General features: G+C 26.2%; 57 protein-coding genes and 1 pseudogene (1 of these 58 running past the window's edge). 29 read left to right on the forward strand and 29 right to left on the reverse strand.

The genetic code is table 11. The features are described from left to right. The first annotated feature begins 285 nt into the window (after positions 1–285). Positions 286–858, forward strand: a complete 573-nt coding sequence (locus tag T324_RS0103135) for a LysM peptidoglycan-binding domain-containing protein (RefSeq protein ID WP_038374990.1) — start codon at positions 286–288, stop codon at positions 856–858. 50 nt (positions 859–908) lie between these two features. Here T324_RS0103135 and glgP read toward each other — a convergent pair whose 3' ends face one another. Continuing rightward, on the reverse strand, positions 909–3,470 hold the full coding sequence (gene glgP, locus T324_RS0103140) for an alpha-glucan family phosphorylase (RefSeq protein ID WP_028328927.1): 2,562 nt from the start codon (positions 3,468–3,470) through the stop codon (positions 909–911). Between the two features lie 409 nt (positions 3,471–3,879). Between glgP and aroF the strand changes: the two genes are divergently transcribed. The 4 genes from aroF (at position 3,880) to T324_RS16615 (ending at position 7,577) form a co-directional block, all read left to right on the forward strand. After that, positions 3,880–4,923: a 3-deoxy-7-phosphoheptulonate synthase gene (gene aroF / locus T324_RS0103145; RefSeq protein WP_028328928.1), complete on the forward strand. Its 1,044-nt coding sequence runs from the start codon at positions 3,880–3,882 to the stop codon at positions 4,921–4,923. 75 nt (positions 4,924–4,998) lie between these two features. After that, entirely contained in the window at positions 4,999–6,066 is a 1,068-nt protein-coding gene (aroB, locus tag T324_RS0103150) for a 3-dehydroquinate synthase (RefSeq protein ID WP_028328929.1), read from the forward strand. Next, entirely contained in the window at positions 6,059–6,751 is a 693-nt protein-coding gene (locus T324_RS0103155) for a hypothetical protein (protein ID WP_028328930.1), read from the forward strand. The genes aroB and T324_RS0103155 overlap by 8 nt, the downstream gene beginning before the upstream one ends. 445 nt (positions 6,752–7,196) lie before the next feature. Further along, entirely contained in the window at positions 7,197–7,577 is a 381-nt protein-coding gene (locus T324_RS16615; protein ID WP_245580613.1) for a hypothetical protein, read from the forward strand. Between the two features lie 238 nt (positions 7,578–7,815). Here the strand turns inward: T324_RS16615 and T324_RS0103165 are convergent, their stop codons facing one another. The 5 genes from T324_RS0103165 to fusA all read right to left on the reverse strand — a co-directional run bounded on the left by T324_RS0103165 (position 7,816) and on the right by fusA (position 12,410). Then, a complete protein-coding gene (locus T324_RS0103165; RefSeq protein ID WP_028328931.1) occupies positions 7,816–8,247 on the reverse strand; it encodes a flavodoxin in 432 nt (143 codons plus the stop codon). 26 nt (positions 8,248–8,273) lie between these two features. Next, entirely contained in the window at positions 8,274–8,855 is a 582-nt protein-coding gene (locus tag T324_RS0103170; RefSeq protein ID WP_028328932.1) for a DUF3793 family protein, read from the reverse strand. A 126-nt stretch (positions 8,856–8,981) separates the two neighbouring features. Continuing rightward, positions 8,982–9,395, reverse strand: coding sequence for a hypothetical protein (locus T324_RS0103175; RefSeq protein WP_028328933.1), 414 nt, complete (start codon positions 9,393–9,395; stop codon positions 8,982–8,984). A 22-nt stretch (positions 9,396–9,417) separates the two neighbouring features. Continuing rightward, positions 9,418–10,236, reverse strand: coding sequence for a PTS sugar transporter subunit IIA (locus tag T324_RS0103180; RefSeq protein WP_028328934.1), 819 nt, complete (start codon positions 10,234–10,236; stop codon positions 9,418–9,420). Between the two features lie 86 nt (positions 10,237–10,322). Then, positions 10,323–12,410 carry an elongation factor G gene (gene fusA / locus T324_RS0103185; protein ID WP_028328935.1) on the reverse strand — a complete coding sequence of 696 codons (2,088 nt, stop codon included), beginning with the start codon at positions 12,408–12,410 and terminating at the stop codon, positions 10,323–10,325. Positions 12,411–13,052: 642 nt separating this feature from the next. Here fusA and T324_RS18005 point away from each other — a divergent pair. Beyond that, positions 13,053–13,220: a hypothetical protein gene (locus T324_RS18005; RefSeq protein WP_156920141.1), complete on the forward strand. Its 168-nt coding sequence runs from the start codon at positions 13,053–13,055 to the stop codon at positions 13,218–13,220. Positions 13,221–13,268: 48 nt separating this feature from the next. Here T324_RS18005 and T324_RS18385 read toward each other — a convergent pair whose 3' ends face one another. From T324_RS18385 to pnuC, 6 genes are all read right to left on the reverse strand, one after another. Next, positions 13,269–13,457 carry a hypothetical protein gene (locus T324_RS18385; RefSeq protein WP_245580614.1) on the reverse strand — a complete coding sequence of 63 codons (189 nt, stop codon included), beginning with the start codon at positions 13,455–13,457 and terminating at the stop codon, positions 13,269–13,271. A 49-nt stretch (positions 13,458–13,506) separates the two neighbouring features. Continuing rightward, positions 13,507–14,160 (reverse strand): hypothetical protein, encoded by a 654-nt coding sequence (locus tag T324_RS16620; RefSeq protein WP_245580615.1) that lies wholly within the window; start codon positions 14,158–14,160, stop codon positions 13,507–13,509. Positions 14,161–14,243: 83 nt separating this feature from the next. Next, complete coding sequence (gene metK, locus T324_RS0103205; RefSeq protein ID WP_028328936.1) at positions 14,244–15,428, reverse strand: methionine adenosyltransferase; 1,185 nt, start codon at positions 15,426–15,428, stop codon at positions 14,244–14,246. A gap of 116 nt (positions 15,429–15,544) precedes the next feature. After that, a complete protein-coding gene (locus tag T324_RS0103210; RefSeq protein WP_028328937.1) occupies positions 15,545–16,531 on the reverse strand; it encodes a vWA domain-containing protein in 987 nt (328 codons plus the stop codon). Between the two features lie 133 nt (positions 16,532–16,664). After that, positions 16,665–17,669, reverse strand: coding sequence for an AAA family ATPase (locus tag T324_RS0103215; protein ID WP_028328938.1), 1,005 nt, complete (start codon positions 17,667–17,669; stop codon positions 16,665–16,667). Between the two features lie 12 nt (positions 17,670–17,681). Continuing rightward, complete coding sequence (pnuC, locus tag T324_RS0103220; RefSeq protein WP_028328939.1) at positions 17,682–18,368, reverse strand: nicotinamide riboside transporter PnuC; 687 nt, start codon at positions 18,366–18,368, stop codon at positions 17,682–17,684. Between the two features lie 116 nt (positions 18,369–18,484). Between pnuC and T324_RS17660 the strand changes: the two genes are divergently transcribed. The 6 genes and pseudogenes from T324_RS17660 (at position 18,485) to T324_RS0103245 (ending at position 23,557) form a co-directional block, all read left to right on the forward strand. Further along, entirely contained in the window at positions 18,485–19,027 is a 543-nt protein-coding gene (locus T324_RS17660; protein WP_028328940.1) for a hypothetical protein, read from the forward strand. A gap of 40 nt (positions 19,028–19,067) precedes the next feature. Next, positions 19,068–20,198, forward strand: coding sequence for a hypothetical protein (locus T324_RS17665; RefSeq protein ID WP_028328941.1), 1,131 nt, complete (start codon positions 19,068–19,070; stop codon positions 20,196–20,198). A 339-nt stretch (positions 20,199–20,537) separates the two neighbouring features. Continuing rightward, positions 20,538–20,672 carry a hypothetical protein gene (locus tag T324_RS18725; RefSeq protein WP_281171794.1) on the forward strand — a complete coding sequence of 45 codons (135 nt, stop codon included), beginning with the start codon at positions 20,538–20,540 and terminating at the stop codon, positions 20,670–20,672. A 119-nt stretch (positions 20,673–20,791) separates the two neighbouring features. Beyond that, a complete protein-coding gene (locus T324_RS16630; RefSeq protein ID WP_245580616.1) occupies positions 20,792–21,277 on the forward strand; it encodes a hypothetical protein in 486 nt (161 codons plus the stop codon). 149 nt (positions 21,278–21,426) lie between these two features. Beyond that, a pseudogene (locus tag T324_RS16635) lies at positions 21,427–22,150 on the forward strand (porin family protein). A 369-nt stretch (positions 22,151–22,519) separates the two neighbouring features. Beyond that, the gene (locus T324_RS0103245) at positions 22,520–23,557 is read left to right on the forward strand and encodes a hypothetical protein (RefSeq protein ID WP_028328942.1); all 1,038 of its coding nucleotides are present in this window, start codon (positions 22,520–22,522) and stop codon (positions 23,555–23,557) included. 42 nt (positions 23,558–23,599) lie between these two features. Here T324_RS0103245 and purD read toward each other — a convergent pair whose 3' ends face one another. The 3 genes from purD to T324_RS0103260 all read right to left on the reverse strand — a co-directional run bounded on the left by purD (position 23,600) and on the right by T324_RS0103260 (position 27,851). Beyond that, positions 23,600–24,853, reverse strand: a complete 1,254-nt coding sequence (gene purD, locus T324_RS0103250) for a phosphoribosylamine--glycine ligase (RefSeq protein ID WP_028328943.1) — start codon at positions 24,851–24,853, stop codon at positions 23,600–23,602. A 137-nt stretch (positions 24,854–24,990) separates the two neighbouring features. After that, positions 24,991–26,847, reverse strand: a complete 1,857-nt coding sequence (locus T324_RS0103255) for a motility associated factor glycosyltransferase family protein (protein WP_028328944.1) — start codon at positions 26,845–26,847, stop codon at positions 24,991–24,993. Positions 26,848–26,960: 113 nt separating this feature from the next. Continuing rightward, on the reverse strand, positions 26,961–27,851 hold the full coding sequence (locus T324_RS0103260; RefSeq protein ID WP_028328945.1) for a polyprenyl synthetase family protein: 891 nt from the start codon (positions 27,849–27,851) through the stop codon (positions 26,961–26,963). Positions 27,852–28,201: 350 nt separating this feature from the next. Here T324_RS0103260 and T324_RS0103265 point away from each other — a divergent pair, with 350 nt between their 5' ends. From T324_RS0103265 to T324_RS0103280, 4 genes are all read left to right on the forward strand, one after another. Continuing rightward, a complete protein-coding gene (locus T324_RS0103265) occupies positions 28,202–29,593 on the forward strand; it encodes a hypothetical protein (RefSeq protein ID WP_028328946.1) in 1,392 nt (463 codons plus the stop codon). 149 nt (positions 29,594–29,742) lie between these two features. Further along, positions 29,743–31,566 carry a methyl-accepting chemotaxis protein gene (locus T324_RS0103270; RefSeq protein ID WP_028328947.1) on the forward strand — a complete coding sequence of 608 codons (1,824 nt, stop codon included), beginning with the start codon at positions 29,743–29,745 and terminating at the stop codon, positions 31,564–31,566. 99 nt (positions 31,567–31,665) lie between these two features. Beyond that, the gene (gene rpmE / locus T324_RS0103275) at positions 31,666–31,869 is read left to right on the forward strand and encodes a 50S ribosomal protein L31 (RefSeq protein WP_020004042.1); all 204 of its coding nucleotides are present in this window, start codon (positions 31,666–31,668) and stop codon (positions 31,867–31,869) included. 145 nt (positions 31,870–32,014) lie between these two features. After that, positions 32,015–32,716 carry a B3/B4 domain-containing protein gene (locus T324_RS0103280; RefSeq protein ID WP_028328948.1) on the forward strand — a complete coding sequence of 234 codons (702 nt, stop codon included), beginning with the start codon at positions 32,015–32,017 and terminating at the stop codon, positions 32,714–32,716. A gap of 62 nt (positions 32,717–32,778) precedes the next feature. On the opposite strand, the gene purC is transcribed toward T324_RS0103280, so the two are convergent. The 5 genes from purC to T324_RS0103305 form a co-directional block, all read right to left on the reverse strand. Continuing rightward, positions 32,779–33,495, reverse strand: coding sequence for a phosphoribosylaminoimidazolesuccinocarboxamide synthase (purC, locus tag T324_RS0103285; protein ID WP_028328949.1), 717 nt, complete (start codon positions 33,493–33,495; stop codon positions 32,779–32,781). Between the two features lie 110 nt (positions 33,496–33,605). Then, entirely contained in the window at positions 33,606–34,094 is a 489-nt protein-coding gene (gene purE / locus T324_RS0103290) for a 5-(carboxyamino)imidazole ribonucleotide mutase (protein WP_028328950.1), read from the reverse strand. A gap of 75 nt (positions 34,095–34,169) precedes the next feature. Beyond that, on the reverse strand, positions 34,170–34,334 hold the full coding sequence (locus T324_RS18010) for a zinc ribbon domain-containing protein (RefSeq protein WP_156920142.1): 165 nt from the start codon (positions 34,332–34,334) through the stop codon (positions 34,170–34,172). 91 nt (positions 34,335–34,425) lie between these two features. Next, on the reverse strand, positions 34,426–34,806 hold the full coding sequence (locus tag T324_RS0103300) for a hypothetical protein (RefSeq protein ID WP_028328951.1): 381 nt from the start codon (positions 34,804–34,806) through the stop codon (positions 34,426–34,428). A gap of 86 nt (positions 34,807–34,892) precedes the next feature. Then, a complete protein-coding gene (locus T324_RS0103305; protein WP_028328952.1) occupies positions 34,893–36,554 on the reverse strand; it encodes a methyl-accepting chemotaxis protein in 1,662 nt (553 codons plus the stop codon). A 207-nt stretch (positions 36,555–36,761) separates the two neighbouring features. Here T324_RS0103305 and T324_RS0103310 point away from each other — a divergent pair, with 207 nt between their 5' ends. Next, positions 36,762–37,949 carry an ATP-binding protein gene (locus T324_RS0103310; protein ID WP_028328953.1) on the forward strand — a complete coding sequence of 396 codons (1,188 nt, stop codon included), beginning with the start codon at positions 36,762–36,764 and terminating at the stop codon, positions 37,947–37,949. 63 nt (positions 37,950–38,012) lie between these two features. On the opposite strand, the gene T324_RS0103320 is transcribed toward T324_RS0103310, so the two are convergent. The 9 genes from T324_RS0103320 to T324_RS0103360 all read right to left on the reverse strand — a co-directional run bounded on the left by T324_RS0103320 (position 38,013) and on the right by T324_RS0103360 (position 52,003). Beyond that, the gene (locus tag T324_RS0103320; RefSeq protein ID WP_028328954.1) at positions 38,013–39,629 is read right to left on the reverse strand and encodes a hypothetical protein; all 1,617 of its coding nucleotides are present in this window, start codon (positions 39,627–39,629) and stop codon (positions 38,013–38,015) included. A 15-nt stretch (positions 39,630–39,644) separates the two neighbouring features. Continuing rightward, positions 39,645–41,219 (reverse strand): hypothetical protein, encoded by a 1,575-nt coding sequence (locus T324_RS0103325; protein WP_038374991.1) that lies wholly within the window; start codon positions 41,217–41,219, stop codon positions 39,645–39,647. Between the two features lie 12 nt (positions 41,220–41,231). Then, positions 41,232–42,857, reverse strand: a complete 1,626-nt coding sequence (locus tag T324_RS0103330) for a hypothetical protein (RefSeq protein WP_028328956.1) — start codon at positions 42,855–42,857, stop codon at positions 41,232–41,234. A gap of 13 nt (positions 42,858–42,870) precedes the next feature. Beyond that, positions 42,871–43,833 carry an ABC transporter ATP-binding protein gene (locus T324_RS0103335; protein ID WP_028328957.1) on the reverse strand — a complete coding sequence of 321 codons (963 nt, stop codon included), beginning with the start codon at positions 43,831–43,833 and terminating at the stop codon, positions 42,871–42,873. 29 nt (positions 43,834–43,862) lie between these two features. Beyond that, positions 43,863–44,846 (reverse strand): ABC transporter ATP-binding protein, encoded by a 984-nt coding sequence (locus T324_RS0103340; RefSeq protein WP_028328958.1) that lies wholly within the window; start codon positions 44,844–44,846, stop codon positions 43,863–43,865. Between the two features lie 33 nt (positions 44,847–44,879). Beyond that, the gene (locus T324_RS18015; RefSeq protein WP_028328959.1) at positions 44,880–45,869 is read right to left on the reverse strand and encodes an ABC transporter permease; all 990 of its coding nucleotides are present in this window, start codon (positions 45,867–45,869) and stop codon (positions 44,880–44,882) included. An 18-nt stretch (positions 45,870–45,887) separates the two neighbouring features. Next, positions 45,888–46,808: an ABC transporter permease gene (locus T324_RS18020; protein ID WP_028328960.1), complete on the reverse strand. Its 921-nt coding sequence runs from the start codon at positions 46,806–46,808 to the stop codon at positions 45,888–45,890. Positions 46,809–47,011: 203 nt separating this feature from the next. After that, positions 47,012–49,726, reverse strand: a complete 2,715-nt coding sequence (gene mgtA / locus T324_RS0103355) for a magnesium-translocating P-type ATPase (RefSeq protein WP_051436781.1) — start codon at positions 49,724–49,726, stop codon at positions 47,012–47,014. A 1,014-nt stretch (positions 49,727–50,740) separates the two neighbouring features. Further along, the gene (locus tag T324_RS0103360; RefSeq protein ID WP_028328962.1) at positions 50,741–52,003 is read right to left on the reverse strand and encodes a tetratricopeptide repeat protein; all 1,263 of its coding nucleotides are present in this window, start codon (positions 52,001–52,003) and stop codon (positions 50,741–50,743) included. 488 nt (positions 52,004–52,491) lie between these two features. Here T324_RS0103360 and T324_RS0103370 point away from each other — a divergent pair, with 488 nt between their 5' ends. From T324_RS0103370 to T324_RS0103425, 12 genes are all read left to right on the forward strand, one after another. Next, positions 52,492–53,403, forward strand: coding sequence for a hypothetical protein (locus tag T324_RS0103370; protein WP_028328963.1), 912 nt, complete (start codon positions 52,492–52,494; stop codon positions 53,401–53,403). Continuing rightward, positions 53,369–54,220, forward strand: coding sequence for an AAA family ATPase (locus T324_RS0103375; RefSeq protein WP_028328964.1), 852 nt, complete (start codon positions 53,369–53,371; stop codon positions 54,218–54,220). The genes T324_RS0103370 and T324_RS0103375 overlap by 35 nt, the downstream gene beginning before the upstream one ends. A 58-nt stretch (positions 54,221–54,278) precedes the next feature. Continuing rightward, a complete protein-coding gene (locus T324_RS0103380) occupies positions 54,279–54,542 on the forward strand; it encodes a hypothetical protein (protein WP_028328965.1) in 264 nt (87 codons plus the stop codon). An 11-nt stretch (positions 54,543–54,553) separates the two neighbouring features. Then, complete coding sequence (locus T324_RS0103385) at positions 54,554–54,832, forward strand: hypothetical protein (protein ID WP_028328966.1); 279 nt, start codon at positions 54,554–54,556, stop codon at positions 54,830–54,832. A gap of 69 nt (positions 54,833–54,901) precedes the next feature. Then, the gene (locus T324_RS0103390) at positions 54,902–55,171 is read left to right on the forward strand and encodes an HNH endonuclease (RefSeq protein WP_028328967.1); all 270 of its coding nucleotides are present in this window, start codon (positions 54,902–54,904) and stop codon (positions 55,169–55,171) included. Between the two features lie 9 nt (positions 55,172–55,180). Further along, a complete protein-coding gene (locus T324_RS0103395; protein ID WP_038374994.1) occupies positions 55,181–55,420 on the forward strand; it encodes a hypothetical protein in 240 nt (79 codons plus the stop codon). After that, the gene (locus T324_RS0103400; RefSeq protein WP_028328969.1) at positions 55,417–56,286 is read left to right on the forward strand and encodes a hypothetical protein; all 870 of its coding nucleotides are present in this window, start codon (positions 55,417–55,419) and stop codon (positions 56,284–56,286) included. Before T324_RS0103395 ends, T324_RS0103400 begins: the two co-directional genes overlap by 4 nt. Positions 56,287–56,428: 142 nt before the next feature. Then, positions 56,429–56,653, forward strand: a complete 225-nt coding sequence (locus T324_RS0103410; RefSeq protein ID WP_028328970.1) for a hypothetical protein — start codon at positions 56,429–56,431, stop codon at positions 56,651–56,653. A gap of 3 nt (positions 56,654–56,656) precedes the next feature. Beyond that, complete coding sequence (locus T324_RS0103415) at positions 56,657–56,950, forward strand: hypothetical protein (RefSeq protein ID WP_028328971.1); 294 nt, start codon at positions 56,657–56,659, stop codon at positions 56,948–56,950. Continuing rightward, positions 56,934–57,173, forward strand: coding sequence for a hypothetical protein (locus T324_RS0103420; RefSeq protein ID WP_028328972.1), 240 nt, complete (start codon positions 56,934–56,936; stop codon positions 57,171–57,173). Before T324_RS0103415 ends, T324_RS0103420 begins: the two co-directional genes overlap by 17 nt. After that, complete coding sequence (locus T324_RS18240; RefSeq protein ID WP_084548608.1) at positions 57,170–57,337, forward strand: group-specific protein; 168 nt, start codon at positions 57,170–57,172, stop codon at positions 57,335–57,337. The genes T324_RS0103420 and T324_RS18240 overlap by 4 nt, the downstream gene beginning before the upstream one ends. 70 nt (positions 57,338–57,407) lie before the next feature. Continuing rightward, positions 57,408–57,671, forward strand: the beginning of a protein-coding gene (locus T324_RS0103425) for a tyrosine-type recombinase/integrase (protein ID WP_028328973.1). It continues 684 nt past the right edge of the window; the window shows 264 of its 948 coding nt (coding positions 1–264); its start codon is at positions 57,408–57,410; the stop codon falls past the right edge of the window.

A 57,671-nucleotide genomic window follows, 5' to 3' on the forward strand; every position in this document is an offset into this window, starting at 1 on the left:
AATAAATAAATAAATAAATAAATAAATAAATAAATAAATAAATAAATAAATAAATAAATAAATAAATAAATAAATAAATAAATAAATAAATAAATCGCAGCTGTTTCATAAATAATCCCAACAATTTGTATTATAGTAAAATTATTTTTAAAAATCAATATAAAAATATAAAAGAAAAAAATTATACTAAATAAATTAAAAATAAAGAATATTTTAACGATAAAAATGTAAGTTAGTTTAATAAAAATTATGGAAATATTATAAAAAATTCCTATTATTTATATTATGAAAAAAATTATACTTTTTATTTTTATTTTTACTAATTTAGTATTTTCTACCCCTTTATTTATTCAAGAAACTCCTATAAAAACATATATAAAAAATAGAATTTTAAAAGAGGCTGAAAAAAAAGGAGATGAACAGACAATATATGAATTAACAAATGAAAATAAATTAATCATAACAAATAATAATATTATAACTAATAATACATTAATAATAACTAATGATATAGATTTTTCAAGATACAAAGAAAGAGGTTATGATATTACAATGGATGTACTTCCTAGATATTATACTGTAAGAAAAGGAGATACTCTTTTTAAAATATCATCTTATACATTTATATATGGCGAAAAGAATTTTTGGACTATTATATATAATGCTAATAAAAATCTTATCAAAAACACTTCTTCTTTACCAATAGGATTAAAACTTTTTATACCAAGCATAAGGGGTGAAACTAGATATTGGACATATGAACCTAAATTAGAATATGTACCGTTTAAGATGAAGATGGATTTAACATCAAATATGTATCAGGATTATCCTTTTATTATAAAAACTAAAGATGATTAAAAAAGGGCTCTTACATTAAGTAAAAACCCTTTATTAGTTATTCCTTTATATTAACCCCATATTATGAGTTTCATATCAAATTTATAACTTAAATCTTTATGATATGGATACATTCTTATAGCATAACCGCTTTGACCGCTGTTTGTACATTCTAAAACACCAGTGAAAGAATGTCTGCCGTTTCCTAAATCAGCAGAATGCTTCATCTCAACTACTATAGGATCTATAATCTCTTCTTTCATGCTTAATTTTCCATTATAAATTTCAACTTTCACAGAATCAGGAGCTATATCCCCTAAATTAACTATAGTTTTTACTTCAAACTTACTTCCAACTTTCAAGCTTCTTGAAGGCATTTCTGATATTGTGTTTTCAAATGAAACTTTAGACCATTTTGAGAAAATATCCTGTTTCCATGACTTTAATGCTTTAGCTTTTGCAAATTCATTTTCAGTCATATTAATATATCTCTTACTTGCATTGTTATAGAATTTATTAAAGTAATCAGCAACCATTCTATTAGTAGAGAATACAGGACAAACTGTTTGCATACTCCATTTCATAGCAGCAACCCATTGTCTAGGTATATTATCTCTTCCTCTTTCATAGAATAGAGGTATTATTTCATTTTCTAATACATTATAAAGAGCCTTACTTTCAACTTCATCTTGATATTCTAAATCGGTATACTCTTCTCTGTTACCAATAGGCCATCCATTTTGACCATCATAAGCTTCATCCCACCATCCGTCTAATACACTGAAATTCAAACCTCCGTTTGGTGGAACTTTCATGCCGCTTGTACCGCTTGCTTCTAAAGGTCTTCTAGGGTTATTAAGCCATACATCAACACCTTGAACCATATATCTAGCAACATTTATATCATAGTCTTCTAAGAATACTATATGATCTCTTAAATCTTCTCTACGGCATATTTCAGCAATATTTCTTATTAACTCTTTACCGCCATTATCATGAGGGTGTGCTTTACCAGCAAAAATAATTTGTACAGGTCTTTCAGAATTAGTTATAATATTTTTTAATCTCTCTAAATCTCTAAAAAGTAAAGTACCTCTTTTGTAAGTTGCAAATCTTCTTGCAAAACCTATTGTTAAAGCTTCAGGAGAAAGTATCTGATCTGCATGTTCTATTTCGCTCTTTGTGAATCCTCTGTTTATAATTTGTGCTTTTAATCTCTCACGGCAGAAATCAATAAGTCTTTCTTTTCTTCTTTCATGAGTTCTCCAAAGTTCAGCATCAGGAATTTTCTGTACTCTTTCCCAAATATCATATTCTAAAGGCTTAGTTCTCCAACGAGGTCCTAAATATCTGTCAAGCAAGTTCTGCATATCAAAAGATATCCAGCTTAAAGTGTGAATACCATTAGTAATAGAATCTATAGGAAGTTCATTAACAGGAACACCTTTCCAAATATCTTTCCACATAGCTCTTGATACATGTCCGTGAAGTTCACTAACTCCGTTATTTTCAGCAGATAAGTTCAAAGCAAGTACTGTCATACAGAAACTTTCTTTTTGATCATCAGGATTGATTCTTCCAAGTCTTATAAACTCATCCATAGTCATATCTATATGTTTAACATAATCTGTGAAATATTTCTGAATCATATCTATAGGGAATATATCATTTCCTGCAGGTACTGGGGTATGAGTTGTAAATATATTTGAACTATACACAACTTCTCTTGCAGCATTTTTATCTAAATGATTATTCTCCATTAACTGTCTTATTCTCTCTAAAGAAAGGAAAGCACTATGACCTTCATTCATATGATAAATAGTAGGTTTAATTCCTAATTTATCTAATGCCTTAACACCTCCTATACCAAGAAGTATTTCCTGCTGTATTCTAGTTTCTAAATTACCGCCGTAAAGCTGAGCAGTAATATCTCTGTCCTCTACACTATTTTCTTCTATGTTAGCATCTAAATAATAAAGCTCTATTCTTCCTACATTAGCTTTCCATATCTGTGCATAAACTTTTCTGCCAGGAAGATCAACATCAACCTTTAAAGTTTCGCCGTTTTTATCTAAAACTTTTTCTAAAGCTAAGTTAAAGAAATCATTTTCTATATCATATTCCTGCTGCCATCCATCAGCATTTAAATACTGTCTGAAATATCCTTTTCTGTATAAAAGACCTACAGCTACTAAAGGCAAACCTAAATCGCTAGCAGATTTTAAATGATCACCAGATAATATACCAAGACCGCCTGAATAATTAGGCAAAGATTCATGCAAACCATATTCAAAAGAGAAATATGCTATCTTTTCATTTTTTACTTTTACAGAATCGTCCAAATTATTATACCAAGTCTCCTGATTCATGTATGTTTTAAACTCATCATAAACTTCGGCCAAGCTCATCATAGCAGCATCATCATGCAGCATAGCATCGAAACGTTCTTGAATTGACTCTCCTAACACTCTTATAGGATTATGATCTCTTTTGTCCCAATTATCAATATCAATAGTTCTCAATAAAGTTACCGCTTTTTGGTTCCAACACCACCAAAAATTTTTAGTAATTTCTATAAGTGGTTCTAATTCTTTTGGTACAGATGGCGAAACCATATACTTATTTAATTTCATAAAATTACCGCCTTAAAAATTATTTTAGATATTTATTTTTATTGTATAATAAATATACAAGAAAATCAATGAATTTATTTATATTTATAGTGTTATATGTATTATATAATAATTATTATATGCATAGAATTTAATTTATTATCTATAAAAATTTTATATTCATAATTGACTTTTATTAATATTTCTATATAATATATTACTATGAAAGATAAAATTTTAACAAACTCTATTTACAGAAACAATTCTTTTTGCTTTCAATTCTTCTTTAACTTTTTTGGCGTTTAAGGCGCCAGTATATTCTATAATTTCACAAACAAATAAACACTTATAAAATTAATTTTTTTATTACTAACTAATTTTTTCAAAAACGTAATTAACATAATATTTTAAATTAAGGAGATCAATAACTATGATTATTGTAATGAAACCAAATGCTAAAGAAGAATATATAAATAATATAACAGACAGACTTATTAATGCAGGACTAGGTACAAATAAAATAGTAGGTGTTGACTGTACTGTTATAGGTATAGTAGGAGATACTTCCAAAGTAGACAGAGAATTAATGTCAACTTTACCAGGTGTTGCAAGAGTTTTGAAAGTTCAAGAACCTTTCAAAAGAGCAAACAGGGCATTCAAAAAAGAAGATACAATTGTTGATGTAAGCGGGGTTAAAATCGGTGCAGGAAAACCCGTTATAATAGCAGGTCCTTGTTCTGTTGAAAGTGAGGAGCAAGTTATTAATATTGCTAAAAGTGTTAAAGCTGCTGGTGCTTCAATACTTAGAGGTGGAGCTTTCAAACCTAGAACTTCACCTTATGCTTTCCAAGGACTTGCACTTGACGGACTTAAAATATTAAAATTAGCAAAAGAAGAAGTAGGTATTCCTATAGTTAGTGAAATAGTTTCTATAAGACATTTAGAAGAATTTGAAAATACTGTTGATATGATACAAATCGGTGCTAGAAATATGCAGAACTTCGAGCTTTTAAAAGAAGTTGGAAAATTAAAAAAACCAATACTTTTAAAAAGAGGACTTGCTAATACTATGGAAGAATGGCTTATGAGTGCTGAGTATATACTTGATAAAGGAAACAGCGATGTTGTATTATGCGAACGCGGTATAAGAACTTTTGAAACTTATACTAGAAATACTTTCGATGTTTCTGCTATACCTATGATAAAAAGAATGAGCCATTTGCCTGTAATAGGTGATCCTTCTCATGCAAGCGGTAAATCTTGGATGGCACTTCCTTTAACTCTTGCTGCTCTTGCTGCTGGTGCTGATGGTATGATAATAGAAGTACATAATGATCCTGAACATGCTTTATGCGACGGAGCTCAGTCTATAAAACCTGATGTTTTCCAAGATATAATGGAATCTGTTAATATGATGTCTGATACTGTAAGCAAAATAAAAGAAAAACATAATGGAAAAATATATACAAAATAATTAATGAATTTATAAAGGCGGATGGTTATAAATCTATTCGCCTTTTAATTATATAAAAATTAAACGGATTATTTTATGAATAAAGTAGAAGTAAGAATAAACAATAGTTTAAATACCCAAATAAATTATGATATTTTAGTTCAAAAAGGATTAATAAAAGATACTGGCAAATTAGTAAAAAATATACTAAGAGGAAAAAGAGCTTTAATTGTAACGGACGATATAGTTAATGAACTTTATACTAACATAGTTAAAGAAAGTTTAGAAAAAGAAAATATTATAGTTTCTACATGCGTGTTAAAAAACGGAGAATCAAATAAAAACATAGAAAGCGTTATTAATATTTTTTCTTCATTAGCAAAAAATGAATTAAGCCGCAAAGATATTATAATTGCCTTAGGAGGCGGAGTTATAGGAGATATGGCTGGATATGCTGCTGCTGTTTGGATGCGTGGTATTGATTTTGTGCAAATACCTACAACATTGCTTGCCTGTGTAGATTCTTCTGTGGGAGGAAAAACAGGCATAAACATAAAAGAAGGTAAGAATTTAGTAGGTGCTTTTCATAGTCCTAAACTTGTTATAATAGACAGTGACACTTTACTATCTCTTCCAAAAAGAGAATTTAATGCTGGAATGGGTGAAGTTATTAAGCATGCATTTTTATTTGATGAAGAACTTTTAAAATATATAGAAAATCATTATTATAATGGAAATGATTTAGATATGGATTTTGTGCTTAAAAGAAACTGCGAATTAAAAGCTCATATTGTGGAAATAGATTATAAAGAACAGAAAGAAAGAATGTTTTTAAACTTTGGACATACTATAGGGCATAGTGTAGAAAATTCTGCAGGTTATGGAGTTTTACTTCATGGCGAGGCGGTTGCTATAGGTATGATTTTTGCTATAGAGTATGGTATTAAAAAAGGAATAACCAAAGATAAAAACATATTAGAAAGAGCTAAAAATATATTAACAAAAGTTCCTCTGCCTATTTCAATACCTGATAATGTAAATTTAAAAGAAGCGGTTAAACTTGATAAAAAAAGAACAAATGATAAAATCAATTTCGTATTTTTAGAATCTATTGGAAAACCTTGTGTTGAAAAAGTGGGTATGGAGGATATTTTAGATGAATAAATTTACTTTGGTTATGCTATTTTCTATTGTTATGCTAATATCATGTGCAAATAATAATTCTGATAATAAAAAATATAATACAGCAGAAACAAAATCAGATAAAAAAATAGAATATCTTGATACGAAATTTGAAGTAATAGATGTTGTTACAGTTGATATAGAAGATGATAATTATACCAATATAGATAAATATTTTATAGAAACTCTAAATGCTTATAAAGTACACAATACAGATACAATTAATATAAATGGAAACAAATGTTATATTTCCAGTGTATATACTATTAATATTGATGATGAAAGTTTTTATGAAAAAAAAGATAGTGAGAATTATATTTATATAAGTTTATGGGAACTAAATAACAATAAGGCAAATTTTATTTCTGGTTTTTATCCTAATACTATAGGTTCTGAATGGGTAGGTGATATAATTTCTCATGTAAGTAATAATGTTCTTGAATTTGAAATAGAACGTTATTCAATGAGCCATTCATATATTAATAGTTATAGGTTTGATATAGTTGAAAGTAATAATATAATTGATTTTTATCTTATTGATTTTTCAGAAAAAACTCCTGAGACAGATTCTGAAACAGGTGAAATATTAATGACTGAATACTTATTTGATCATGATAATATTATAATGGATAATCTTGATAAGGATTACGGATATTACAATTTTTAATTAAAGAGTAATAAAAATTAAATTTGCTTAATAAAGAAACTATGCCAAAATTAGTTTTCTATTTTTAGATAAAATACAGATATTACAAGATATAAAGTTAAAACACTTGCATTTTTAGTTCTTTTTGCGGCTGGAAAAGAACAACAAAAAAATTACAAAATTAAAAATTATTCCTTTTTAATTTAAAACACATCATTTATTTTCTGTAATAATAAGCAATCAGACGCATATATAGAGAGGATTATACATAATATTATTATATGCTGTGCGGCTTGCCTACACGAAGTATACCAGAATATATAGACAAATACTTGACAAACTTAAAATTTTTTAGTATTTTTTTGGAAAACTGAGTATGGAAAATATTTTAAATGAATAAATTTACTTTGGCACTTATACTTTCTATCGTTATGCTGTATTATGTGCTGCTAATATAAAAATAAAGGTGATAGATACTGCTTCAGTTGATATAAAAAATAATAATTACGCTAATATAGATAAATATGTTATGGAAACTTTAGATGCTTATAAAGTATATACAAATAAATATCATGATATAATTAACATAAATGGAAATAAATATTATATTTCTAGTGTATGTACTATTAATATTGATGATGAAAAACAATATATGGAGGATTATATTTATATAAGTATATGGAAATTAAATAATAATAAGGCAGATTTTGTTTCTGGTTTTTATCCCATTAGTGCATCTTCAGAAATAGATTATATATATTCTAATATTACTAATAATATGCTTGAATTTGAAATAGCTCGTTATTCTACTAGCTATCAATATGTTATTATTATAAATTTAATATAGTTGAAAATAATAATACAATTAATTTTTATCTTACTAACTTTTCAGAAGAAACTTCTGAGCGGAATTATGATACAGAAGAAATATTAGATGTTGAATATATATTTGAACATGACAATGTTAATATGAATGATCTTGGTAAAGCAGGTTATGGATATTATAATATTTAATTAATAAATAATTAAGAGGCATTAACTTTTTATAAGCTAATGCCTCTTCATTATTAGGATTTATTAATTGTTTATGCTTTCATCAATGCTTCACCTAAACCTACGCATTCATTTACAATAGAATCATCCGGAGTAAGATTTGCAATTAAACCATCTTTAACTAAAGATGCCCCAGCAGAATTTACATCATCTTGCCAACTTCTCATCCACTCTCCATCTCCCCAATCATAAGAGCCAAATAAAGCAACTTTCTTTCCAGATAAGTTTCCTCTTATAGAATCATAAAAAGGCTGGAACTCTGATTCTTCCAACACTTCATCACCCATAGCAGGACAACCCAATGCTAATTTAGAATAATTATCTATACTACTGCTGTCAAATCCTGATACACTGAATATATCCGCATTTCCGCCTGCATTTTCTACTCCTTTTTTTACATTTTGAGCCATAATTTCAGTATTACCTGTACCACTCCAATATATTATTGCTATTTTATCACTCATATTATTACCTCCAATTATTTAATATTTTAACTGAATATATATTGTTTTCTATAATTATCATAATCATCCATTATTTCAAGAATATCCTTTCCATTTTGAAATGTATTCATATAAAAATTTCTGCATTTATTATAACTATCAAAAATTTTTATGGCTTCGTTTTTATTATGATATACTTTCCAATAACCTGTATAAAGACTATTTTTACCATAATTATTAATAAAGCCGTATATGTCCATAAGCGGATATCCTAAAAATATACCTATTTCATGAGGAAATGTTTTTGAATACTGCATTCTGTTTTTTAAAAGCTCTATATTTTTATATATATTTTTTGAGCTGTATCCGTAGCATTCTAAAAAACTAAAAATATCATCATTAAAAATATAACTCTTAAGCCTATTTCTATTATAAACATAAACTATAACTTTGGAATCATAATCCTTTATTATAGATACATTTATACCTCTGCTGCTTAGAATTTTATTATAAGATGATATTTTTTTATATACTTCATATATAGACTTATATTGATAGGTGAATATATTAGCTATTTTTATACCTGATAAAGTAGGTGCACAGTGATTAATAATTAATTCATCAAACATATATATACCTCTTATTGTTAGAGTATTCTAACATATATATTTTAGAATGTCAACACAATTTGTTATATTAATCTAACTTTTTAGTGAAAAAATTGATAAATTCAAAACATTTAAAATAATATTAAATTATCTTATAGAAGTTTTAACTTCAGCAACAAATGTAGAATCTTGATTATCTTTAACTGTTACTTTTGCATCGTAAATTCCAGAAGGAAGATATTTACCATTTTTATCCAACCCAGACCATATACATGCTGCTGTTGTTTCATTAGGAAGTACATTAGTTAATGTCTTAGTATCCATTAAATCCCCACTTTGAGAATATATTTCCAATTTAGCATCAATAATCTTACCGCTATTTATAGAAACTTTATATATAGTATATTCCTTAGCTGGAGCAAACGGATTTGGATAATTATAAAACTCTGAAATGTTAGAGCTAGGTTTATTAGGCGAGCATGAAATATAAAGGAAAGCTAAAAGAAGCAATATAAATATATTTCTTTTAGCTCTCCATATTTTTAAGAAACTATTTATCATTAAATAACTTACTTTCCATTAATTAGTCAGTAGTGAATAATATTCTTCCGCAATGGAAACACATTATAATCTGATTTTGTCTTCTAACTTCATTAACAGTCATTTTAGGTATAGCTACATTACAAGCACTGCATTTATAGTTTTCTATTTTAGCTAAAGCCTCGCCTTTATTTTCTTTAATTCTTTTATAGTTTTCTAATACGGCAACATCAATTTTGCTTAATATAGTATCTTTATACTTTTTGTACTCTTCTAAAACAACATCTGATTTTTGCTGAGAGTGAGTAGAACTGTAAAGCTCATAAGCTTTAATTTGTATTTCAGCTCTTTCAAGCTCTATTAAGAATTTTATCTGTTTTTCAGCCTCAAATTTTTCATCTAATTTCTTGAAAGATTCTAAAACACTTGAAAGTTCATCATAGCTTTTTGTAGCCATAACTTTATCAAGTATTTCTTTTTGGTTTACTAAGAAGAAAATCTGAGAAAGATTTAAAAGATAATCTTGAGGGTTATCAAGATCAGAAAGTATAGCAAATACAAGTTTAACTGGACTTTTCTCATCAGAATCTGAGTCATAGTTAATCTCATCTTTTAAAAATCCTACAAATATGTCTGTTTTACCATAATTTTGAATTCTTCCATGCGGTACAGCAACACCATTACCAATATTAGTTGTGTATTCATCTTCACGTTTTTTGAATGCATCAAATATAGCATCTGCTGAAGCAGAAGCAACCGGTGCAATTTTTTCACTTAACGCTCTAAAAAGTGATTCTTTATCCTTTGATTCCAAGTTCTCAAATACATGTTCTTTTGTAATTTTGTCAATTATTTTGAGCATACAATCTCCTAATTTTATACATATTAAATTATTATATTATAGTATATAAAAAATATCAACTTTATTTTTTATATACAAGCCAAATTTCATTCTCCGTTACCAAGCAAAGCATTTCTTTCCTCTATCACTTTATCAGCTAAAGGACCTGTAAGTTCTTGATAATGAGAATGTTCCATTTCAAAAGTACCTCTTCCAGATGTAGATGCTTTCATTTCTATAGAATATGTAAGCATTTCGGAAAGCGGAACCTCTGCCTTAATCATTTGTACTGTATTTGATGCTGCCTCCATACCTAAAATTTTTCCTCTTTTTCCGGTAAGTTCATTCATTATAGAACCAGTAAACTCTTCTGGAACATAAACTGTAACTTTCATAACAGGCTCTAATAATACGGGGCTTGCATTCTTAAATGCTTCTTTTGCCGCCATAGAACCAGCTATTCTAAATGACAATTCATTAGAGTCTACATCATGGTATTTACCGTCAAAAAGTCTAACTTTAATATCAACCATAGGATATTTTCCTAAAGGACCTTGCGCCATAGCATCCTGTATACCCTTTTCTACACCAGGTATATACTGCTTAGGAATAGCTCCTCCAAATATATCATTAACAAATTCATATCCGCCGTCACGTGGAAGAGGCTCTACTTCTAAATGTACCTCACCAAATTGACCGCTTCCTCCTGATTGTTTCTTATGTCTGTATTGAGCTTGTGCTTTCTTTCTTATAGTTTCTCTGTAAGCTACTCTAGGAACACTTTGTTCTATTTCTGCTTTAGTAAGAGACACTACCCTATCCAATGCCAATTTAACTTGCAAATCTCCCATAGCTTTTATGATAGTTTCTTTGGTTTCACTGTCAAATTCAACATGGAAAGTTAAATCTTCCTGAGATATAGTATCCAATACCTCTAATGCCTTAATATCATTTTTAAGTATTTTTATAGCTGTAAAATATATAGGCTGAGGTATTTTTAAAGGAGCAAATTGGAAAGGAGAACTAGGGGTACTTATTGTATCTGCAGTTCTGCAGTCAGATAGTTTTGCCAAAACTCCTATATCTCCTGCTGTAATTGTATCTGCTTCAATTTGTTTCTTTCCTCTAGCCATGTATATGTGAGAAACTTTTTCTTTTTTACCTGTTCTTGAATTATATATTTCATCTCCGCTTTTTATAGTACCGGAACGAACTTTAAAGAAAGATATTCTTCCTGCATATTGATCTATTGTAGTTTTAAATACTAATGCTGCGAAAGGATCATCTCCTAATATAGTTCTCTCTGCTTCTTCGCCAGTTATAGGGTTTTTACCATTTGTTGCAGGAACATAAGAAGGAGAAGGCATATATCTTATTATAGTATCAAGTACAGCTCCCATTCCTATATCTCTAATAGAAGTACCAAAAAGAATAGGAACAACTTTATATTGAAGTATAGATTTTGTTAATGCCTCTATATATTCTTCATCAGTAAACTTTCCTCCTTCCAAAAATCTTTCAGTAAGAGTATCGTCCACTTCACAAACTAATTCTTTTAATCTATCGCGTGTAGCTCTGTATTCATCATAATATTCTTCTGGAATTTCTGCCTCTATTATTTTTCCATTTTCATCTCTAAAGAAAGCTTTATGATAAATAACATCTATTATACCTTTAAAATCTTTACCATTACCCATAGGAATTTGTATAGGTACTACAGGTGGTTCTTTAAAGTTATTTTCTATTTTTTCTAATAAAGCTTTATGATCAACCATTTCTTTATCTATTTTATTAACAAATATAATTCTAGGTCTTTTAAAACTATTAGCCATTTGCCAATGTTTTTCTGTTTCTATTTGTATTCCAAATTCAGCATCTATCACAACAATACAAGATTCTGCTACTCTTAAAGCTGGTGTAATCTCTCCACTAAAATCACCCGACCCAGGAATGTCCAGCAAATTAATTTTATGATCTTTCCATTCAATAAAACTCAAAGAAGTACGTATAGACATTTTTTGCTTAATTTCTTCGTCTGTGTAATCGCTGACTGTAGTACCTCTCTCAATTTCACCTTTCTTATCTATAGATTTAGATCTAAAAAGTAAGGCCTCATTTAAAGTTGTTTTCCCGCTTCCAACATGCCCTAATATGGCAACATTACGGATACTTTCTGGGTTATAAATTTTTCCCATAGACATTCCTCCTTTGATAACAGGTAATTATTTTGTGATATAATAGAGTATTTATTATATTATTGGATTTGTTTCTAAAGAAGCTTAAAGAATAAGCTGTTTCATAGAAAACTAAGTAATGCATGATAATTTAAGTATAGTAAAAAAAACATCAAAAATCAAATTTTATATATACTTTTTACTACAAATAATAATTTCATATCATTAATAAATAATTTTAAATTTATAAATTAATTAGAAATCAAATCTATTGCCAGTATAAATAAAACAATTTTTATTATAGTTAAAAAATATAAAAACAAAACAAATCCAATATATGAGTAAATAAATTTGTTTACTAAAATTACTACTTCAAAGCAATTAAAAGATAAAAATTCAAATTATAAATCAACAATATATTTTTACGTAGAGCTCAAGTCAAACTCTATGGGCATAACAAATGATGGAAAATAAACATAGTGAAACAATAAAAGCTAATGATTTCCTTAATATTGTTGTATATTCTAATGCTAATAAAGATATGCTTTCAAAAAATGTGCAGTATCAAATATAAATTTAGAAGATACATGGAGAAATGTTTTAAATGATAATTCTAAATTTATGATAATAGATAATAAAAAACTAATTGAGGCATTATAAACATTGTTAGAATTAATAGAATATGATGGTATAGATTATAAAAAAATTGTTTTTGATATAGATGTTCCTCGTTTTATAGCTAATATATTAAGACATTATAAAGAAAAAGTAAAAAATAAAATAATTAATGAACTCAATGATTTTTTAACTTATTTGAAAACTAGATATTAATAAAAGCATACTAATATGCATTATAAATATTAGTATGCTTTTTATAATTTAGAAATTTTTTATTTTTAATTCATTACAGAAATCTTTAAATTGATTTAAGTCTAGTACAAACTGATTGAATAATGCATATCCCATAAATGAGGACACAGCAAATTTAATTTCTATATTTTGTAATTTCTTTTGTGTTTTTACTGCTTCTTCATATATTCTATAAGTTAGTTCGCTTCTAGGATTCATATCGGCAAACAAAATAATATATTCTGTTTTTTCATCTAATTTTTTGATATCATCTGCATTTTTCTCTGCTCCGCTGCTTAAATTTATTAATCCTAGTTCCTTTAATTCTGTAAATTGAATCAGTGTTTGTTTTTTTTAAATCCTCAAGATGAGAATGTCCGTCTAAATATAAGATATCATTAAAATGTTTATCCATATTATCAAAAGCATTTTTACCATATTTCATTTCTACTATACTCAATTGACATTTACTAATATCTTTACGATCAGTCCATTTAAAACCAACTATATCAAATCGGCATTCTTTCATATCAGAATCTATACTTTCAACATCAACAAAATAATAATCTGACTCTAATGCTAATTTAGATTTTGTATTTGTTCTAACAATAAGCTGTTGGAATTCTTTTTCTGTTTGGAATTTACTTATATTTGTATCAATTAAATTTTTTAATAGTCCTATATTATTAATCCAATCATATATACTAGATATAGTTAATGAAGAATTTACAAGATATGCCTTATTATAAATTGACTTATCTACTCCAATACCATCTTCAAATTTTAAAATACTTACGCCTCTATAATAAACATTAATATAATTGTTTCTTATACAAAATAACAAAGTATCATCTTTTTTTACTATATCAACAATTTTTATTAAATCACAATTTTTTATAAAACTACCACTTAATTTTCTCATATTGTTTACATCCTTAACAAAAGGCTTGCTAATATTTCAATATTAACAAGCCTTGAATGTTTAAAACTATATTAAATAATTAATTATTTAGCATTAGAAAATAAATGTTTAAGATCTGTTTTCTCCCAAGTAAACTCTGGAAGTTCTCTTCCAAAGTGTCCATATGCTGTAGTTTTTTCATATATAGGTCTTCTTAAATCCAAAGTTTTGATTATACCTGCAGGAGTTAAATCAATTTGTTTAGTAATGATAGCTGCTAATACTTCATCATGAACTTTGCAAGTACCAAAAGTATTAACATATACTGATAAAGGTTCAGGTACTCCGATAGCATAAGCAAATTGTACTAAAGCTCTATCAGCTATTCCAGAAGCAACAATGTTTTTAGCAACATATCTAGCCATATAGCAAGCACTTCTGTCTACTTTTGTAGGGTCTTTACCAGAGAAAGCACCGCCTCCATGTGCACCATGTCCGCCGTAGCTGTCTACTATGATTTTTCTTCCTGTTAATCCGCAGTCTCCCATAGGTCCGCCTACTACAAATGAACCTGTTGGGTTAATATAATATTTTGTGTTTGCATCAAGCATATTAGGAGGACATATTTCATTAATGACATGTTTTTTAATATCTGCTTCTATTTGCTTGTGCTCAACACCGGCAGCATGCTGAGTAGAAATAACAACAGCTTCTATTCTAGCAGCTTTACCATCTTTATATTCAACAGTAACCTGACTTTTACCATCTGGTCTCAAATAGTCAACTATTTTATCTTTTCTAACCTTTGTTAAACGTTCTGCCAATCTATGAGCTAAATGTATAGTTAAAGGCATAAATGTTTCAGTTTCATTTATAGCATAACCGAACATTATACCTTGGTCACCTGCACCTTCAGAAACATTTGATGATTCAGAATTAAATAATCCCTTACCAGCACTTACTCCCATATCTATATCTGGGGATTGTTCTGCAATAGCTTCCATAACTGCACAAGTATCAGCGTCAAATCCCATATCGCTGCTTGTATATCCTATTCGCCTTACGGTATCTCTAGCGATTTTTTGATAATCCAATCTAGCTTTTGTAGTAATTTCTCCAGCAATAATAAGCATTCCTGTTTTCGCTAAAGTCTCGCACGCAACTCTAGAATTAGGATCTTGTTTTAAACATTCGTCTAAGACTGCATCGCTTACAGCATCGCAAATCTTATCAGGATGGCCTTCTGTTACCGACTCAGAAGAGAAGTGATAATTTTTTATCTCAGCCATAGTTTTACCTCTTTTTTAAAATATAATTAAGCAATTGTATATTAATTAACATAAATAGTCAAGAAAATATTTAATAATTATTATGATTTAGTATAAATATCTATGAAATAATAAATCTAAGGTATTATTAAAAATCTAGTTGTAGAAAGTATAATACTAAGACAAATACAAATTAAAGCCATTATTATAAAAGGCTTATAAAGTTCTTTGTATTGAATTAAGTCATCATCTAATATTGGTTTTTTCTCTATTCTGTCTATTGTGTTATAAACATTATCTAATGCTGAACTTGTTTTAGCATTAAAATATTTTCCTCCAGTAATAGATGCTATTTCTATTAAACTTTTTTCATTCAATGTAAAATCTGCCCTTATTCTTCTGCGTCCGTAATTAGGATCATCATAAGTAACCCAAGCATGACTTCCATTAGCATCACCTATTCCTATTGTATATACTTTTATACTAAAATTTGACGCTATTTCAGAAGCTAATTTAGGATCTATTTCTCCGGAATTATTTTCACCGTCTGTAAGAAGTATAATAATCTTTTCATTGTCATCTTTAACGCTTCTAAGCATATCAACAGCCGTAGCAATACCAAGTCCTATTGAAGTTGAACCCTCTTCATCTATCTCTATTTTATTTATTTCTTCCTCCAAAGATGTATAATCAAAAGTTGCAGGAGACAGCACAGAAGCACGCAAAGCAAATGATACTAAACTAATTTTATCAAAATTTCTCTTTTTTATAAAATCTATCATAGTTTTTTTGGAAGCTTCAAGTCTTGTAGGAGCCATATCTTCAGCCATCATAGAAGGAGAAACGTCTACTACAAGTGAAATATAAATACCCTCCCCATTGATATCTGATAAATGGGAAATTTTAGCAGGACGGGCTAAACCTATAATAGAAAATGCAAGTGCCAAAATAATAAGTGCAAATGGTATATCTTTTACATAATATCTTGATTTTAATACATTAGACATACTTACTCTAGGATGTTTTACAGAATAAGAATGATTCTTTCTAGTTTGTATATATAAAAATATTATAATAGGCAGAGTTAACAGCAAGAATAAAAATTTCGGAGATACAAAAGTCATTTACACATTTTCCTAATCATAATTTATTATTAAAACACAAAAAACAATATAAAGTAATATTTAGTCAATCATTATACTAAAATACAAATAAAAGTAAAGTATTAAATTATTAACTTTATTAGCTGTATAACATTTATTTAAATAAACTATCTATTATAGAAACAGCCTTTTTAAATCTTAACTGATAATCACCGTTTATAGAATGATATTTTATATTCAAACTATTAAGTATATCTTTTATCTTATTACTGTATTTTACTCTGTCATTTTTTATAACTTCGCTTCTGTCGCCGTCTTGAACAAAATCAACATCAGGCTCTAAGAATAATATCAAATCGTATTTATTTATATGTATAATAGCTTTTGCAAGCCTTTCATTATCAATAATATTTTCATCTTCTAAAAAATGCATATAAAAATTTGTAATTATAGCATCAGTATCAATAAATAATATTTTATTGCTATACTCTATTGCTTTAATTTCATTTAATTTATGAGTAAGAAGTATTTCAGTAAAATCTTCTGAAAGCATAAGCAAATCAGTACCTGACTTTTCAGATAATCCTCTGCCTGCTTCTTCTATATAATTGGTATTATAATAATTTGCTAAATTAATTGTGAGAGTAGATTTTCCTGTGCTTTCGCTTCCTAATAATAAAACTTTTTTTGTATAATAAGGCTTTACTATATTAGGCAGATAATCCCAATACTTATAAACATTCTCTCTGATTTTTGATGAGCTTATTTCATTTCTTTCTATGAATATTAACTTTGAATCTTTATAGTGTCTAGTATAAAATGAATCTCTATTCTTATAATCATCTCCGCAAAATACAGCATCAATTTTTTCCCCTATAGCATTTTTTATTTTTATAGAATCTGCTTCCCATAAATCTTCTGTATATTCTTCTTTTGTTTTTGCTTCATCTTCTATAAATATAATTTTCACATTTCCAATATGCTTTGTTAATTGATAAAGCCAGCGGTATCTTATTTTTTTACCAATTTCATTTCTGTTATTTCCTACAGCCAAAACAATATAAAGTTTTTTGCATTGATTGGCAGCTTCTATTATGCATCTTACATGTCCAAGATGAAGAGGATTAAAAGAACCTCCGTACATTCCTACATTATACATAAAAACTCCAAATTATTTTTGTAAATTAGCTTCTTTATACCATTTTATAAGCATAAACAAAGCATTAACCAAATAAACACTCCACATAAGCAAAGTTGCTATATTATCGCCTCCGCTTGAAAAATTAATATACCATATAGAAATATTTAAAATGTTTACCAGTATCCACATTATCCATTGCTCAGAGCATCTTTTAATGCATAGTATCTGTGCTGTTATTGCAAAAACTGTACTTGCACTATCAACAAATGGAAGAGAGCCTCCTAATTTTTTTAATACAAGTCCGTAAACAAATATTGAAGCAAAAGACAAAGCAAATATTATAATTTTGTATTTATTATTTAATTTTGTTTTTATAACTTCGCTGTTTTCTTTATTTAAATTTCTGCTCCATAATATAAATCCCGCTATATTCATAGGTATATAATAGAAGACATTTAACATAAACTCGCCGTAATATTTAGCATTAAAAGCAATATATGAATAAAGAATAGTATTAACCATTCCAAATATATATGAAGATAATTTTCCTTTTCCTGTGAGTATTACACATAATATTCCGCTTATTGATGATACTATACCGATAACATTTTCCTTCCAATATATAGAAAGCGACAATATTATACCGCCTGCAATTATAATCCATAGAATCTCTATTAATTTCCAATTTTGAAGTTCATTTTTTATAAAGTTTTTCATAACAATATTTTTTTAAATAATTTTTGTTAGTTATTTTATATTTATAGTATATAAAGTCAATAATTGCTAAAATAATATTTATACTATAGAATGATATAAAATTTTTAGGTTTTATAATGGATTCTAGTAAGAATAAAAAATTTAATATAAATTATAATAATAGAAGATATATAATTGAAAAATACAATATATCTTCAAAATATGATTCATACGAAAGTAATATAAATAAACGCTATGATGATTATTATATTCTTCATTCTCTAGAAAATATAGTAAAAAAGATTAATTCTATAAAAGAAAATAACAATACAGAAGTATTATTAATATCAAAAAATTCAGGAAAGCCCGCACAATTAAAAAAAGGAAAATATAAATATATAAAAATAGAGTTTAAAGAAAATTTAAGCTATAAAGAAATAGATTATGGTTATACAGATGATATTTATTTATTTTTAGATGAAAATAAAATTTGCTTTTTTGAAATAGGAGTATTTTTAGAATTATATAATAATTTAAAATCTTATGAACAATTTAGACATACCTATATATATGAAATAATTAATAAAATAATAAGTCCTTACAAATTAATGTATGATAATTACAGCTTTTTAAATAAAGAAAAAAATTATAAATATATTATAAAAGATATAAAATTTTGAACTTATAATCAAAGAGAGAGAAATTGAAAGATTAAAGAAAGTGATGCAAGAATATTTTGATAACAATAAAAAAACTGCTTCAATTCTTCCTTCATATAGATTAAATAAAGAAGATAAGCAAAAAGATACTAGATATTATACATTAGAAAGTTTAATAGTTTTAGATGAAATATTGAGAATATATAAAGATATAAAAAGTACAGATTTTGTATTTATCAGAAATATAAGCTATTTAGATGATACTGAAGAGATAGCAAAAGAGATATTTAATTTTGATAAAATACTTAAATTAGAGATGTACATTAGAAGCGAAAAATATATAAAAGAAACTTGTTTAGATATAAGCTATGATAAAGAAAGACAAAAAGAAATAAAGAAAATAGATATAAAAAATATATTTAATAATTTTGAAAATATACAAATAAAAGACTTAGAGAATATAATATTTTATTTGTATGATACAATACTTAATTTAATAAGAGATAATAAGAACTACAATATAAAAGAAGATGAACAGTTACAAAAAGGCATTTTATACTATGACAGTGTTTTTCATTACTTACAATATTTTATAGGTTATTTATTTAATAAAGAAATTATAAATGAAGAAGAGTATGTAAAAATAATAGAGCTTTACATTCATAAATATAATACACTTAGAAATCATAATATTTATAAGTTTTACAAATTTTATTTAAATAATGAAACAGCAAAAAAGTATAATATAGAAAATTACGGTATGATTAATTATTATGTTTACTATTATCAAGATGAAGAAAAAATAATTAAAAGATATTCAATATATGATTATAAAGATATATACATTTATTATTATAAGTTTATATTGACAAGTATATATTTCAATATAGCAGAATATCTTAAAAATGAAAAAGAAGAAAATACAAAGACTAATATAGAAATTTCATGTAAACTCTATAAAATAAAAAATGATATTAGAAATTTTTTTGTAATGCTTAATAATTTATATTTTATTGATATTATTGATTATGAAGAGTATAAAAAATATAATTGCTATCAATTTGAAGAATTAATAAATTATATTTTAGATTTGGTTAAAGATAAAGAAACATTTATAGATATAGAAGAAAACATAAAAGAATTTGAAGTCTATAAATTAATAAAAAGAAATAGAATCAATAAAAGAGGATAATTATATATATGATCAGCGTAAATTATTTTATTCATTTTTAGAAGAAGAATATAAATTAAGCTGTGAAGAGATAGAAGATATAATAAAAAAAATCAATAATTTCTATGATATATACAAACAAATAGAAATTCCTATAAAAAATTGAAAAAAATTCTTAATTTAACTTCAATTGACATCCATATAAATACATCAAATTAGAAAAAAATTAAAACTGTTAGTATGTAACCATACTTAGGTATAAAAAAATATAATTAATAATGTTTAATGAAGTGTATAATATAATTTACTTTTTAATGAAGCTCTTTAAAAATTAAACAATATTATTAGGAATTTATAAATATGGCTAAAAGAGATGAAAATAATAATATAGATGAGAATGCTAAAAGAAATATAAATGCTGTTGAGATAAAATATTTTATAAATGGCAGAAAATATACGCTTCCAAAATATTCTTTAGTAAATAAAAAAAATTAATATCTATAGGAGAGTTTTTAAAACTTTTAGAAAAAAATGACATAAAAAATATGAGTATTAATTTACTTAGAGAATAGGATAATAAAGAACTTCTTCCGGCATACAGAGTTGAAAAAGGCATGATCAGAACAGAAAGCAGATATTATATAGATGAACATATTGATATTGTAAAAGAAATAATGAATCTTAAATCTTATGGTTTGGAGATAAGAGAAATAGAAAAAATTATTTTTGAAAATAAATCTTTTGAAATACTTTTTTTATCTAAAATTATAAAAAATAAAGAAACATTATCAAGGGCAAAATTGATAATGAATAATATAAAACAAATGGAAAATAAATTAGTAATTTCTATTTGCAGTGAAATAAAAACTATTTTTAATATTAACGATTATGATTTTAAAGAAACTTTTAATAATCAATATTTAATCAGCATACTAAATGATTATAAAAAAACTAATTTAGATAAAGAAAATACAAGCATATTATTATTATCTTTAATACTGTTAAGTTTATACGATTCTTATGATAATGATGTTTTTGATATAAAAAAATTTTCTGAACAGTTTTACATGATTATTGGTGAAAATAAAAATCATACCTAACCATACTTAGGTGCAAACTTTATCAATTAATAACATTGAATAAAGAAGAAATATATTTAAGCTAGATATATAGATAAACATTTGATAACTTCTTAAAGATTAAAAAATCTTTAATTGTTATAAATAAAAAAATTAATAAGGGGTTTTTTATGAAACACTTGAAAAAAATTATTTTCACAGCTGTATTAGCAGCAGCATTAAGCACATCGGCATTTGCAGCAAGCGGATTTGAGTTCATACTCAATGTACCATTAGGACTAAGCATTGGATTTCCTAAAATACCAGAAGGGACACCTAAAGATATTATTAAAAGCGGGGTTGGTTTTGATGCAGGAGTTACAACTCAATTAGGTTATATGATTTGAATAACTGATGGTTTAGGAATTAGTATATTGGGTGAAATAGGATATGCACATGATACTTTTGCTTATTCTATAGACGGTTATGCTATGACTGGTATGTCTGGAGCACCTAGATTTAATATATCTCAATCTTTTGAAAGTATACAAATAGGCTTGCTTCCTAAATTTAATATTGGAGCATTTGCAATAGGTATAGGCGGAGGAGTAAAAATTCCTATGGCTACAACTTTAAGCGTAAAATATGGTGATACAAAAGGTGAATCTCAAACATATGGTGTTGATATTATAGGAAATATGTATTCTACAGCATTAATAGGATAATATAAAAGGTACTTTCGACTATTCTATATTCTTTACAGATAAAATAGCTTTGAATATAGGTTTATATTTAGGTTATGATTTTATGCCTAAAGTAGCTACAGACGGAAGTATGAGTGGTACACCTTTTGTTGATGGTGGTACTTTTGATATAGGTTTACAGTTAGGATTTAAATTCGGACCAAAAGCATAATTAATTTTAACAAAATAGCTGTTTAAATAAAACAATCATATTTAAAAATCCTGTCTTAATAGTTTATTAAGGCAGGTTTTTTATTTTTAAAAGACTTACTTTACCACGCGTTAAACTAGTTCTAAAAATAAATTTTGCTAACAATAAAACTAAACTATAAATTTTTAGTTCTGCTTACCGCGTGATGTTAATGTTCGCAAATTTAAAAAAACACTTGGGCGGGTGTGCTTTTACTAATTAAGCAATAAAAATAAATAAGACGTTTATTACAGAATAAAGCTTTAAACTTTAAAGGGCGGGGCTTGTAAAATAATTATTTTGACATAAGCATCTTTTTTTGCTATAGTATTAAATTAGGAGTTTTCATTTATGGAATTATATCAGGAAAAATTAATAAACGCTTTAAAAATGTATCAAAATGACTTTTATAATATGGTTACCTCCTTTTATAATAATAAAGACAATTTTGACAGTTTAATAAAAAAATATTCATGTGATACAGAAGATGATGTTGATAAAAATTATCTATTAAGGGCAAGATTATCTTTTTCTATTTTGTTTTATACAAATTTAAAAGGATTAAAAAAAGACGCGGTAAAAAATATAATAATTTATCTATTTGAAGAAGAGATAAAAGACAGAAAAACTTCAAAATATAAAGGCATAGGAATAGCATTAGAAGTTTTAACATTCCTGCTTAATCAGTATAATAAAGATAATAAAGAACTATTTGAAAAAGCAAAAAATGCAAACAGCGATTGTTCTATTGGTTATGATGATAATGTACGTTTTGAAATGAATATAGAAAATTTAAATATTTACTATGCAATAGAATATTCTTTAGAATTAGGATTTAAAGATTTATATTATGAATTAATAAATATATGGAAATCTAGTATAAAACAATGGGATAGAATAAATTTAGAAAGATTGAGAGATTTTGAAATTAAAGTGGGAAATAAAGAAGGAGAACTTGAGGCAAATAAACAATTATACTGCATAACTAAAGAAGCCTATGAAAAAAGCAGACAGAATCCTGCATTAATAAAAAAAAATTTATTTTATTTTATTTCATATTTAAGCAATTATATAGAAAATCTTATTATGGTTGCTAATTATGATGAAGCTTTGAATATTATTATTTCAAATATAGATGATATAAAAAATGCTAATAATAAGGCCTTTTACAATATACATGCAGGAATATCAATAGTGGATAGTTCATTAAAAATTATTATAAATACAGAATATAATGATAAAATTAATATATTATGGGAATTTGTAAAAATAGCATTAACTAATGAGCATTTGCCGTATTCTAAATATATTTATGAGAACTGTATAAAATGTGCTGAAAAAATGAATGATGAAGAGATTAAAAATAAGGTATTAAAAGATATTAAATAAAATTATATTAATATATCTTTTAATACCCAAAATTATAAATGCTTATTTTATCAAGCCTATATCTTTTCTATAGTATTTATCTTTAAAATCTATTTTTTCTATATCCGCATAAGTAAGTTTTCTAGCCTCTTCCAAACTGTCAGCAACATTAACAACATTTAGAACGCGTCCTCCGTCAGTAATAATATTGTTGTTTTCATCCAATTTTGCACCGGCAATAAAACACTTTCCATTAATTTTATCAATGCCTTCTATTTTATAGCCTTTATTGTAAGAAGCAGGGTATCCGCCTGAAGCCATTACTACACAGCATGCGTGTTTATTTTTCCATTTAATATTTAAATTAGATAAATCTCTTTTCATTGCTGATTCTATAATAGATAAATAATCTGTTTCCAGAAGCTGAAGCACAGCTTGAGTTTCTGGGTCTCCCATTCTTACATTATATTCAAGCAAGTATACGCCTTTTTTAGTAATCATAAGCCCGAAAAATATAATTCCTGCAAATGACATTTTTTCTGCTTTTATTCCTTTAAGTGTAGGTTCTAATATATCTTTAATAAATAATTCTTCTGCCTCTTTTGTGTAATAAGGATTAGGAGATATAACCCCCATTCCTCCTGTATTATTTCCTGTATCATTATCCCCTACTTTTTTATGATCCTTAGCTGATATGAAAGGTATTATAACATTGCTGTCTGTAACTGAAAGTATTGAAGCTTCAACTCCTTCTAAAAATTCTTCTATTACAACTTCATCTCCAGCTTCTTTAAAAACTTTTTTTACCATTATATCTTCTATAGCATTTTTAGCTTCTTTTTTATCTTGACATATTACAACACCTTTACCCAAAGCAAGTCCGCTAGCCTTTACAACTATAGGATAACTGCATTTTTCTAAATATTTATCAGCTTCATTATAATCATTAAACACTTCATATTCTGCTGTTTTTATACCATACTTTTTCATAAAACTTTTAGAATAAGCTTTAGAACCTTCAAGTATAGCAGCCTGTTTATTAGGTCCGAATATTTTAAGTCCGTTTTCTTCAAACTTATCAACTATTCCATATACAAGCATCTCTTCGCTTCCTACAATAGTTAAATCTATACCTTCCTTTTTAGCAAAATTAAGTATTTCATCTATTGTAGAAATTTTAACATTTTCGCATTTGTTTTCTTTTGCTGTACCTGCATTCCCTGAAGCACAGTATATTTTTGAAACTTTTTCATTCTTACTTAAATTATGACAAATAGCATGCTCTCTTGCACCTGAACCTATAACAAGTATTTTCATATTTTTATCCTTTAACTATATTTAATAACTTTAATTATAAATAAATTTTTACTCGCTCAATATAATAAAAAAACATAAACAGTAATAATTTGCTGCTTAATTTATATCAAACATTATACTAAAAATATAATACTTTGTCAAAAAGATAATTCTTTGTTTATTTTGATTAATGCACGTTCTATTATGTAATGGTTAAAATCAATACTATCTTTCATAGCTTCATATAATTTAAAAGAATTTACTATGGCTTTATTCATAGTTTCATCTTTAAACTCAAAACCTTCTGTGATGGTCTTGATAGTTTTCTGCATTGTAATGCCTAAAAATTCATTCACTTTACTTATATGAAGTATTTTCATATCTGCCTCATCTAATTTTGAAATAAGTTTATCTACTTTTCTGTGCCTTGATAGCTCATCATTAATTGTATGACATAAATTAATTGCATCTTCAACATAAGGCTTTAATGATATTATTTCTTTATCAATTTTTATTAACCCATTTTTTAAATTTTCTAGTATTTTTATTTTGTCTTCTGTATTTCTATCATATTTATCAGTTTCTATATTAATATTATCAAATTTATCAATTAGTTCCTGAAGTGCAATATTCTCCATTGCTTTTATTATAACACCGCCCTCTGTTGCGTTATAAAATTTTATTTTACTGTTATTAGCACATTGAGCTTCATACCAATTTCTGTACATATCAAATCTTGAATCAGTAAATACACTATCACCATAAATATTTTTTTCTTCTCTTAAATTTCCAGAAACAAGCACTTTATATATTCTGCTGTCATAAGAATCTAATTTCCCTATTTCAGTAAAGAAATTTTCTTCATGGTAGCTTCCTTTTATATGCGTCTGATGATTAGGAAATGACAAATCCAAACCAACCATTATTATAGGATTAGCACCTATTCTAATGGCAAAATCATAAGCAGCAGTAGATACACTTCCGCCCATAGTAATCTCACCTCTTTCACCTAAAGGCTTCATAAAATATTTAGCAAGAGGAAATATAGACCCTATAAAATATTTAGCACCATTGAATGATGATATAGCTTCATGATCAACAGATGACTCTGCAATAAGTATAGTATCTTCAAAATAAATATTTCTAAAATATTTTGAATTTTTTTTCTGCGGGTCAATAGTAATAACAAAATGAGGTGATATTCCATGTGATGATAAAGGCTTCATTGCCGTATCAACAGCTATTATAATTGCCTTATTTTTCATCTCTTTTAATTTTCTAATATTCTTTTCAAGAGAAGGACCGGCTGATACTATAACAGCAGGTATATTATTATATTTATTAAAAAATCTATTAACTCCGTAATGAGTTGCAATTTCTACTGCATTAGAAGCTATATTATAAGTCCAAAGTTTATCAAATCTTGAAATAGTATTTATATTTATAATTTTTTTATCTACTACTGAAAGAACCTTGCTTTGATAATATACAGCCTCATCAGGGAACAAAGATGCATAAGACCTAGTAATAAAAAATTTTACCTTTTTTGTTGTTGTTATAGATATAAACTTCTCTATATCCTCATCATCATTTCCGCCTATAAAGAAAGTTATTTTATTATCTTCAAGTATTTTGTCTAATCTAAAATTATCTATTAAAGAGTTAAAAAAATTTATATCAGGCTCAATCACAGCAACAGAAACATTTAATTTTCTAACAGCATTAATCAAATATCCTCCGCCTATACCAAATATGAATACCAAATCCAAATCTTCATCATTTTCAATTTCTTTTATTAAAGTATTGGCTTCTTTTACCGGATCATAAGCACTATGAAGAAGTATCTGTTTTCCGTTTTTTAAAACTTTTGCCGAAGGTTTTTGGGATTTTGTTTCTATTACCTGTAAAGTTATATCCGATTGTTTAGCATTTTCAAGCATATTAATAAAGTCATAAGGGTATGCTTTAATATTTTTATTTATAGATTCTAAATTTATTTTTTTTATTTCATTCATAATATTATTTCATAATTTTTAATTTTCTTTTTGTTATCGGAGAGTTACAAAAAGAATTTAATCATTTGATTTTGCATAGTAATTTAAATATATGATGAAATTATTGTAAAATTTTATGATTTTCTTTCTATTATATAATTTGCTAATTCTATTAAAATATTCTTAGCTTCACTATCTTTATAAGGCTTTAAATATTCAATAGATTTTTCAATTACTTTTTTGGCTTCTTCTTTTGCACCTTCAAGTCCGAAGTGCTTAACGTAAGTAAGTTTTCCTTCTTTTTCATCTTTACCAACAGTTTTACCCAAAGTTTCATTATCAGAAATAACATCAAGTATGTCATCTTGTATTTGGAATGCAAGTCCTATAGCTTCACCATATTTTGTTATATTTTCTATATCATGTTCATTTGTATTTTCAGATGCTATGGCTCCTAATCTTATGGCTCCTCTAATCATAGCACCTGTTTTTTTAGCATGAAGTATCTTTAGCATATCAAAATTGATTTCTTTTTCTTCATAATATAAATCTATAAACTGCCCCATAACCATTCCACTTATTCCAGCTGCATAACTTAATTCAAAAAATAATTGTCTTAAAGTACTATCTTTAACATCTGCCTTTGAAAGTAATTGAAATGCATGAGTTAAAAGCCCATCTCCTACAAGTATAGCATTAGCTTCACCGTACTTTACATGAGTAGTAGGTTTTCCTCTTCTTAAATCATCATTATCCATAGCAGGCAAATCATCATGAACTAAAGAATATGTATGTATAAGCTCCAATGCTACAGCAGGTATTAAAGCCTTTTTATAATCACCATTAAAAAGTTCGCATGCCAAACATGTAAGTATCGGTCTTAATCTTTTACCACCTGCATACAATGGATATTTAAGCATTTCTATGAAACTATTTTCTAATTCTATAGTGCTTTTATCAAATACATTATCAATAGTTTTATTGATTTCTTCTAGTCTTATATTCATATATTCTTTTAAATTCATTATTTTGCCCCATTATAACGATTTTCTTCTATTATAGAGTAATAAGTAAAAATGTAAAGAATAAAAATTAATTAATCATTTATAATAATAAACTGTATTAATCTTCATAATTACTATTAATATAACTGAATATTTTTCTATTCCTTAACGAATTATTTAATATGTACAAAATGTTTTATGTCAAGTATATAATAAATTCATATAAATATAGCTGATATGTTAATGAAAATTATCAATACACTTGTTTTTTATCTGAACTCTAATAATATAGAATGCATATAATTTTTCTTATGTTATTTTTATTTTTTGCCGATAAAGAATTATAGTAGTATTTTTTAAGGTAATGACGTATGAAATATAGAATATTATTACTTTTATTTATAATTATTAACTGTTCTAATGTATTTGCTCAAAATGCCAACTTTTTAGATACAATTATGTTAGATCAAGTAAAAAGAGTTTATCCAGATGATAATGTAGTGGCTCCATCCAGTTATACTATCAGCATGAACTTTGATTTAAATAGATATAGACTAAATGAACCTATAACTATGGAAATAAAGATATATGCCAAAAAAGGTACTGTAAGTTTTACAAACTCTGTTAATCCTTTTAATAATTATAGCTTTACAGTATATGATAATTACAATAATCCTGTAGTATCATCAGATAATTATACTCTTTGGAAATATAAAAATGAAAGAACTTTAGACTCTTCTAAAGATAGAGTTGTAACTCTTAATGAAGGTGAAAGTTATTCATATTATGTAGATTTGAATAATTGGTTCTATTTTAATAAAACAGGAAGATACAGAATAGAATGTAGCTTTAACCCTATGCCTGAAATAAGCGATAACTTCTCAATGAAAGCAGATACTGCATATTTCTTGATAGATGAAGCTAGAGTATATCAGCAAAATAATTCTGCTATACCAAATAACAATAATTTGATTACAACTAATCAAAATACAATGAAGGCTCTTTATCCTAATGATATTATTTCTAATACTTTATTAGCTATGAAAAATAAAGATTGGACTAATTATTTTACTTATATGCATATGCCTTCTATTATAAGTATAAGCCAAAGATATTCTGAAATATACAGAAGTAATTACAGCAATACATATCTTGAAGATTTTACTGATACAGGAGTGCGTCAAAAAGCTAGAAATTTAAGTTTTGAAGCATTTTTAAGAGATCAATTCTCTGATACTATTAGTCCTAATATGCTAAGAACTAATTTTGGAAATAATTTCTTGAATAATTTAGAAATGGCATATAAATCTAGTAATATAAGAGAATTAGCTATAAGATTTGATATTCTTTACAGAACTTCTTTACCTGAAGATAGAAAATTATTATTTGAGGAATTCAAAAAATACCTAATCTCTGCTTATGACAGAAAAGTAAGAAATGAATTTACGGCAGAATTACAGAGAAATATTGTATCTACAAAGGATCCTCAGTTAAAAACACATTATACAATGGTTCTTAATATGATTAAAAATGAATATAATCCAGCTATAACATATACTTTACTTAATTATAGTATTGATAAAATTACTATAGTTGAAGAGTATGGTTTGCCTAGAGCAGAAGTAGAAACTAGATTATATCACAGATATTTTAATGCTGATACTGGAGATGTTTATGATCCTGTTGTAAAAAGAGTATTTATCTTAAGACAAATGGGACAATATTGGTATATAGTAAATTACTATGATAGTGTTGTAAATTAATTAACATGTAGAAGTATAGTATTTAAAGAGGTGGGAAAAAATATATATGCTTTCTCACTTCTTTTATTTTTTTTAACTAATTATTGATTTTTAAAAATATATTTATAAATTTATATATTATTCACTTATTAATATTTTAGAGGTCTTAAATGTTTGATAGAAAAAAAATAACTTTAATGATGAAATTCATACTTCCTTTTGCAGTCTTTTTAGCCATAATGTATTTTACCATATTTTTTATCTATAAAAATATTTATATGAATTCCTTTATTGAGAGCAAATCTTTCAAAGCCATAAGTGTGCATGATTTAATAGAATCAAAATTAAATAAAGTCAATAATGTAATGAATATATTAGATTCTTACCTCAAAATACCTGATTTGCCATACAGATATTTTGGGGATGCTATAACAAATATATCCAAATTAAGCGATGATTATTTAAATATATATTTTGGAGAAACAATACCATACCCTATAGGTGGAATATTTATAAATTCTTTAGAGCCATTCCCATTAGATTATGACCAAACTTCCAGAGGATGGTATAAGGCTGCTATTTCTGACAATAAAATACATATAACAGATCCTTATGTTGATTTTGCAACATCTAAAATATGTATTACATTTGCCAAAGCAGTATATACAAATAATAATAATCTAAAAGGTGTAGTAGCTATAGATTTCGCAAAAATGGATGATATAGTTCAAAATATAATATATGAAGAAAATGTTAATTTAGTAACATCAAATGGAATGTTTATTAATAATACTGATACAAATAAAATTTTAAATGAAAATTCCAAAATATTTAATGAAACTCTTTTTCCAAATATAAAAAATTATATAGAAACAGGAAAAAATTATACAAATATATCAAAAAATAATTGGTATATGGTTAAAAAGTTAGAAACTGTCCCATGGAGCATTGTATTAAGCGGTGATTTATCATATATAAAATCACAGCTTGCAACACTTATGATAATATTATTCATAGTCTTGGCTGTTATACTCATACTTGAAGCAATATTAGTTGTTATAATAGTAAATCCTATATCATTATCACTAGAACATGCTATAGAAAATATAAAACTTATGAATGACGGATATTTTAATAGCCATTTCAATGAAAAAATGTTGTTAAAAAAAGACCAAACAGCCGATTTATACAAAAATATAAAAAGTATGCAGGATAATATAGGAAAAATAGTATACAATTTAAAAGAAAATATAAACCATATAAATACATCTGTTGAAATAATAGCTAGCGGGAGTACAAATCTTTCTGACAGAACAAACTCTCAAGCTGCTTCATTAGAAGAATTATCTGCTTCAAGTGAAAATTTATCAAATTCTTTGAAAAATACATGTATAAATACTGAAACTGCTAAAAATATGAGTTTAGAGGTAGCTAATTATACATTAACAGGAGTTGATGCTGTAAATATAATTTCCAGCAATATGAATGAAATATCACAATCAAGTAAAAAAATATCAGAAATAACTAAACTTATACAATCTATAGCGTTTCAAACTAATATATTAGCTCTTAATGCATCTGTGGAGGCAGCAAGAGCAGGAGATCAAGGAAGAGGATTCGCTGTTGTTGCTAGTGAAGTTCGTTCTTTAGCTCAAACAGTTAATGAAGCGGCTAACAACATAACTAATATAGTTGATGATACTATTAATAAAATAGAACATGGTAATGAATCTGTTAAACATTCTACAGAAATTCTGCAGCAAATTTCTTCTTCAGCACAAGAAGTAGTAAATATTTTAACAGATATCAATACAACAACTGCTAAAGAACAAGATAGTATAATTCAAATAAATGAGGCTATAAGATCATTAAACAATATAACTCAAGAAAACTCATCTATAGCAGAAAATAGTGCTGATTCAAGCAATGAGGTTAAGGAAATGACAGAAAATATAGTTAATGATATTAATTACTTTAAATTTGATAATAAATAAGAATTTATTATTATACACTATTGCAAAAATAGCATATTTATAATATAATATATTCTTACTTATATATTTATATAATTTTACTTAATGGAGAAGCAAAAAATGAAAAAAGATATACATCCGCAATATTTTGAAACAGATGTAAACTGTGCTTGTGGTGCTAATTTCAAAATACATTCAGTACAAAAAAGTTTACACGTTGATATTTGCCATAACTGTCACCCTTTCTTTACTGGTAAGCAGAAAATTCTTGATACTGCTGGTAGAGTTGATAAATTTAAAAAGCGTTATGGCTTGAAAAAGTAATTTTTTTATATTTGTTTTAAGTCTATAAATGTTATTCTATAACTTTATAGACTTAAATATTCCTTTTAATTATTTATTCTATAAAATCTTTTATATAAATACATCTAAAAAATAATTTCAATCTATAATCAATAGGAGTTTTTTTATGAAATTCATTATAGAAAACAAGGTATTTGAAACTTTAAATAGCCTTTGTGTAGCTGTAATAGTAGCTAAAGGAATAGATAATACTAAAAAAAATGATGAAATTTCTGCCATGCTTAAAGAAAGTATTTCAAATGCTGAAAAAGAATTTGAAAATATAAAAATAAAAGAAAGTAATTATATAAAATGTTACAGAGATGCTTTTCAAAAACTTAATATAAATCCTAATAAATTTATGTGTTCAATAGAAGCATTACTTACAAGGATTTCAAAAAAGAAAGGTATGCCTGAAATTAATGCTGTTGTTGATTTGGTTAATGCTGTCTCTATAAAATATAAATTACCTATGGGAGCACATGATTTAGATTCTATGGAAGAAGATTTTTATATTAGATATTCAACAAATAATGATACTTTTCTGCCATTTGGAGAAACTAATATTGAAAAACTTGATAAAGACGAATTGGTTTATGCTTCTTCTAATGATATAAGAACTAGAAGATGGATATGGAGACAAAGCGAGCATGGAAAAATTATTGAAAGTTCTAAAAATATAATATTCCCTATAGATGCATTTGTTGGAATTAATGATGATACTGCAATTAAAGCTAGAGAAGAACTAAGTAATTTACTTTCAAAATTTTTTAATTGTAATATTACAACCGGAATAATAGATTCAAAAAATAATTATATAGAATTTTAATTTATAAAAATAAAAAAGACTTTGCCAAATAGCAAAGTCTTATAAAATTATAATATATAATATTATAGATTGTTAAGTCTATTTAATACCTCTATATAAGCTTCTTCAATAGATCCTAAATCTCTTCTAAATCTGTCTTTATCCAATTTTTTTCCAGTTTCTTTATCCCAGAATCTGCAAGTATCTGGAGTAATCTCATCTGCTAAAAGTATTTCACCTTTTGAGTTTTTACCAAATTCAACTTTAAAATCAACTAAAGTAATTCCTATTTTATCTAAAGCATCCTTTAATAGATTATTAACTTTTGAAGTTACTTCATAAATATATTTTAACTCATCATAAGTAGCAAGTTTCAAAGCAACAGCATGATGATCATTTATTAAAGGGTCGCCATATTCATCATTTTTATAACAAATTTCAAATATAGTATTAGGAGGAACTGTACCCTCTTCTATACCAAGTCTTTTAGCCATAGAACCAGCAATCAAATTTCTAACTATAACTTCTAAAGGAAATATTTGTACTTTTTGACAAAGCTGTTCTCTATCATTTAATTTTTCTATAAAATGTGTTTTAATTCCATTTTTTTCAAGCATTTTAAAAAGTAATGAAGTAATTTCATTATTCATAACGCCTTTATCTTTAATAGAACCTTTTTTCTCACCATTGAAAGCTGTAGCATCATCTTTATAATATACAATGATTTGATCAGCATTATCAGTAGCATAAACTTTTTTAGCTTTTCCCTCATATATCATTTCTTTTTTTTCTTTAGACATCGTTAACTCCTATTTATTCAAAACTCATAATAAATTAATAATTATTTAATTTACCGAATTATTATATATCTTTTTTAATTATTTTACTATATTTTAAAAATATTTATATTCTAAATATCAAACTCTATAGGCTTGTCATTATCAGCAATAAAATCTTCTTTCATCTTTTTTCTGTACTCTATCAATTTATTTTTTATGTCAGAGTATTTTAAAGCAAGCATCTCAACCGCAAGCATTCCGGCATTATAAGAATTATTTATACCTACTGTAGCAACTGTTATAGGTTTAGGCATTTGTACTATAGAAAGCAAAGCATCCATTCCATCAAGATTACTTGCACTAATAGGAACCCCTATAACAGGAAGTATTGTCTTTGAAGCTATTACCCCAGGTAAATGAGCAGCAAGTCCAGCACCAGCTATTATCACTTCAAAATTATTATTTTCAATATCTTTAATTGTTTTTTCAAGATGTTCAGGCACTCTATGAGCAGAAAGTACAAATGCTTTATATTCTATTCCAAATTCTTTTAAGCAGGAAGCAGCACCTTTCATCTTATCAGTATCAGATCTGCTTCCAAATATTATAGCAACTTTCATGTTTTCTCCTAATAATAAATTTTGAATATATTATAAACAAAAATATATTATAGTGCAAACATAATAGCTTAATAACTATTTTTTTATAATATGATCTATAGATTTAGTATCCTTACTTCCGCATTTAGGACACTTCGGTTTAAAAACTAACATGCTAATAATAGAAAGTCTTTTCCTAGAACTAAACATTTTACCACATGAATTACACATATACATAAAAGGCGGATTAAATGGAAGCATAATAAAACTCCTAATTTATTTTTTATATATTAATATAATAGTATGTATATGTGACATTTTTTGTCATTACAATAAAAAATTATCGGTTTTTTTACTTTCTTGTATAAATACCTGTAAAACCTATACCTATTCCAGCCATTTCATTAAATCCATCTTCTGATACATGTAAAGTGTTTTCATCTTCTATCTGTATAGTTAATGTATAGTCCTCTGATTCATATTTCATAACATTATCTTCTTCATAATAATAAACTACATAATCTAATTCAGCCATATTACCTCTAAATGATACAGCCAAACCTTTAACATAAAATTCAAAAGGACTCTTTAATATAAGTTCTATTTCAGCACCATCACTTCTTACAAAAGTACCTACTAAATCATCTGCTGGAACTGACATAATAGCTTTTTGAGAATAAGCAATAGAATATAAGTATATAAAAGAAATTAATATTATAACAACTTTTTTCATAATTTAACCTTAAATATAAAAATATCAAAACAATAGCTATATAATTATATATAGCTATTGTTCAAATTGTCAACTTTATTATTTTATTAAACTTTGAAGAAATGCATTAATTCAACAAGTTCTCTAGCTTGACCCATTAATGCTTCAGAAGATGCCGTAGCTTCTTCTACCAAAGAAGCATTTTGCTGAGTAGACTGATCCATTTGTGAAACAGCAATATTAACTTGATCAACTCCAGCTTGCTGCTCCACTGCCATAGCACTGATATCCTGCATAATCTTAGAAGTATCCTCTATCTTCTGTTCAATATCCATAAATATATCTTTAGATTTTCTCGCTGTTTCAGTTGCTATTTTTATTTTTTCATTAGAATCGGCAATAAGAGCGGTAATATCTTTAACAGATGACTGGCTGGTTTGTGCCAAATTTCTAACTTCACTAGCAACAACGGCAAATCCTTTACCTTGTTCTCCCGCACGTGCTGCCTCTACTGCAGCATTAAGTGCTAATATATTAGTTTGGAAAGCAATATTTTCTATTATTTTAATAATATCTGTAATTTTATTACTAGCTTCAAATACAAGTTCTATATTATTTGTAGTAGCTTCTATTATATCGCCAGCCTCTTGAACTGACTTTTCAGAATCCTGCATCATTCTATTTCCTCTTACAGAATTATCAGCAGAAGATTTTATTGTAGAAGCAATTTGCTCCATAGAAGAAGCTGTTTCTTCCAAATGAGAGGCCTGCATTTCTGTTCTAGTAGATAAATCTGTATTACCCTGTGCTATTTCTGTAGCAGCCTCAGATATTTCTCTAGAACTTTCTAATACTTTAGATATAATCTCTCTTAAATGTATTACCATATTGTGAAAACTGCGTAACAACAATACAAATTCATTATTGCCTTTAAGTTTACTTTCATCTATTTCTACAGTCAAATTACCATTAGATATTTCAGAAGCTAAATGTACACATAAATGTAAATGCTTTCCTATATTTTTTCCTAAAGAAGCTAAGAAAGCTACAACAGATAATCCAACAATAAATAAACATATAAAAAATAAAATAGTATCATTTCTTACTTCTTTAGCAGCTTTTTGTAAATTTAAAGCATTATCTGATTCTAACTTATCAAAAAATTGATTAATAGGAGACATTATTTCTGAAACTTTTTCCTCATAAGCTTTTCCATTAACAAGTTCTATTGCTTCCAATTGCCTTGCTTTATATTCATCTGGTATAGTTCCATCTGGATTTCTAGGAATACTTTTCATTAATTCCATAGCCTGAATTTCTAAATTTACTAATTCTTCTGATCTGCTTTTTGATAGAGCAAGATAATCAAACATATCCTTAGAAAAATTTAAATCTTTCATAACATTTGAATAAGATTTGGTTTCTCCGTCAGAAGAAGGTTTTTTACCGCTTCCCAAATAAATAGACCAATATATACCTCTATCGTAATTTATAGGTGTAGGTTTTGTTCCTCCAGATATCGCTATACAATCATTATATGCCTGTTCATATTTAGCATCTCCAGTAGCTACAAAACTCCTAACAAACTGTGTCAAAAATGCCGAATTTTGCTGATACTGTCTAGCTATGGCTGAAGATTTTATGGTATGCTGATAAATATTACTATACTCCGTAACACTTCTTACTATTCTAATTTGAAGATATATTAACAAAACTGTAACTAAAAAAGCGTAAATACCAAATATAATAAACCTAGTCCTTATTTTCATAATAAACATCTCCAATAAAATAGTTATTACCATAATTTTCGGAATTATATAGTACTTAATTTATAAAAAATACAAAATAATTCTTTAACCCTATTTTAAATATAATAAAAAAATATAGATTTACGAATATAAAAATAAAAAATACTTGAATAATATTGATAATAAACTTAAAATACATTACTATAAAAAATAATTATTAGGATATATATGAATAATCAAATAGAGCAAATAAGAATAGGATTGGCTAATATAGTAATATTTAGAGATATATTAAAAACAAAAGTTATAAAAAAATTAATAAAATTTTTAGATATCTATAATGATAATAATAAAATAAAAATTTTAGATTATTATTCTGAGTTTTTATATGAATTATTTAAATATAATAACACAATATCAGATTATATGTTAGAACAAATATTCAAAGATGATAATATATATGTAAATAAATATATAAAAAATGAAAATATAAGCACTACATTAGAAAAAACGTTAAAAAATGAATTAGATTTTTTTGAATTTCTTTCATCATTTGATTTCAATAATTTATTCAAAAAAGAAGAATATTCAAACAATATAGCACAATTAGAAAATAAAAGTATAAATTTTTATAGTGTTTATAAAGACCATATAAATAATATTAACAAAAAAGGATATGGAATATTCTATAAAAATAATATGTTTACTCTTGATGATAAAAAAAATATAATACCTGCCAAACATCAAGATATGCAAAACATAAAACAATTATATGGTTATGAAAGGGAAAGAAGTAAAATTATAACAAATACTAAAAGTTTACTTGAAGGAAAGAAAGCTAATAATGTACTATTGTATGGAGATGCCGGAACTGGAAAAAGCAGTACTATAAAAGCAATAGCAAATATGTTTAAAGATGATGGATTAAGACTTATAGAAGTTAAAAAAAGTCAATTATCATTTATAACAGATATAATAGAAAATTTAAGTTATAGTCCATTAAAATTTATAATATTTATAGATGATCTTACATTCTCCTCAAATGATGATACTTTTTCATATTTAAAAGCAGTACTTGAAGGAGGGGTTAATTCTTTTCCAACAAATGTAGTAGTTTATGTTACTTCTAATTACAGACATTTAATAAAAGAAAATTTTAATGACAGAACAGGCGATGATATTCATGTAGAAGATACTATTCAGCAAATTATGAGTTTAACTAATAGATTTGGAATAATAATAACTTTCCAAAGACCTGATAAAGACTTATTTATAGATATTGTCTTGTCATATGCTGAATATAATAATATACAAATGGACAAAGAAGAACTTATAAAACAAGCAGAGAGTTATGCTATAAGAAGTGCTGGAAGAAGTCCAAGAGTAGCAAAGCAGTTTATAGAAACATTATTATAGTTTTAATTTAAAATATCAAAAAATGTGGCTGATAATAATTTATTAAATTCTATTGATGAAAAATTATAATTCTTTTTTATATAAACTAAATAATTCATTTGTATAAATCAATTTAGAATTATCATCAAATATAAACTCGCTGCTATTATCATCAAATTTTGGCTTATTTGGTGTACTATACCAATAATATAATGATAAATTATGATGAGGTATAATTTTTATATTATTATCATCTTTTGCATACAAATTAGAATTAGTATTTTCTGTTATTAAATATTCTATTTTATAATTTTGATTAGTATAAGTATTTTCTTCTTTGGTTAAAAATAGATTCATAGCATAATTAAAAATATTTCTTGAATATAATGTAAATGACTCTCCATTAGCATCTTTGGCCATATTCTTTACTATATCATAACTAAGTCTTTGCTTTTTACCTATCATAGAAAAATATTCATTTTGTTTATAATAATGCCAAGGAACAGCAAGTATATGAATAAACATAAATATTATTAAAAACATAAATAATTTACTTTTTTTATTATACAAATAATTAACAAATAACAGTATAGTAAAAAATGATAAAGCATACATAGAAAAATGATAAACATATCCGCCGCCTTTACCTTTTAATATCATAGGGCAAAGTATAGCAACAGGTATATATAAGAAATAGAAGAATAATACTTCTTTTAATATTGGATAATCTTTAGATAAATCTTTCTTACATAAAAAGATAATAGAATATACAAAAGAAGCAATTACTATAACATGAGAAATTATTATAACAATTATCATTATAGGACTGAATGCTCCCCAATAAGTTAATGCTGTTTTTACATCAAATTTATTTAATGTAAAAGTTGGAAATATAATTTGAGCATAAATTTGAGGGAAACGTTTATAAAATGGTACAGTATAGCCTTTTGATAAATTAATCATTTTTAAGGAATTATTAAATCCATTTTGAATTTCCACTATTAAATACGGCAAATACAATAAAAATGATATAAACACTCCTAAAGCTAAATATTTAAAATATTTTTTAGAATAATTTCTTTTAATGATTAAATACACTAATAATGTAGGTACTATACCATAATATACCGCAAAATGAAATTGCCCCATAATAGCAAGTACTGGAAATAAAAGTGCAGCAAAAATTTTTGAATATTTTTCATCTCTTAAATACTCAACAAAAAACATACAGAAAATAAATGAAAACATAACAACTGGGTTAGGATTAGTAAATGAAGTTGTAGCTTCAAATAAAATACAGTTAACAGCCATAAACGATGTCATAATTACAGCCGAAATAAAACCAAATCTAAAATAAATCCAAATTAAAAATATAAATAAAACTAATAAATATATACTTACATCTATAATTCTAGCTATATAATAATTTTCTCCGGATAAATTAAATAATAATAAAAATTTTGAATAAAATCCTGCTCCTGGAACTCTTGCTATATCATCAACTAGAAGTCCGCTTGTAACTAATCTTGCCCCTGTATGCGGAATATATTTATTGTCATAAGCCATTCTCATATCATAAAAATGCTGTTCATTATCATTAGACAAAAAAGAATTTCTTTGAAAATAAAAATTAGATACTATACTTATAATAATAGATATTACAATTAAAGATAAAAAAATTATTTTTGAGTTTTTAACCATAAAATAAATACTCCATTATTGCTCATAAAACTTATATATACTGAAACCTTTGGTATTAGTTAAAAAAGCAGCTTTATTTTCTATAACATATTTCATATCATTAGCATTTCTATTTGAATCCCAATTCTTCTCAACTATATTATCTTTAATTATATAGATTAATTTAGCATCATCTGAATATTTAAGTTTATTATCTGGAAAGTATGTATTAAAAATATCCTTATGCTGTCCTTTAAGAACACCTGAAAAAGAATCATAAATTTTTATATAATTTCCATTTGAATCATTTTCTATAATATTAAGCAAATTAGCAAAACTGCTGTAATTTCTAGGCTCTTCAAATAATTTCCAATATCTAATTAATTCTCCAGACATAGCAAATAAGTTTAATAATAATATGATTACTGTTATATTAAAATATTTTCTGCTATTTTTTAATTTATCTTCATTTTGAATAAAGAATAATAAAATAGGAGTAAATGAAATCGAATAAGCAGAATATAGATAATGAAACGTTCCAGATTTAGATCTAAACACTATAAAACTAATAATAGTTACAGGGATGAATAAAAATAATATAAAAATTAATTCTTTTAATATAGACTCTTTGTTATTAGAAGTATGTTTTCTTTTTAGTAAAAATATGAAAGATCTTATAAAGACAAAAGCAGAAAAAAGAATACTTATAAAAAGAAAGATTAAACCGTAAAAATATATAGGCTTGCTGAACCAATAATATATAATAGAACCTGTTCTAGTACCAAATAAAGCGGATATTTCATTTGTAGGAAATAATATTAAAGCATAAATTTGAGGAAAAGGTATAGAAGAAAGATCTCCTCTCATATTCATAGCGTATTGAACATTTAAAAAACCTGTTTTAATTTCATGTAAAAGATATGGCAAATATAATAAGAAAGATATAAAAACTCCTGCCGTCCAAAATAATATATATTTTTTAGTTCTTTTAAATCTTATTATTAAATATACTATTAATGTTGGAATCATAGCAAAAAAAGTTACCATATGACCTTGAGCCATTAATGCAAGTATTGGAAATATTATAACAGCTGAAATTTTTGTAATTTTTTCACTATTATTTTTATCCAAATATTCATATAAAAAAATAAATAATAATAAACTGAATACTAAAGTAACATTAGGGTTCCAAAAATCTGTCATAGCCATTATTAAATAACCATTAAGCATTATAATTGGACTCATCATAGATAAAACAAAAAGCCCAAATTTTTTATACAGCCAAAACATAAATATAAATAAAATTATTAAGTTGAAAATAAGATTAATAATTTTAGCATTATATAAGTTCTCATTACCTATACCATAAAATAAAACATAAAGTATATAATAAAAACCTCCTGGTACTTTCGGACTAGTTACAGCATCAGTACTTATAAATCTAGCTCCCATTGTTGGGAATTCTTTATTCTCATAATATTTTTTCATATCATAAAAATGAGATTCCTGATCCTTACCTATAAACCTTTTATCTACTGCATAAAAAGAAATGGATATACATACTATTACAGATATAATTATTAACAATAATGAATATTTATATAATTTCATATTTATCCTTTTTTAATCTATTCCTGTAAAAGGCTTATCATTATTATATTTATATACTAACAAAGCAGAATTACTATATAATAATTTAGCATTATTGTTAAAATATATCATATAATTAGATACTGTTTCTTTATTTTGCGATAATGCAACTATATTATCAAATACAAAATAAATATTAGTAGAATTTTCATTTTGTTTCCATACATTATTAGTAAAAAAAGTAATAGCAATATCTCTATACATATTATTATGAGCATAAATACCTATAACATTAGCGTCAGAATATTTAGAATCATTACAAATAGTTTTTGCAACATTTTCCATAGCCTGTAAATTTCTAGGTTCTTCATAATATTTTATATATATAGTATTTTGAATATAAAGTACGAGCAAATTAATGAAAAGCAAAGAAGAAATTATATAAAAAATCTTTTTACTTGATTTTAATTTATAATCATATTGAACAAAAAATAATATTATAGGCAAATATGATATGGCAAACATAGAATATAAATAATGTATAACACCTGATTTTGAATGTGATAAAATATTGACAATTATTGTAACAGGTATAAATAGCAAAAATATTAACAACATATTAAGAATAACTTTTTCATTATTAGATTTAGCTTCATAATTTCTATTAAAGAAGAAATACAATGCTCTAATAAAACAAAAAATAGAAAAAATCAAACTAAGAAATAAAAAAGCTACACCTAATATTGTAAAAGGATATTTATTCCAATAATAAATAATTGCATTTATACCGCTTCCATAAGACATAGATATTTCATTGGTTGGATATAGCAATAAGGCATATATTTGAGGAAAAGGGAAAGAAGAAAATGAATCTCTAATGGACATAGCCATTTTTAAATTGCTAAAATTAGATTGTATTTCTGATATTAAATATGGCAGATATAACAGAAAAGATATAAATACTCCTAAAGACCAGTAAAGTATATATTTTAATGTACGTTTATATTTAATAATCAAATAAACTATAACGGTAGGAATCATTGAAAAAAAAGTAAAAAAATGTCCTTGTCCCATTACTGCAAGTATTGGAAATGTAAATACTGCTGATAATTTTACAATGTTTTTTCTTTTTTCATTATCTTCTTCATCATCTATATATTCAAATAATACTATAAATAACAAGAAACTAAATATTAATGTTATATGCTGATTTAAAAAATCACTTATTGCCAATATAACATCATATACATTACATAAAATTAAAGATGATATAAACGAAGTTATCATAATTCCAAAACGTTTATAAAACCAAAAAAGAAATAAATATATTATTATTAAATTGAATATTAAATTAATAACTCTAGTAATAAAATAATTTTCACCAGATATTTTATAAAATAAGGTGTAAAATATATAGTAAGCACCACCAGGTACTCTTGGAATATTGTCTGCTTCATCGACTATTTCACTTGGCATAAATCTAGCACCTGTAGTCGGTAATTTACCAGAATCATACCATTTTTTCATATCATAAAAATGCGGTGCCTGATCTGTTCTTACAAATCTTTTAGGCATAATATAATAATCTATGCAGAAATTTATAATAAAAGAGGATATTAATAAAACTATTGGTATTAATATATTTTTATTAAAATTCATAAATAAACCTTATTTATACCAAATGACAAGCACAATAATGTCCGTTTTCAACCTCTCTAAATTCTGGAGCTTTCTCTGCACAAATAGCCTCTGCCTTAGGACATCTTGTTCTAAATTTACATCCTGAAGGAGGATTAATAGGAGAAGGTATTTCACCTGAAAGTATTATACGCTGTTTTGTTTTAGCAATTGAAGGCTCTGATATTGGTATTGCTGAAATTAAAGACTGAGTATAAGGATGCAGAGATTTTGTATATAATGATTCACTATCTGTAAGCTCTACAATATTTCCTAAATACATAACACCTATTCTTTTAGATATTTGACGCACTACTGCCAAATCATGAGCAATAAATAAATAAGTAAGCTTCATATCCTGCTGCATATCATAAAGCATATTAATAATTTGAGCCTGAATGGATACATCTAATGCAGATACTGGCTCATCGCATACTATAAACTCAGGATTAACTGCTAAAGCTCTAGCTATACCTATACGCTGCCTCTGTCCGCCTGAGAATTCATGAGGATATCTTTGTGCCTGCTCAGCATTAAGTCCTACAAGTTTAAGAAGATTTATTATTTTTTCTCTTCTTTCATCTTTTGTAGAATAAAGTTTATGAACATCGAGTGCCTCACCTATTATGTCTTCAACTGTCATACGTGGATTAAGAGAAGCATAAGGGTCTTGGAAAATTATCTGCATCTTTTTGGCATAACTTCTGTAATTTGATGCATTAACTTCTTCACCATCAAAAAATATCTTACCGCTTGTAGGCTTATAAAGATGAAGCAGAGTTCTTCCAAGTGTTGTTTTACCGCTTCCGGATTCTCCAACAAGTCCGAATGTTTCTCCTTTATTGATAGTAAAAGATACACCATCAACAGCTTTTACTGTTTGTATGCTTCTTCCAAAGAATCCGCCTTTTATCTTAAAATGTTGTTTTAAATCTTGTATTTCTATTAAAGGTTTCATAAAAACTCTCTTTACTCATTAATACTTTATTATTTAGGCATCTGATGCAGCCAGCAAGCTGAAAAATGCCCTTTCTCAAATTCTGTTATAGGAGGCTTATTATCAATACATACCTTCATACACTCTTCACATCTTGTACTGAAAGGACATCCTGCTTTCATATTAAGCAAGTCAATAGGAGTTCCTTCTATAGGTATTAATCTGTCCTGCTTTATATCAATACGAGGAAGAGATTTCAAAAGTCCTAATGTATAAGGATGTTTAGGGCGTTCAAATATATCAAATACCGTTCCTCTTTCTACTATTCCGCCGCCATACATAACTATAATATCATCGGCCATATCTGCCACAATACCAAAGTCATGCGTAATAAGAATAACTGCCATATTGATTTTTTTCTGTATATCTTTTATAAGTTCAAGTATCTGTGCTTGTATAGTAACATCAAGTGCTGTTGTAGGCTCATCAGCTATAAGTATTTTAGGATCTCCTGCAAGTGCCATTGCTATCATTATACGCTGACGCATACCTCCTGAAAGTTCATGCGGATATTGATTTATTCTTCTTCTAGGTTCATTAATACCAACTAAAGTTAAAAGCTCAACTATTCTTTCAATTGCAGCTGTTTTGCTAATCTTTTGATGCGTAGTTAATGCCTCCATAAGCTGATTGCCTATAGTATATACCGGATTAAGACAAGTCATAGGATCTTGGAAAATCATTGATATTTCATTTCCTCTAATCTTTTTCTTTTCATGCTCAGAAAGTTTAAGCAAATCCTTACCCTCAAAAAGTATCTCACCATTCATAACTTTTCCAGGCTCATCAATAAGCCCCATAATGGAATATGCTGAAACACTTTTTCCGCTTCCGGATTCTCCAACTATACCCAAAACTTTAGATTTATTTAGTTTATAAGAAATATTATTAACTGCCTTAACTTCTCCAAGAGGAGTAAAGAAAGACACACTTAAATTTTTAACTTCTAATAAATTACTGGTATTATTTTCCATGAAAATATCCCCTTTTACAACCTTATATTAAAATTATCTATTTTTCATTCTAGGGTCTAAAGCATCTCTTAAACCATCGCCTACCAAATTAAAGCAAAGAATTATAATACTTATTAAAGCAGCTGGAAAAAGCAATTGATAAGGATAAGAATAAACACCGCTTACTGCATTGGAAGTTAAAGAACCAAGTGAAACCATAGGAGCACTAACTCCCAAACCTAAGAAACTTAAAAATGCCTCAACAAATATAGCATTAGGTATTTGAACCATTGCTGAAACTATTATTGCTCCCATTGCATTAGGTATTAAATGCTTGAAAATTATTCTTCTGTGAGAAGTACCTAAAGCTCTGGCTGCTGTTATAAACTCCTGACCTTTTAATGCTAAAATCTGCCCTCTTGTCATTCTAGCCATATTAGTCCAATAAAGAAGAGATATAACTATAAATATACTGAAAAGTCCAGGACCTAAAAGCCCTATTCCTCTTAATGACTCATTTTGTAAAAACAGCTTATCCATAGGTGCTTTCAATACAACAGATAATAATACAACTACTAAAAGTGTAGGAACTGCACTTATTATGTCAACTATACGCATCATTATATTATCAAGCATTCCGCCGAAATATCCTGATATAGAACCGTAAACTATACCAATAATAACAACTAAAGTAGCAGATACTATACCTATTAAAAGAGATATTCTAGCTCCTATCATACATCTTACAAGCAAATCTCTTCCTAAAGTGTCAGTACCGAATGGATGCTCTAATGTAGGAAGACTATTTTCCACACCTCTGTTTATTTGTGCATATCCATATTCAGATATCATAGGTATAATTATAGAAAGAACTGCTATAATAGCTATTATAATAATAGAAACTAAAGCAACTCTGTTTTTCTTGAATCTTCTGTATGCATCCTGCCAATAAGTTACACTTTCCCTTTTAACTTCAGCAGATGCTTTCTCTTCTTCTGTAGCTTTTACAAATAATGATTTATCTAAACTTTGCATATTTTCCATTTAAGCCGCCTTTATACCTTAATCTTGTATTTTTATTCTAGGGTCTATAATACCATAAGACAAGTCAACTAAAAAATTCATAGCTATTAAAAAAGCACCATAAAATATTGTAACACCCAATATTGTAGGATAATCTCTTTGAGTTATGCTTTCTACAAAATATCTTCCAAGTCCAGGTATATTAAATATTTTCTCAACTACGAATGAACCTGTAAGAATAGCAGCAGCTAAAGGTCCTATATATGTAACTATTGGTATAATAGCATTTCTTAAAGCATGTTTAAATATTATTATACCTCTTGATATTCCTTTCGCTCTTGCTGTTTTTATATAATCTTGGTGAATAACATCAAGCATAGAACTTCTCATAAGTCTAGCCATAAAGCTTAGGGAACTGAAAGATAAAGCAAATCCCGGCATTATATATTGAGCAAATGAATCAAAACCATAAGCTGGAAGAAGTTTTAACTGTACTGAAAACACTATAATAGAAACTGTAGCAACAACAAAACTAGGAACTGCTATACCTAAAGTAGCGGCAACCATTACTGCCCTATCTACAACCTTACCATGTCTTAATGCAGCAACTATACCGAACAAAACCCCTATAGTAGTAGAAATAAACATACTAAATATACCAAGTCTAAAGGATACCGGGAAAGCTCTTATTATAGTGCCTGAAACAGACTGACCTATCTTTGTAAGAGAAGTACCCAAATCTCCTTTAATAGCATTTTTTAAATAATTACCATACTGTACTATAAGAGGTTTATCTAAACCATACTTCTTATTTAAATTTTCTAATGCCACAGCACTTAACGGCTTTTCCCCAACAAATGGTCCGCCCGGAACAGTGTGCATCAAAAAGAAAGTTATAGTCACTATAACAAATAATGTTAAAAGTGAAATTAATAATCTTCTAACAACATAAGAAAACATAAGAAATACCCTTCATTTTAAAAAAATTAAAATTATTATTGACAGTATATTATCTAATAAAAATTAACTTTTGTCAAACTTTAAATGCTTTTAATTTTTACACAAATTTATTCAATGTCAAAAAATATATACCCCACCTATATATTTTTATAATAAAGGCATATACAGAAAAAATAAATCTGTATAAGCCTTATTAACTATTATTATAATAATTCACCAAATTTCCTAATATATACTTTCTTTAATAATGTAACTAATAATATATAAGCAAATATGCAAGGAACTAAAAATATAAAATAAGTTTTAGGCAATGATACAAAACCTAAATGATGTCCTAAATTTGTAAACGGCACTATAGACAAAATTATAATGCTTGAAAAAGTTAATAAAAATACTTGTTTTGATGGTCTGCTTTCTATAAAAGGAATTTTAGCAGTTCTTATCATATATATAACCAAAACTTGTGTGCATATAGATTCTATAAACCAGCCTGATTGGAACATAGAAGTATACATTGTTTTTATATTAGCTAAATCGGCACCATTATAATAATTGTCTAATTTATTATATAATATTCCATTAGAAACAAATAATGGACAGAAAACAAAGTACATTATTAAATAAGTGCTCCAATCAAATATAGAACTTACAGGCCCCATCCAGCACATAAAGTTTCCTATACTTGAAGCGTCCCATTTTCTTGGAAGTTTTAAAAATTCTTTATCAACATTATCCCAAGGTATTGAAGTGCAGCTTAAATCATATATTAAATTTAATATGATCAAATGCACACTTTGCATTGGTATGAATGGCAATAGTATAGAAGCCATTAATACAGAAAACATATTTCCAAAATTTGATGAAGCAGTTATTTTTATATACTTTATCATATTGGCATAAGTTTTTCTTCCTTCTATTATACCTTTTTCTAATACAGTTAAATCCTTTTCTAATAGTATTATATCAGCAGCTTCTTTAGCTATATCAAAAGCACTGTCAACTGAAATGGATATATCTGCCATTTTCATAGCAAGCACATCATTAATACCATCACCCATAAAGCCAACAGTATTATCATCATCTTTTAATACGGATACTATTCTTGATTTTTGATGAGGATAAAGTTTAGCGAATATATTAGCTTTTTTAGCTTTTATTTTTAATTCATCATCATTTAATTTATCAATTTCATTTCCAAGCAAAATGCCGTTTATATTTATTCCTAATTTGTTACATACATTAATAGTTGTTTTTTCATTATCTCCTGTAAGTATTTTTACATCAACACCATATTCATTTAATTTTTTTATAGCTTCGTAAGATGATTCTTTTGGAGGATCCAAGAATGCTAAATATCCTACTAATACCATTTCATTTTCTAACTTCTTAATTTGTTCTAAATCTTGTAATTGATTTTCATTATTTATTTCTATATCTTTTACAGCTAATGCTATTACTCTCATTCCTTTATCATTTAAAGAATTGATTTTTTTATTTAATTCTTGTTTTTGTAATTCTGTTATTTTTGATATTTTTTCATCATCATAAACATAAGAACAAATTGAAATCATCTCTTCAAAGGCGCCTTTAGTTATCATTTTCATATTATTGTTTTCTTTTAATAATATGCTTAATCTTCTTCTTATAAAATCAAAAGGAATTTCATTTATTTTTGTGTAATTTTCTAATGCTTCATTATTAAAGTTTTTTTCATTATGTTCTATATATTCAATAATAGCATTATCCAAAACATTTCTATAACCATTTTGAAAATAGCTATTTAAATAAGCTAAATCTAAAACATTTTTATTTTCATTTCCATTGATATCAAAATAATGCTTCAATGAAATTTTATCCATAGTTAAAGTGCCTGTTTTATCAGTGCATAATATATTCATAGCACCAAAACTTTGTATGGAGTTAAGATTTTTTATTATAGTTTTTTGTTTTGACATAGATACTGCCCCTTTTGCCAAGCATGCACTTACAATCATAGGGAGCATTTCTGGTGTCAAACCTACTGCGATTGATATAGCAAATAATAATGCTTCTATCCAATTTCCTTTTGTAAATCCATTAATAAAAAATACAACAGGAGTCATTATAGACATAAATCTTATCAATAGCCAAGATACAGAATTTATTCCTTTAGTGAAGCTTGTATCTATTTCATTTATATTTGAAAGTTCATTTGCGATATCTCCTAAAAATGCATCTTTTCCGATATTGATTACTATACCTTTAGCATCTCCGCTTATTACATTAGAACCCATAAAAACAATATTTGAATAATCTGTTACTGATTCTAATTCTTCATTACATACAGAATTATTTTTTTCTAAAGGCTCGCTTTCTCCTGTTAATACTGATTGAGAAACTGTCAAGTTATTTGATTCTATTATTCTTATATCAGCAGGTATTATATTGCCGGCATTAATAAAAATTATATCGCCTACTGTTAGCTTTTCACTATTTATTTCTTTTTTGATATTTTCTCTCAAAACTATGCTTGAAGATTTTATCATATTAAGAAGTTTTTCTGATGCATTATCTGATTTATATTCCTGAATGAATCTTATTAATCCTGATACTGTTATCATTGTAGAAATGATTATTACTGTCAAAAAAGAAATTTCTTCGTTCTTGAAAAAAGGTATTAATATATCTGTAAAAATGGAAATAACAGCCAAAGCAAATAATATTAAAGTAAATGGATTTATAAAACCTTCTGCTATTCTTTTGAAAATAGTTTTTTTATTTTTATGAGGTATTTTATTTAATCCGTATTCTTTTAATCTTTTATCTGCTTCTTTTTCTGATATGCCTTCTAATGATGAATTAAATACTTCTAGTACTTTATCAGTATTATTTAATGCTGAAAAAATTAATTTGTTTTTGTTTTCTAGTATTTTTTTCATGATATCAACTCCAATAAATAATATTTTCAAAACGATTTTTTATTATCTTTAATATTACTAATATAAGTTTATATATAAATTATGTTAGTAATTTTTGAAGCAATAAACGAGCAGCTAATAACTTTAGTTGTCAGCTATATTAAAAATAAAAAATCGAGCGTCTATAAGCTAAAAGCTGATAGAGATTTTAAAGCGAGATTTTTTATATATAATAATAAGTTTATCGCTGGCAATAATAAATTTATTACTAAATAAAATATTAATACTGTTATTTACAAAATATAAAATAACAAATCAAAAAACCAAAAACGGTTTTATAATTTTTAGTGTATGAATTTAATTATAGAAAATATATTAATTGAAGCGACATATCAGGTAGACGATTCTTTTGAAGCTGAGTAGTGAGCGAGAATAGAAATTTTTGTTTAGCATAGCACCGCCTCCTTATAATGATATAGATTTTTAATTTTTGCGAATATAGCATAATATAGAAAAATTGTCAACACAAAAATATAATTAGTTTAATTTTTTTTAATTTATCATCTATACCATCGCACGTAGAATGAAACTAAAAATATTAATTTATTTATAATTCAAATTTTATTTATATTATAAATTTAGTTTACCGTGCGTTAAATATATTTTAAAATTAATTTAAACTTGGGTGGGCGTTAAAAATTATAATTAAGCTATAAAGTTAATTGGGTTAACATTCAAAATGAAATTTCAAATTTTAAAGGGCGGGCATGTAATTAATGTCTTTATTTATTTTTATCAACTTTTCCCGCAGCACACCGCAGGCGGACTTCGTCAAATATAGTCCTTCGCCTAAAGCGGGCTGTGCCTGCTTCTTTGTGTCACCACCGAGTAGGTGCCTTGCCTACGGCACGCAAAGCGTCGGCAAAAGAAGCGGGGTCTTGAGAAGCACACAGCGTGGTGGGCAAAGCCACAGATATTAAAATAAAAATATAAATTTATTTTAACAAAATATAGTTGTTTGGTTATATTACAACTTCATTTCAAACCATATTCTTCTTTAGTACGTTTTACGTTTTCTCTGGCACATTCACTGCTTGGATCTAATTTTAAAGCCTTCTTATAATCTTTTAATGCCTCTTCATAAAGACCTAAATTTTCCTTAGTAAGGCCTCTGTTATTATAAGCATCTGCATAATCAGGTTTTAATTTTATAGCCTTATCAAAATCTTCTATAACTTCTTCATAAAGACCTAAATTATCTTTGGCATTTCCCCTATTATTATAGGCAAAAGCATAATTAGGATCTAATTTTATAGCTTTATCATAATCTTTAATAGCTTCTTCATAAAGCTCTAAATTATATTTTGTATTACCTCTGTTATTATAAGCATCTGTATTATCAGGTTTTAATTTTATAGCCTTATTAAAATCTTCTATAGCTTCTTCATAAAGTCCTAAATTATCTTTGGCATTTCCCCTACTATTATATGCAAGAGCATAATTAGGATTTAATTTTATAGCTTTATCATAATCTTTAATAGCTTCTTCATAAAGTCCTAAATTATCTTTGGCAATTCCCCTATTATTATATGCAAGAGCATAATTAGGATTTAATTTTATAGCTTTGCTAAAATCTTTTATAGCTTCTTTAGAAAATCCCAACTCATCTTCTAATAATCCTTTATTATTATAAGCATCAAATAAATTAGGATCTATTGATAAAGCTTTATCAAAATCTTTTATAGCTTCTTCTAAAAGTCCTAAATCACTTTTAAGAAGTCCTCTGTTATAATAAGCATATGTATAATCAGTTCTTAACTCTATAGCCTTATCATATTCTTCTATAGCTTCTTTTAAAAGTCCAAGTTTAGTTTTGGCAATAGCTTTGTTATAATAAGCATCTGCCATATTAGGGTTTAACTTTATAGCTTCATCATAATATTTTATAGCTTCTGCATATTCTCCATTAGCACTTTTATAAATACCTTTAGAATTATAATCATGATAATCAGTAAGATTGTTTAAACGATCAATATCAACTTCTTTATTATTGTCAACTATATTTGTAAAACTGACTATAAAATTTTGTTTATCTGACATTATTTTATTTAATTCTTCATTAAAAGTTTTTGCTTTGTCATTAAAATCATCAAAATCAGAATAATTTTCTGCATCAATATTATTTAAAAAATCATTAAATTCTTCTACACATTTATTTAATTCTTTTTGCAAATTCTCTAATTTATTTTTAGATTCTTTTAAATGTTGTCCGAATAGAAAATTAGTCATTGTTGGCATTTTTAACTCCTATAACTATTTAATATTAATATACAAGTTACAATTTTGTATATGATGCAATTATACCATAGTATATACTGAAAATTTTTAATTTTAACGAATTTTCTAAGACTATGGAAAGCGGTACGAGTTTTAGAATCTTCTCTCAAAATACAAATCGACAAATTAAAAAATCTAGTATGCGTAAAAAGCATACTAGATTTAAAACAACAACAATCCTCAAAAATATCGAAAATAATTGCAACTAAAAAGTTATGCTTGACTTTTTTAGATAAAGAACAGAGTTTATTTCATCAATTAGCGTTCCTGCTAAAAAATATCAAAAATAAATGCAGTCAAAATTTATTTAAATCATTTAGGCAGTTCTTTGCATTAATAATTTTTATCACTGCAGAAGGAGGAATATTTGTAAAAAAATACAATTACGGAGGCAGTTTAATGTTAGTACGAAAATTGACTTATAAAAAAATATTAGGCGGTAGAGAATAATGGCAGAGTTAGAAAAGTTTTCGGCACTTTACGGAAAAATAGATTATCCTGCAGATTTGTTAACAACACCTTTTGAAGTGCTTGAATATAGAACTAGACTAGGATTAACAACAAGCGAGTTTGAGTTTATATGCTGGATATTTCATTTAGTAAATAAAGATTTTAATGAAATTAGAGATAAAGATATCAGCAGAAGATGCACAAGACAAAGAAAAAGCCTGCAGGCAAAAGGCTATTTAAAAATAAAAATAGCAAGAACATATAAAGACAAACGATGTATAAAAGTAGGATTAGTATATGACTTTACTAATTTGAAAAATAAAATTGAAGAGCTGAAAGAAGAAGATAAAAAACTTCAGGAACTCGAAGCTCCTGTTACTGTGATATATGATGAGCCTAGTTTGTTTAATGAAGATGTGGACGAAAGCCCAATATATCCTGCAAAACTTTTAACAGATCATAAAGAGATAAAAGAGCTTCAGATGCAAAGTGAGTTTTTAGAAAAGTTTAAAAAATTGTATGAAGAATTATTGCTTGAAAAATTAGATTATTCAGTGAGAGCAAGATATAAAAAAGAGTTATTAAATATTTTTAAGGATAGAATAAATAACAATATTGATGATATTTTAGAAACTGTAAAAATAAGATTTTTAAAACTTAAAAAATCAAACTCATTAGGAAGTCGGCCATCTTTAAAACTTCAGGATTTAACAAAGTATGCTCTATTAGAAACACAGGAAGAAAAACAAAATAATACAAACAAAGAAAATAAAACTCAAAGCAAAGAAACACAGGAAACAAAAAAGATATCAATACCAAGCGGAATTGATAAACTTAATTATTTATTAAAAATTATAGAAGAAGGAGGAAACCTAGATGATGCGTATTCACAAATTGCCAATTGCGGATAGCAGTTACTGTCTGCAAAGCTATAAAAAATATTTGGAAGAATTAAAATCAAAAGCAAGGGACGGAAAAGATCCAAAGTGTACTAAATGCGACAACTACGGATTTTTAAAAGTTTCAGATGATTTAAGTTTTTCAGGGAGAAGATACAGCCTACCAACTATGTGCGACTGTGTCAGCGATGAAAAAACTAAAATATCAGAAAAGATAGAAAGAATTGAGAGCATTATCAAAACATATAATTTAGTATTCGGTACATTGGACAATGAAATGACTTTGGATATTTTTGCAGAAAGATTTAATCAAACTGAGCTGATTAATTCTATAAAAAAATATCTGAATGTAGGAAGTACAATGTCATTATATTTCAGAGGTAAAAGCGGAACAGGCAAAACTACAATGCTTAAAATGTTATGGCAGATATACGCTATTAATAATATAAAAGTAATGTATATGAAAGCAAGCCATTTTGAAGATTTATATAAAAACTTATTTAATCAAAATGCTAAGGATAAAGATATGAAAGCTACTATTGATAAAAAAATAGATAATGCCAAAAATGCAGATATTATTATGATAGATGATATTGACAGCGTAGGTTTTCATTATGCTATAGATGGATACTATAAAATATTTGACAATATCAGAAGCGGAGAAAAAACAGTTATTCTTACATCAAATAAAAGCTATGATGATCTCTTAAAAAGTTTAAATAAAAAAACAGATGCTGAATATATAAAAGGCAGACTTACAAGCCGTCTTCTAAACTTAAAAGTAGTAGATATAGAAATGCAGAAGTCTAAAGAATTAATAACTGCTTAAATAGTCAAAATGTTATTTTGGTTATTTTTATAGGATTTTATTAAAAGAGGAAGTTTATATGCTTAAAATATTAACAGATGATAGTTTATTTCTTATTGAAAAACCTATCCGCATATATAAAGATAATATTGAGAATAATCAATTAGTAATAGAAAGATATCATTTAATTATTGAAGATGATAAAAAAAATAAAATGCTTATTTTATCTTCAGATTGTTTAGATACTATTGATAGAGCATATGAAGAACTTTGTAATAAAATCATCTATAGAGATAATAATATAAAAACAGATTTATTTTTTAATTTTACAAATTATAAATAAGGAGATAAAAAATGATATTTTTAGAAAAATTGCGTGAACATTATGTTTGTACAAAAATAGCTATTTTAGAAGTTGTATCAAATAAAATAGCTGAACAATATCCTGTATTAAAAGATGATATGGAGATTAAAAGAAATAGATTAGAAATTAATAATGATTTATGCAACTGCTATATAGATTTAGAAGATGGAGCATTTAAAATATGTATAGATGGACAGACTCCGTACTGCTATGAAGATTTTGAATCAGTGTTAACTGATATAGAAGATGAGATAGCTAATAATGAATAATGTTATATTAATAAGTTGTCAACAGTGTTGATCACTTGTAAATAAAATGTTTGTAAAAGAGTGTTTATGATAAGAAGTGATGATAAAGCATATAGAAAATACAAAAGCAAGAAGTGGCGTGCATTGAGAGAAAGTTTTTTAAAAGAAAATCCGCTTTGTAAAAACTTCGCTGAGTGCCATAATTTTGCTGAACATATAGATCATATAAAAAGAGTAGAAAGTGAAGATGATCCGCTCTTTTATGATAAAAATAACCTGCAGGCTTTATGCAAAAGCTGCCATTCCAGAAAAACAGCAAAAGAAGATGGAGCTTTTGGAAATAAGAAAAAAGATTATTAGGATATACTTATGAATATAAAAACAAATAATCAAAAACAATATATACATATAGAACGAGATAATAAAGAAAAACATATTATTATTGATACTAAAAATATTAGCATCGAAGATACAATTTATTTATTAACTGAGTTTATATACTTTGTAACTAATAAAGAAAACATACCTTCAGATAAATTTGCAAATCTAATAAAAGATGCAGTAAAACTTAAAATGAAATTAGAAAATAAAAAAGGAAATGAACAATGAGAGAGCTGCATGTTATAGAAGATGAAGGAGTTTTTGGTATAACTTTTAAGTCGGACAATAAAGAAGAGGCTAATACTGTTATGAGGGCTATACAGAGGTTTATATCAAAAGTTAGTAAAAAAGAAATAAAAGAAAATATTGATGACAACAGTAAATCTTCTGAAAAAGACTATTCAAGATGTCCTATAGATGGTCCTAGTAAAGGTGTATATTTAAATCTATTCAGCAATGACAAGTTAATTGAACTGTACAATAATGATGAGCTAGAGCAAGGGTATAAAGATTATATAAAAAATGAATTAAATAGCAGAGGTATTTTTGATTTAAGTATGACTAAATCAGAAAATAATGAAACATCAAAAAAAATAGAACTTGAAAATAAAATAAAAGCTATAACAAACGGCAGAGCATACAATGAACTTACAGACGAAGAACTTGAAAAAATAATTCCATTAGATAAAGAATTATCTGCTTTCTATAATACTACAGAAACTGCAAAACATATTTTACAAGGCAGAAAGTTTAATCATAGCCGTGAACTTGAAAATAAAATAACACAAGGAAGAAGGCTATCAGAACTTACTCTTGAAGAATTGAAAGAATTAGAAAAAGTAACAATGCTTGAACATTACAGAAAAGATATAAGAAAAGAAATTGATAAAAGAGAAAATAAATATTTTGAAGAAACATTAGAAGAGGATAATGGAATAATATCTTTCGGTGAAGATGATTCAAATTATAGAATAGATGAAGAGGATGAAGAAGATCCATTAAGTGTAGATACAGATAATATTAATAATTGGGATTTTGATGCAGATGGTGATAAAGTGGATAGCGAAGGCAATAAAATGCTTTTTGATTATTAGTTTATAAATGAATAACAATTAAGGAGATAAATTAAATGAAAGGAAAGATAAGAAAACAATTAAAAATAATATCAGGTCAAAAAATAAACCTAAATATTAAAGCAATAAAAAATTTAACAGAACACCAGAAAAAAGTAGGGAAATGATTAAGGCTATTATTAATTATAATGATGTAAATGATGAGTTCAGAAGAATGAATGATATTTTAGGAGTATTAAAATATAGATATAAAAATATTAATGTTAGTTATAAAAAACTAAAAAAGAAAAATGAACTGTTTGTAACCATAAATAATGAAAGATTAGACTGCAATCATAGTTTAGAGTTTTATATGCAGGCAGTAGAAAATATATTAAATAAGGTTTAAAAAATGCTGAGTAAAAATAAAATACTATTAAGACAAAAAATAAAAAGTGTATTAAAAAATATGCTGCCGTTTAATGAATTAGACTTTAACATTCATTTTGATAGAGATTACAAACAATTAAAATATATAGACTTATATATGTGTAATGAGTATATAAGAATAAAAAAAGGAACTAAGCTTGAAAATATATCTGATAAAAATAATAAAATAAGAAAATGTTTAAAAGATATATATAAAGAGTTTGAAGAAGAAATACAGAACTTATTTGATAGGAGTTATTATGACTTTGAAGAATAAAGCTAATAAATATAAAGCTATTTATAAACGAATAAAAAGGCGTGTTAGATATGATTGGCATAAAAAGGTAAGTTATAAAAATCAAACAGATGTTATAGCAAGATTAAAAATATTCATAAAAGTTGGTAAAAAATATCAATGTTTATTATTCAAGAGAGTTTCAAAACTTCCTAGAAAATTAGCTTATGAAAATTATTATAGTAAGGTAGAGATATATAAATGATTGTTTATCAAATCGGTTCTATAATTTTTACAATATTCGGATTAATGTCCATTTATATAAGTATCACATCAAAAAATGAAATCGCTAAGGCTTTTTATTTACTTTGTTTCTTTTTATCGAATATAACAGCTTTGCTTTGTGATATAGTAATAAAATTAAATTAGGAGTTATAAAAGTTTATATTCTTTTCTATATATAAGGGCTTTTGCCTTTAATTTATGGAAAGGTATAAATATGTCTTCTAAAAAAAAGAATGAATTAATATTAAAAAGGAATAATATAATAAGCCAAGAGCAAGCAGAACTTCTTTACAAACAAGCTAACTACTTAAATATACTTGACTATATGAAAGAAGAGCAGCTTATTAAACAGATAGATTATGAAACAGAGAAAGAAAACTTTTTTAAGCAATGTTCAAAAACAAAAAGCAATCACACAAAAAGACAGTATAAAAACGGACTTAATAAACTAGAGGAATACTGTAAAATGAATAATAAG

The organism is Brachyspira alvinipulli ATCC 51933 (assembly GCF_000518245.1).
Lineage (GTDB): Bacteria > Spirochaetota > Brachyspiria > Brachyspirales > Brachyspiraceae > Brachyspira > Brachyspira alvinipulli.

Bases quoted from the DNA above. Each gene is read 5' to 3' on its own strand.
- T324_RS0103340 (WP_028328958.1), bottom strand. From the start codon at position 44,846: ATGGAAAATAATACCAGTAATTTATTAGAAGTTAAAAATTTAAGTGTG.
- glgP (WP_028328927.1), bottom strand. From the start codon at position 3,470: ATGAAATTAAATAAGTATATGGTTTCGCCATCTGTACCAAAAGAATTA.
- T324_RS0103330 (WP_028328956.1), bottom strand. From the start codon at position 42,857: ATGAATTTTAATAAAAATATATTAATACCAATAGTTTTATTAATATCC.
- T324_RS16620 (WP_245580615.1), bottom strand. From the start codon at position 14,160: ATGAGAAAATTAAGTGGTAGTTTTATAAAAAATTGTGATTTAATAAAA.
- T324_RS0103410 (WP_028328970.1), top strand. From the start codon at position 56,429: ATGATTAAGGCTATTATTAATTATAATGATGTAAATGATGAGTTCAGA.
- T324_RS0103175 (WP_028328933.1), bottom strand. From the start codon at position 9,395: ATGATAAATAGTTTCTTAAAAATATGGAGAGCTAAAAGAAATATATTT.
- T324_RS0103395 (WP_038374994.1), top strand. From the start codon at position 55,181: ATGAATATAAAAACAAATAATCAAAAACAATATATACATATAGAACGA.
- T324_RS0103170 (WP_028328932.1), bottom strand. From the start codon at position 8,855: ATGTTTGATGAATTAATTATTAATCACTGTGCACCTACTTTATCAGGT.
- purE (WP_028328950.1), bottom strand. From the start codon at position 34,094: ATGAAAGTTGCTATAATATTTGGAAGCAGATCTGATACTGATAAGATG.
- T324_RS0103375 (WP_028328964.1), top strand. From the start codon at position 53,369: ATGATGCGTATTCACAAATTGCCAATTGCGGATAGCAGTTACTGTCTG.
- T324_RS0103300 (WP_028328951.1), bottom strand. From the start codon at position 34,806: ATGAAAAAAGTTGTTATAATATTAATTTCTTTTATATACTTATATTCT.
- T324_RS0103310 (WP_028328953.1), top strand. From the start codon at position 36,762: ATGAATAATCAAATAGAGCAAATAAGAATAGGATTGGCTAATATAGTA.
- T324_RS18240 (WP_084548608.1), top strand. From the start codon at position 57,170: ATGATTGTTTATCAAATCGGTTCTATAATTTTTACAATATTCGGATTA.
- fusA (WP_028328935.1), bottom strand. From the start codon at position 12,410: ATGGGAAAAATTTATAACCCAGAAAGTATCCGTAATGTTGCCATATTA.
- purD (WP_028328943.1), bottom strand. From the start codon at position 24,853: ATGAAAATACTTGTTATAGGTTCAGGTGCAAGAGAGCATGCTATTTGT.
- T324_RS18015 (WP_028328959.1), bottom strand. From the start codon at position 45,869: ATGGAAAATATGCAAAGTTTAGATAAATCATTATTTGTAAAAGCTACA.
- T324_RS0103260 (WP_028328945.1), bottom strand. From the start codon at position 27,851: ATGAATTTAAAAGAATATATGAATATAAGACTAGAAGAAATCAATAAA.
- aroF (WP_028328928.1), top strand. From the start codon at position 3,880: ATGATTATTGTAATGAAACCAAATGCTAAAGAAGAATATATAAATAAT.
- T324_RS0103380 (WP_028328965.1), top strand. From the start codon at position 54,279: ATGCTTAAAATATTAACAGATGATAGTTTATTTCTTATTGAAAAACCT.
- T324_RS0103135 (WP_038374990.1), top strand. From the start codon at position 286: ATGAAAAAAATTATACTTTTTATTTTTATTTTTACTAATTTAGTATTT.
- T324_RS16630 (WP_245580616.1), top strand. From the start codon at position 20,792: ATGATCAGAACAGAAAGCAGATATTATATAGATGAACATATTGATATT.
- T324_RS0103420 (WP_028328972.1), top strand. From the start codon at position 56,934: ATGACTTTGAAGAATAAAGCTAATAAATATAAAGCTATTTATAAACGA.
- T324_RS0103335 (WP_028328957.1), bottom strand. From the start codon at position 43,833: ATGAAACCTTTAATAGAAATACAAGATTTAAAACAACATTTTAAGATA.
- T324_RS0103370 (WP_028328963.1), top strand. From the start codon at position 52,492: ATGGCAGAGTTAGAAAAGTTTTCGGCACTTTACGGAAAAATAGATTAT.
- T324_RS0103265 (WP_028328946.1), top strand. From the start codon at position 28,202: ATGAAATATAGAATATTATTACTTTTATTTATAATTATTAACTGTTCT.
- T324_RS18385 (WP_245580614.1), bottom strand. From the start codon at position 13,457: ATGAATCCTAGAAGCGAACTAACTTATAGAATATATGAAGAAGCAGTA.
- T324_RS0103215 (WP_028328938.1), bottom strand. From the start codon at position 17,669: ATGTATAATGTAGGAATGTACGGAGGTTCTTTTAATCCTCTTCATCTT.
- T324_RS0103400 (WP_028328969.1), top strand. From the start codon at position 55,417: ATGAGAGAGCTGCATGTTATAGAAGATGAAGGAGTTTTTGGTATAACT.
- mgtA (WP_051436781.1), bottom strand. From the start codon at position 49,726: ATGAAAAAAATACTAGAAAACAAAAACAAATTAATTTTTTCAGCATTA.
- aroB (WP_028328929.1), top strand. From the start codon at position 4,999: ATGAATAAAGTAGAAGTAAGAATAAACAATAGTTTAAATACCCAAATA.
- T324_RS0103385 (WP_028328966.1), top strand. From the start codon at position 54,554: ATGATATTTTTAGAAAAATTGCGTGAACATTATGTTTGTACAAAAATA.
- T324_RS0103415 (WP_028328971.1), top strand. From the start codon at position 56,657: ATGCTGAGTAAAAATAAAATACTATTAAGACAAAAAATAAAAAGTGTA.
- T324_RS0103245 (WP_028328942.1), top strand. From the start codon at position 22,520: ATGGAATTATATCAGGAAAAATTAATAAACGCTTTAAAAATGTATCAA.
- T324_RS18010 (WP_156920142.1), bottom strand. From the start codon at position 34,334: ATGCTTCCATTTAATCCGCCTTTTATGTATATGTGTAATTCATGTGGT.
- T324_RS0103165 (WP_028328931.1), bottom strand. From the start codon at position 8,247: ATGAGTGATAAAATAGCAATAATATATTGGAGTGGTACAGGTAATACT.
- T324_RS0103180 (WP_028328934.1), bottom strand. From the start codon at position 10,236: ATGCTCAAAATAATTGACAAAATTACAAAAGAACATGTATTTGAGAAC.
- T324_RS0103280 (WP_028328948.1), top strand. From the start codon at position 32,015: ATGAAATTCATTATAGAAAACAAGGTATTTGAAACTTTAAATAGCCTT.
- T324_RS0103155 (WP_028328930.1), top strand. From the start codon at position 6,059: ATGAATAAATTTACTTTGGTTATGCTATTTTCTATTGTTATGCTAATA.
- T324_RS18020 (WP_028328960.1), bottom strand. From the start codon at position 46,808: ATGTTTTCTTATGTTGTTAGAAGATTATTAATTTCACTTTTAACATTA.
- T324_RS0103270 (WP_028328947.1), top strand. From the start codon at position 29,743: ATGTTTGATAGAAAAAAAATAACTTTAATGATGAAATTCATACTTCCT.
- T324_RS0103360 (WP_028328962.1), bottom strand. From the start codon at position 52,003: ATGCCAACAATGACTAATTTTCTATTCGGACAACATTTAAAAGAATCT.
- purC (WP_028328949.1), bottom strand. From the start codon at position 33,495: ATGTCTAAAGAAAAAAAAGAAATGATATATGAGGGAAAAGCTAAAAAA.
- T324_RS0103255 (WP_028328944.1), bottom strand. From the start codon at position 26,847: ATGAATGAAATAAAAAAAATAAATTTAGAATCTATAAATAAAAATATT.
- T324_RS0103325 (WP_038374991.1), bottom strand. From the start codon at position 41,219: ATGAAATTATATAAATATTCATTATTGTTAATAATTATATCTGTAATA.
- pnuC (WP_028328939.1), bottom strand. From the start codon at position 18,368: ATGAAAAACTTTATAAAAAATGAACTTCAAAATTGGAAATTAATAGAG.
- T324_RS0103320 (WP_028328954.1), bottom strand. From the start codon at position 39,629: ATGGTTAAAAACTCAAAAATAATTTTTTTATCTTTAATTGTAATATCT.
- rpmE (WP_020004042.1), top strand. From the start codon at position 31,666: ATGAAAAAAGATATACATCCGCAATATTTTGAAACAGATGTAAACTGT.
- T324_RS0103305 (WP_028328952.1), bottom strand. From the start codon at position 36,554: ATGAAAATAAGGACTAGGTTTATTATATTTGGTATTTACGCTTTTTTA.
- T324_RS0103210 (WP_028328937.1), bottom strand. From the start codon at position 16,531: ATGACTTTTGTATCTCCGAAATTTTTATTCTTGCTGTTAACTCTGCCT.
- metK (WP_028328936.1), bottom strand. From the start codon at position 15,428: ATGGCTGAGATAAAAAATTATCACTTCTCTTCTGAGTCGGTAACAGAA.
- T324_RS18725 (WP_281171794.1), top strand. From the start codon at position 20,538: ATGGCTAAAAGAGATGAAAATAATAATATAGATGAGAATGCTAAAAGA.
- T324_RS17660 (WP_028328940.1), top strand. From the start codon at position 18,485: ATGGATTCTAGTAAGAATAAAAAATTTAATATAAATTATAATAATAGA.